Source organism: Pseudomonas sp. B5(2017), assembly GCF_002112825.1.
In the GTDB taxonomy this organism is placed as follows: Bacteria; Pseudomonadota; Gammaproteobacteria; order Pseudomonadales; family Pseudomonadaceae; genus Aquipseudomonas; species Aquipseudomonas putida_Z.
In genome coordinates this window covers 1-57,351 of the sequence record NZ_NEIR01000012.1, presented here as the reverse complement: position 1 = coordinate 57,351, position 57,351 = coordinate 1, and the positions used below count along the sequence as shown (strand labels likewise).

The 57,351-nt window shown below is 62.0% G+C and carries 52 protein-coding genes, 1 tRNA gene and 2 pseudogenes (1 of these 55 only partly in view); 40 read left to right on the top strand and 15 right to left on the bottom strand.

Going from position 1 to position 57,351, the window contains the following annotated elements; translation table 11 throughout:
- Window positions 1-1,022, bottom strand: the 5' portion of a protein-coding gene (selD, locus tag CAG00_RS18605; RefSeq protein WP_085617441.1) for a selenide, water dikinase SelD. The gene continues 13 nt to the left of window position 1, outside the view; 1,022 of the gene's 1,035 nt are visible here — the first part of the coding sequence; it begins with the start codon at window positions 1,020-1,022; its stop codon lies off the left edge, out of view.
- A gap of 126 nt (window positions 1,023-1,148) precedes the next feature.
- On the opposite strand from selD, the gene CAG00_RS18600 reads away from it, so the two are divergent.
- From CAG00_RS18600 to phnE, 4 genes are read left to right on the top strand one after another with little or no spacing between them, the layout of a single operon-like run.
- Entirely contained in the window at window positions 1,149-2,003 is an 855-nt protein-coding gene (locus CAG00_RS18600; protein ID WP_025337756.1) for a putative selenate ABC transporter substrate-binding protein, read from the top strand.
- A 20-nt stretch (window positions 2,004-2,023) separates the two neighbouring features.
- Window positions 2,024-2,818, top strand: coding sequence for a phosphonate ABC transporter ATP-binding protein (locus CAG00_RS18595; protein WP_075046882.1), 795 nt, complete (start codon window positions 2,024-2,026; stop codon window positions 2,816-2,818).
- Window positions 2,812-3,639, top strand: coding sequence for an ABC transporter permease (locus CAG00_RS18590; protein WP_075043819.1), 828 nt, complete (start codon window positions 2,812-2,814; stop codon window positions 3,637-3,639). Before CAG00_RS18595 ends, CAG00_RS18590 begins: the two co-directional genes overlap by 7 nt.
- Window positions 3,636-4,403 (top strand): phosphonate ABC transporter, permease protein PhnE, encoded by a 768-nt coding sequence (phnE, locus tag CAG00_RS18585; protein ID WP_015269003.1) that lies wholly within the window; start codon window positions 3,636-3,638, stop codon window positions 4,401-4,403. The genes CAG00_RS18590 and phnE overlap by 4 nt, the downstream gene beginning before the upstream one ends.
- 130 nt (window positions 4,404-4,533) lie before the next feature.
- Here phnE and CAG00_RS18580 read toward each other — a convergent pair whose 3' ends face one another.
- On the bottom strand, window positions 4,534-5,421 hold the full coding sequence (locus CAG00_RS18580) for a bestrophin family protein (RefSeq protein ID WP_085665020.1): 888 nt from the start codon (window positions 5,419-5,421) through the stop codon (window positions 4,534-4,536).
- A 190-nt stretch (window positions 5,422-5,611) separates the two neighbouring features.
- On the opposite strand from CAG00_RS18580, the gene CAG00_RS18575 reads away from it, so the two are divergent.
- Entirely contained in the window at window positions 5,612-5,908 is a 297-nt protein-coding gene (locus CAG00_RS18575) for an addiction module antidote protein (RefSeq protein WP_039613839.1), read from the top strand.
- Window positions 5,909-6,061: 153 nt separating this feature from the next.
- On the opposite strand, the gene CAG00_RS18570 is transcribed toward CAG00_RS18575, so the two are convergent.
- Window positions 6,062-6,964 (bottom strand): transporter substrate-binding domain-containing protein, encoded by a 903-nt coding sequence (locus CAG00_RS18570; protein WP_015269007.1) that lies wholly within the window; start codon window positions 6,962-6,964, stop codon window positions 6,062-6,064.
- A gap of 27 nt (window positions 6,965-6,991) precedes the next feature.
- The gene (locus CAG00_RS18565) at window positions 6,992-8,263 is read right to left on the bottom strand and encodes a D-amino acid dehydrogenase (protein WP_085665019.1); all 1,272 of its coding nucleotides are present in this window, start codon (window positions 8,261-8,263) and stop codon (window positions 6,992-6,994) included.
- Between the two features lie 107 nt (window positions 8,264-8,370).
- Here CAG00_RS18565 and CAG00_RS18560 point away from each other — a divergent pair, with 107 nt between their 5' ends.
- Window positions 8,371-9,276, top strand: coding sequence for a LysR family transcriptional regulator (locus CAG00_RS18560; RefSeq protein WP_085665018.1), 906 nt, complete (start codon window positions 8,371-8,373; stop codon window positions 9,274-9,276).
- 868 nt (window positions 9,277-10,144) lie between these two features.
- On the opposite strand, the gene CAG00_RS18550 is transcribed toward CAG00_RS18560, so the two are convergent.
- Complete coding sequence (locus CAG00_RS18550) at window positions 10,145-10,711, bottom strand: helix-turn-helix transcriptional regulator (protein WP_139832803.1); 567 nt, start codon at window positions 10,709-10,711, stop codon at window positions 10,145-10,147.
- Window positions 10,712-11,531: 820 nt separating this feature from the next.
- Here CAG00_RS18550 and CAG00_RS18545 point away from each other — a divergent pair.
- The gene (locus CAG00_RS18545) at window positions 11,532-13,211 is read left to right on the top strand and encodes a trypsin-like peptidase domain-containing protein (protein WP_085665015.1); all 1,680 of its coding nucleotides are present in this window, start codon (window positions 11,532-11,534) and stop codon (window positions 13,209-13,211) included.
- A 69-nt stretch (window positions 13,212-13,280) separates the two neighbouring features.
- On the opposite strand, the pseudogene CAG00_RS18540 reads toward CAG00_RS18545, so the two are convergent.
- The 6 genes and pseudogenes from CAG00_RS18540 to CAG00_RS18515 all read right to left on the bottom strand — a co-directional run.
- Window positions 13,281-13,697, bottom strand: a pseudogene (locus tag CAG00_RS18540) (tail assembly protein); the annotation flags it as partial.
- 69 nt (window positions 13,698-13,766) lie between these two features.
- Entirely contained in the window at window positions 13,767-14,027 is a 261-nt protein-coding gene (locus tag CAG00_RS18535; protein WP_085665094.1) for a DUF6429 family protein, read from the bottom strand.
- A 67-nt stretch (window positions 14,028-14,094) separates the two neighbouring features.
- Window positions 14,095-15,561, bottom strand: a pseudogene (locus CAG00_RS18530) (IS66 family transposase).
- 80 nt (window positions 15,562-15,641) lie between these two features.
- Window positions 15,642-16,001, bottom strand: a complete 360-nt coding sequence (tnpB, locus tag CAG00_RS18525) for an IS66 family insertion sequence element accessory protein TnpB (protein ID WP_256579041.1) — start codon at window positions 15,999-16,001, stop codon at window positions 15,642-15,644.
- Window positions 16,002-16,087: 86 nt separating this feature from the next.
- On the bottom strand, window positions 16,088-16,564 hold the full coding sequence (locus CAG00_RS18520; protein ID WP_085665014.1) for a GNAT family N-acetyltransferase: 477 nt from the start codon (window positions 16,562-16,564) through the stop codon (window positions 16,088-16,090).
- Between the two features lie 188 nt (window positions 16,565-16,752).
- Window positions 16,753-16,837 (bottom strand) — tRNA-Leu (locus CAG00_RS18515).
- Window positions 16,838-16,944: 107 nt separating this feature from the next.
- On the opposite strand from CAG00_RS18515, the gene queA reads away from it, so the two are divergent.
- From queA to CAG00_RS18485, 6 genes are all read left to right on the top strand, one after another.
- Window positions 16,945-17,994 (top strand): tRNA preQ1(34) S-adenosylmethionine ribosyltransferase-isomerase QueA, encoded by a 1,050-nt coding sequence (gene queA, locus CAG00_RS18510; protein ID WP_085665013.1) that lies wholly within the window; start codon window positions 16,945-16,947, stop codon window positions 17,992-17,994.
- 14 nt (window positions 17,995-18,008) lie between these two features.
- Window positions 18,009-19,124: a tRNA guanosine(34) transglycosylase Tgt gene (gene tgt / locus CAG00_RS18505; RefSeq protein WP_013971009.1), complete on the top strand. Its 1,116-nt coding sequence runs from the start codon at window positions 18,009-18,011 to the stop codon at window positions 19,122-19,124.
- 42 nt (window positions 19,125-19,166) lie between these two features.
- Window positions 19,167-19,502, top strand: coding sequence for a preprotein translocase subunit YajC (yajC, locus tag CAG00_RS18500; RefSeq protein ID WP_003259111.1), 336 nt, complete (start codon window positions 19,167-19,169; stop codon window positions 19,500-19,502).
- Between the two features lie 63 nt (window positions 19,503-19,565).
- On the top strand, window positions 19,566-21,428 hold the full coding sequence (gene secD, locus CAG00_RS18495) for a protein translocase subunit SecD (RefSeq protein ID WP_025337767.1): 1,863 nt from the start codon (window positions 19,566-19,568) through the stop codon (window positions 21,426-21,428).
- A gap of 10 nt (window positions 21,429-21,438) precedes the next feature.
- Window positions 21,439-22,347 carry a protein translocase subunit SecF gene (gene secF, locus CAG00_RS18490; protein WP_025337768.1) on the top strand — a complete coding sequence of 303 codons (909 nt, stop codon included), beginning with the start codon at window positions 21,439-21,441 and terminating at the stop codon, window positions 22,345-22,347.
- 119 nt (window positions 22,348-22,466) lie between these two features.
- Complete coding sequence (locus tag CAG00_RS18485) at window positions 22,467-23,009, top strand: glycine zipper 2TM domain-containing protein (protein ID WP_013971012.1); 543 nt, start codon at window positions 22,467-22,469, stop codon at window positions 23,007-23,009.
- A gap of 218 nt (window positions 23,010-23,227) precedes the next feature.
- Here the strand turns inward: CAG00_RS18485 and suhB are convergent, their stop codons facing one another.
- Window positions 23,228-24,046 (bottom strand): inositol-phosphate phosphatase, encoded by an 819-nt coding sequence (suhB, locus tag CAG00_RS18480; protein WP_085665012.1) that lies wholly within the window; start codon window positions 24,044-24,046, stop codon window positions 23,228-23,230.
- A gap of 151 nt (window positions 24,047-24,197) precedes the next feature.
- On the opposite strand from suhB, the gene trmJ reads away from it, so the two are divergent.
- The 22 genes from trmJ (at window position 24,198) to CAG00_RS18370 (ending at window position 44,386) form a co-directional block, all read left to right on the top strand.
- Window positions 24,198-24,953 carry a tRNA (cytosine(32)/uridine(32)-2'-O)-methyltransferase TrmJ gene (trmJ, locus tag CAG00_RS18475; RefSeq protein WP_031325634.1) on the top strand — a complete coding sequence of 252 codons (756 nt, stop codon included), beginning with the start codon at window positions 24,198-24,200 and terminating at the stop codon, window positions 24,951-24,953.
- Between the two features lie 3 nt (window positions 24,954-24,956).
- Window positions 24,957-25,742 carry a serine O-acetyltransferase gene (gene cysE / locus CAG00_RS18470; protein WP_046615813.1) on the top strand — a complete coding sequence of 262 codons (786 nt, stop codon included), beginning with the start codon at window positions 24,957-24,959 and terminating at the stop codon, window positions 25,740-25,742.
- 179 nt (window positions 25,743-25,921) lie between these two features.
- Entirely contained in the window at window positions 25,922-26,413 is a 492-nt protein-coding gene (gene iscR, locus CAG00_RS18465) for a Fe-S cluster assembly transcriptional regulator IscR (RefSeq protein ID WP_008092572.1), read from the top strand.
- Window positions 26,414-26,459: 46 nt separating this feature from the next.
- The gene (locus tag CAG00_RS18460; protein ID WP_013971017.1) at window positions 26,460-27,674 is read left to right on the top strand and encodes an IscS subfamily cysteine desulfurase; all 1,215 of its coding nucleotides are present in this window, start codon (window positions 26,460-26,462) and stop codon (window positions 27,672-27,674) included.
- Between the two features lie 46 nt (window positions 27,675-27,720).
- On the top strand, window positions 27,721-28,107 hold the full coding sequence (gene iscU, locus CAG00_RS18455; RefSeq protein WP_003248539.1) for a Fe-S cluster assembly scaffold IscU: 387 nt from the start codon (window positions 27,721-27,723) through the stop codon (window positions 28,105-28,107).
- Between the two features lie 28 nt (window positions 28,108-28,135).
- Window positions 28,136-28,459: an iron-sulfur cluster assembly protein IscA gene (gene iscA, locus CAG00_RS18450; RefSeq protein WP_003257854.1), complete on the top strand. Its 324-nt coding sequence runs from the start codon at window positions 28,136-28,138 to the stop codon at window positions 28,457-28,459.
- 8 nt (window positions 28,460-28,467) lie between these two features.
- Window positions 28,468-28,989, top strand: a complete 522-nt coding sequence (gene hscB / locus CAG00_RS18445; RefSeq protein WP_015269012.1) for a co-chaperone HscB — start codon at window positions 28,468-28,470, stop codon at window positions 28,987-28,989.
- Between the two features lie 42 nt (window positions 28,990-29,031).
- On the top strand, window positions 29,032-30,894 hold the full coding sequence (gene hscA, locus CAG00_RS18440; protein ID WP_015269013.1) for a Fe-S protein assembly chaperone HscA: 1,863 nt from the start codon (window positions 29,032-29,034) through the stop codon (window positions 30,892-30,894).
- Window positions 30,895-30,897: 3 nt separating this feature from the next.
- Entirely contained in the window at window positions 30,898-31,239 is a 342-nt protein-coding gene (fdx, locus tag CAG00_RS18435) for an ISC system 2Fe-2S type ferredoxin (protein ID WP_085665011.1), read from the top strand.
- A 10-nt stretch (window positions 31,240-31,249) separates the two neighbouring features.
- Entirely contained in the window at window positions 31,250-31,450 is a 201-nt protein-coding gene (gene iscX / locus CAG00_RS18430; protein ID WP_025337774.1) for a Fe-S cluster assembly protein IscX, read from the top strand.
- Between the two features lie 88 nt (window positions 31,451-31,538).
- Window positions 31,539-31,964 (top strand): nucleoside-diphosphate kinase, encoded by a 426-nt coding sequence (gene ndk / locus CAG00_RS18425; RefSeq protein ID WP_011532343.1) that lies wholly within the window; start codon window positions 31,539-31,541, stop codon window positions 31,962-31,964.
- Between the two features lie 28 nt (window positions 31,965-31,992).
- Entirely contained in the window at window positions 31,993-33,138 is a 1,146-nt protein-coding gene (rlmN, locus tag CAG00_RS18420) for a 23S rRNA (adenine(2503)-C(2))-methyltransferase RlmN (protein ID WP_075043830.1), read from the top strand.
- 14 nt (window positions 33,139-33,152) lie between these two features.
- Window positions 33,153-33,914 (top strand): type IV pilus biogenesis/stability protein PilW, encoded by a 762-nt coding sequence (gene pilW, locus CAG00_RS18415; RefSeq protein ID WP_025337776.1) that lies wholly within the window; start codon window positions 33,153-33,155, stop codon window positions 33,912-33,914.
- Window positions 33,911-34,972: a RodZ domain-containing protein gene (locus CAG00_RS18410; protein WP_085665010.1), complete on the top strand. Its 1,062-nt coding sequence runs from the start codon at window positions 33,911-33,913 to the stop codon at window positions 34,970-34,972. Before pilW ends, CAG00_RS18410 begins: the two co-directional genes overlap by 4 nt.
- A gap of 2 nt (window positions 34,973-34,974) precedes the next feature.
- Window positions 34,975-36,084 carry a flavodoxin-dependent (E)-4-hydroxy-3-methylbut-2-enyl-diphosphate synthase gene (gene ispG / locus CAG00_RS18405; RefSeq protein ID WP_003257869.1) on the top strand — a complete coding sequence of 370 codons (1,110 nt, stop codon included), beginning with the start codon at window positions 34,975-34,977 and terminating at the stop codon, window positions 36,082-36,084.
- Window positions 36,085-36,109: 25 nt separating this feature from the next.
- Window positions 36,110-37,399, top strand: coding sequence for a histidine--tRNA ligase (gene hisS, locus CAG00_RS18400; protein WP_085665009.1), 1,290 nt, complete (start codon window positions 36,110-36,112; stop codon window positions 37,397-37,399).
- Between the two features lie 39 nt (window positions 37,400-37,438).
- The gene (locus CAG00_RS18395; RefSeq protein WP_015269019.1) at window positions 37,439-38,077 is read left to right on the top strand and encodes a tetratricopeptide repeat protein; all 639 of its coding nucleotides are present in this window, start codon (window positions 37,439-37,441) and stop codon (window positions 38,075-38,077) included.
- Window positions 38,078-39,220: an outer membrane protein assembly factor BamB gene (gene bamB, locus CAG00_RS18390; protein ID WP_025337779.1), complete on the top strand. Its 1,143-nt coding sequence runs from the start codon at window positions 38,078-38,080 to the stop codon at window positions 39,218-39,220.
- 117 nt (window positions 39,221-39,337) lie between these two features.
- Window positions 39,338-40,801: a ribosome biogenesis GTPase Der gene (gene der, locus CAG00_RS18385; protein WP_025337780.1), complete on the top strand. Its 1,464-nt coding sequence runs from the start codon at window positions 39,338-39,340 to the stop codon at window positions 40,799-40,801.
- A gap of 311 nt (window positions 40,802-41,112) precedes the next feature.
- Entirely contained in the window at window positions 41,113-42,069 is a 957-nt protein-coding gene (locus CAG00_RS18380; RefSeq protein WP_085665008.1) for an RHS repeat-associated core domain-containing protein, read from the top strand.
- A 389-nt stretch (window positions 42,070-42,458) separates the two neighbouring features.
- The gene (locus CAG00_RS18375) at window positions 42,459-43,607 is read left to right on the top strand and encodes a pyridoxal phosphate-dependent aminotransferase (protein WP_085665007.1); all 1,149 of its coding nucleotides are present in this window, start codon (window positions 42,459-42,461) and stop codon (window positions 43,605-43,607) included.
- The gene (locus CAG00_RS18370; RefSeq protein WP_023661352.1) at window positions 43,595-44,386 is read left to right on the top strand and encodes an amidohydrolase; all 792 of its coding nucleotides are present in this window, start codon (window positions 43,595-43,597) and stop codon (window positions 44,384-44,386) included. Before CAG00_RS18375 ends, CAG00_RS18370 begins: the two co-directional genes overlap by 13 nt.
- Before the next feature lie 129 nt (window positions 44,387-44,515).
- On the opposite strand, the gene CAG00_RS18365 is transcribed toward CAG00_RS18370, so the two are convergent.
- Window positions 44,516-47,071, bottom strand: a complete 2,556-nt coding sequence (locus CAG00_RS18365; RefSeq protein ID WP_085665006.1) for a sulfite reductase flavoprotein subunit alpha — start codon at window positions 47,069-47,071, stop codon at window positions 44,516-44,518.
- A gap of 254 nt (window positions 47,072-47,325) precedes the next feature.
- Window positions 47,326-49,599 carry a TonB-dependent siderophore receptor gene (locus CAG00_RS18360; RefSeq protein WP_085665005.1) on the bottom strand — a complete coding sequence of 758 codons (2,274 nt, stop codon included), beginning with the start codon at window positions 49,597-49,599 and terminating at the stop codon, window positions 47,326-47,328.
- Window positions 49,600-49,821: 222 nt separating this feature from the next.
- Between CAG00_RS18360 and CAG00_RS18355 the strand changes: the two genes are divergently transcribed.
- Both CAG00_RS18355 and CAG00_RS18350 read left to right on the top strand, forming a co-directional pair.
- The gene (locus CAG00_RS18355) at window positions 49,822-50,502 is read left to right on the top strand and encodes a Fe2+-dependent dioxygenase (RefSeq protein ID WP_075043838.1); all 681 of its coding nucleotides are present in this window, start codon (window positions 49,822-49,824) and stop codon (window positions 50,500-50,502) included.
- A gap of 3 nt (window positions 50,503-50,505) precedes the next feature.
- Window positions 50,506-51,255: a tetratricopeptide repeat protein gene (locus CAG00_RS18350; protein WP_085665004.1), complete on the top strand. Its 750-nt coding sequence runs from the start codon at window positions 50,506-50,508 to the stop codon at window positions 51,253-51,255.
- A gap of 156 nt (window positions 51,256-51,411) precedes the next feature.
- Here the strand turns inward: CAG00_RS18350 and CAG00_RS18345 are convergent, their stop codons facing one another.
- On the bottom strand, window positions 51,412-52,575 hold the full coding sequence (locus tag CAG00_RS18345) for a type III PLP-dependent enzyme (RefSeq protein WP_025337787.1): 1,164 nt from the start codon (window positions 52,573-52,575) through the stop codon (window positions 51,412-51,414).
- A gap of 494 nt (window positions 52,576-53,069) precedes the next feature.
- Here CAG00_RS18345 and CAG00_RS18340 point away from each other — a divergent pair, with 494 nt between their 5' ends.
- The 3 genes from CAG00_RS18340 (at window position 53,070) to CAG00_RS18330 (ending at window position 57,088) form a co-directional block, all read left to right on the top strand.
- Window positions 53,070-53,567 carry a sigma-70 family RNA polymerase sigma factor gene (locus tag CAG00_RS18340; RefSeq protein WP_085665003.1) on the top strand — a complete coding sequence of 166 codons (498 nt, stop codon included), beginning with the start codon at window positions 53,070-53,072 and terminating at the stop codon, window positions 53,565-53,567.
- 20 nt (window positions 53,568-53,587) lie between these two features.
- Window positions 53,588-54,550 (top strand): FecR family protein, encoded by a 963-nt coding sequence (locus tag CAG00_RS18335; protein ID WP_061551932.1) that lies wholly within the window; start codon window positions 53,588-53,590, stop codon window positions 54,548-54,550.
- 108 nt (window positions 54,551-54,658) lie between these two features.
- Entirely contained in the window at window positions 54,659-57,088 is a 2,430-nt protein-coding gene (locus CAG00_RS18330; protein WP_085665002.1) for a TonB-dependent siderophore receptor, read from the top strand.
- Window positions 57,089-57,351: the final 263 nt, after the last annotated feature.

Genomic DNA, 57,351 nt, shown 5'->3' with positions numbered 1-57,351 from the left:
ACCGCGTGGCTCTGTCGCTCGACCAGCTTGCCGATCGGCGCCAGCTGCAGGCCCAGTTCGGCGGCCACCGCCAGGAACTCGGCTTCACCTTCCGGGGTAACCGCCACCAGCAGGCCACCGCTGGTCTGAGGGTCGCACAGCAGGTGCTTCTGGTCGTCGCTCAGGGCGCCGATCTTGTGGCCGTAGCTATCGAAGTTGCGCAGGGTTCCGCCGGGGATGCAGCCCTCGGCCAGGTAGTGGTCGACGCTGGGCAGGCGCGGGACGGCGGCATAGTCCAGATGTGCGGTAAGGCCACTGCCTTCGGCCAGTTCCACCAGGTGGCCGAGCAGGCCGAAACCGGTGACGTCGGTCATGGCCTTGACCCCGTCAAGCTTGCCGAAGCGGCTGCCGGGGGTATTGAGGGTGCACATCCAGTCGCGCGCCAGGCCCTGGTCCTGGGTGCGCAGCTTGGCCTTTTTCTCGGCGGTGGTGAGGATGCCGATACCCAGTGGCTTGGTCAGGTACAGGTGGCAGCCTGCGCTGGCGGTGTCGTTGCGCTTGAGGTGGCGCTTGCTGACCACGCCGGTAACGGCCAGGCCGAAGATCGGCTCGGGCGCGTCGATGGAGTGGCCGCCGGCCAGCGGGATGCCGGCTTCGGCGCATACCGCACGGCCACCTCGGATCACTTCGCGGGCCACCTCCGGCGGCAGCACGTTGACCGGCCAGCCGAGGATGGCAATGGCCATCAGCGGGTCGCCGCCCATGGCGTAGATGTCGCTGATGGCGTTGGTGGCGGCGATGCGGCCGAAGTCGTACGGGTCATCGACGATCGGCATGAAGAAGTCGGTGGTCGAGACCACGCCGCGCTCGTCATCCAGCGCGTACACGGCAGCGTCGTCGCGCGAGGCGTTGCCCACCCACAGTTTCGGGTCCAGGGCCTGGGCGCCGCTTTCAGCGAGGATCACATCCAGCACCTTGGGGGATATCTTGCAGCCACAGCCGGCACCATGGCTGTACTGGGTCAGGCGAATCGGCTCGCTCATGTGCACCTCAGGAGGTCAATTTGATGCGCGATTGTAGCAAAGCTGGCCTTTGCGCCTGTGCCTCTTATAATTCCCGTCGTCGGCGCATAAGCCGGCCTTTCCCCGCTATTGAACCGGAGAACACCCATGCTCAAACGCCCTCTGGCGCTCGCCGCCGGCCTCGTGCTGTCTTGCTGTGCCGTTGTCGCCCAGGCTGCCGACACCCTGCGGGTCAGCGCCATCCCTGACGAAGCACCGACCGAACTGCAGCGCAAGTTCAAGCCTTTGGGCGAGTACCTGGCCAAGCAGCTGGGCATGGAGGTGAAGTTCGTGCCGGTGGCTGATTACCCGGCGGTAGTCGAATCGTTGGCTTCCAACCGCCTGGACCTGGCCTGGCTGGGGGGCTTCACCTTCGTGCAGGTGCACCTGAAGGACCCTGCCGCCACGCCGCTGGTGCAGCGTGAACAGGATGCGCAGTTCACTTCCAAGTTCATTACCGCCAACCCCGACGTGAAGAGCCTGGCCGACCTCAAGGGCAAGTCGTTTGCCTTCGGTTCCATCTCGTCTACCTCGGGCAGCCTGATGCCGCGTTACTTCATGCTCAAGCAGGACAACATCAAGCCTGAAGACTACTTCGGCCGCGTCGCCTACTCCGGCGCCCACGATGCCACCGTGGCCTGGGTGCAGGCCGGCAAGGTCGATGGCGGCGTGCTCAACGCCAGCGTGTGGCAGAAGCTGGTGGATGCCGGCAAGGTCGATACCGCCAAGGTGAAGGTGTTCGCCACCACCCCGACCTACTTCGACTACAACTGGACCGTGCGCGGCAACATGGACCCGGCGCTGAAAGAGAAGATCAAGAAAGCCTTCCTCGGCCTCGACCCGGCCAACCCGGAGCACAAGGCGATCCTCGACCTGCAGGCCGCCAGCCGCTTCATCGAGACCAAACCTGAGAACTACGTGGGCACCGAACAGGCTGCACGCGAGGCCGGCCTGCTCAAGTGACATCGACAGTGGCTTCCAACGTGGCTATTCATCTGCACGGGGCCGGGCTGCGCCATGGCCAGGTGCGTGCGCTTGATGCCGTGAGCCTGAGCATCGGTCAGGGCGAGCGCGTCGCCATCATCGGGCCTTCGGGCGCGGGCAAGTCCAGCTTGCTGCACCTGATGGCGACCGCCGTCCAGCCCAGCAGCGGGCGCCTGGAGCTGCTCGGCGAACAGCCCTGGGCGCTGTCTGCCAGGGCTCGCCAGCGCCTGCGTGCGCGGGTAGGCCTGGTGCACCAGGCACCGCCCTTGCCTCCGCGCCAGCGGGTGGTGACGGCGGTGCTGGCCGGCCGCCTGGGGCAGTGGGGTGTGCTGCGCGGCCTGCTCAACCTGCTGTACCCCAGTGATGTGCCGGGGGCGCGCCAAGCCTTGGCCGAGCTGGGCCTGGCCGACAAGCTGTTCGTGCAGTGCGGGCAATTGTCCGGTGGCCAGTTGCAGCGGGTGGGTATTGCCCGGGCGTTGTACCAGCGGCCGCAGGTGTTGCTGACTGACGAGCCGGTGTCGGCCATGGACCCGGTGCTGGCCGACCACAGCCTGGCCTTGCTCAACCGCCACGCCCAGGCCAATGCCGTGACCCTGGTGGCGAGCCTGCATGCCGTGGATCTGGCGCTGGCGCACTTCCCGCGGGTGATTGGTATCCGCGAAGGGCAGGTGGCGTTCGACTGCCCGGCGCAAGCGGTGACCGAGCAGTTGCTGGATGCGCTGTACGCCAACGAACAACTGGCTTCACCGCCAAGCCAGGGGCCGACCCTGACCGTGCAGATTCCGCGATGCTGAAGCTTGATGCCCGCGACCCGGCGCTGCTGCCGCGGTTGCTGCTGACCCTGCTGGCGGTGGCGGTGCTATGGCCTGGCATCCGGTTGAGCGAACTGAACCCGGGGGTGCTGCTGCAGGCAGAGAACCGCCAGCAGATCGCCAGTTTCACCAGTGCCTTCTGGCCACCGGCACACGATGCCGACTTCCTTTCGCTGCTGTATGAAGCCACCCTGCAGACCCTGGCCGTGGCCACGGCCGGCATGGCGTTGGCGTTGCTGCTGGCGGTCCCTGCCGGGTTGCTGGCCAGCCGTGCCCTGTCGCTGCGCGCAGCCTCCCGTGGCGGTCGCGCCGGGTTATGGTCGCGGTTGCTGCGCCTGCCGGTGCGCTGGTTGCTGATTTTTCTGCGCAGTGTGCCGGAAATCGTCTGGGCGTTGCTGTTCGTGCGGGCCGTGGGGCTGGGGCCGACGGCGGGCGTACTGGCCATTGCCATCACCTACAGTGGCATGCTCGGCAAGGTCTATGCCGAGATCTTCGAGTCGGTCGACCAGCGCCCGGCGCATGCCTTGCTGCAGGCGGGTAGTGGCCGCCTGGCTGCGTTTTTCTACGGCATCCTGCCCAGTGCGGTGTCCGAAGTGGTGTCCTACACCGTGTACCGCTGGGAGTGCGCTGTACGCGCCTCGGTGGTGATGGGCTTTGTCGGTGCTGGCGGGCTGGGGCAGCAGATCGACTTGTCGATGCGCATGTTCGCTGGAGCGGAAGTGGCAAGCATGCTGCTGACGTTCCTGGTCCTGGTGATGCTGGCCGACCTGCTCAGCCGCTTCCTGCGTTGGAGGCTGGCATGAACCGGGTCATCAATTGGTTGGTGCTAGGCGCCATCGTGGCTGCGGTGATGGCCTCGTTCGCATACCTGGAGCTGGACTTGCAGGCGCTGGTCGGCAACGGCGGGCTGGGGCAGATGGGCGAATATGCCGGTCGTTTCCTGCACCCGGACCTGTCTGCCGGGCACCTGCGCGCGGTTGCGCACGGGGCGCTGGAAACCCTGGCCATGTCGGGCTTGGGCACCTTGTTGGCCATGCTGCTGGGCATGCTGTTGGCACTGCCGGCCGCTGGCCGGTTCGGTTGGCCGCTGCAGGCCTGTGCGCGGTTGTTGCTGAATGCCCTGCGGGCCATCCCGGAACTGGTGTGGGCCGCGCTGACGGTGCTGGCGGCCGGGCTTGGGCCGAATGCCGGTACCCTGGCGTTGGCGCTGCATACCGCTGGCGTGCTGGGGCGGCTGTTTGCCGAGGCGCTGGAGAACGCACCGCCGGAGCCGGCGGCGGCCATCCGCTTGCAGGGCGGTAGCCAGGTGGCGGCATTCTGCTTTGGCACCTTGCCCAATCTGTGGCCGCAGTTGCTGGCTTATAGCCTGTATCGGTGGGAGAACAATATCCGCATGGCCAGCGTGCTGGGGTTTGTCGGTGCGGGTGGATTGGGGCAGATGCTGTACACCACCTTGAGCCTGTTCCAGGAGGCCCAGGCCAGCACGGTGATCATGGGGATGCTGGTGCTGGTGTTACTGGTGGACGCGTTGAGTGATGTGTTGCGCCAGCGCTATGTGCGGGCCTGATGGATAGCCGGGGCCGCGTTGCGGCCCTTTCGCCGGCAAGCCAGCTCCCACAGGTACGGTGCAAGATCACAGGATTCCATGGCTCCTGTGGGAGCTGGCTTGCCAGCGATAGGGCCGTTGAGGTCTGGCACTAAGCCAACTCCCCGCACTGCGCCTCCCGCTGCATCGACTCCAGGTTCCGCTCGATCGTCTCGCAAATGCTGTCCATCTGGATCTGATGCTCACTGAACCTGAACGGGCTCTGCAAGTCCGTCCCGATCCGCTCGATGGCCAGCAGCATGAAGCCCACCACCGTCGAAGCCAGCGGCGTGAACCAGCCCAGCGATTCCACCAGCCCCACCGGTACGATCAGGCAGAACAGGGTGATGAACAGCCGTGGAAAGTACACGTAAGGGTAGGGCAGCGGCGTATTGGCGATCCGTTCCATGCCACCTTGGGCATTGGACAGGTCCACCAGCGTCGACTCCAGCCTTGCCAGGCGAATGCTGTCCAGTCGCCCGGCCTGGTATTCCCGCGCCAGCAACGCCGCCGAACCACTCAGGATGTCGTTGGCGAAATTGTTCGAACGGTTGCGCCGCTCGAATTCCGCAGGTGGGATGAACGCCATCAGTTCATCCGGGCAGCGCTCGCCCTTCAAGTGTGCCGCCAGGCAGTTCACATAGGCGATATGCCGGCGCAGCAGGGTAGCCTTGATCGGGTTCAGGCCATCATCCGGGTCATCGATCAGGGTCAGCGCCTGCCGTGCGAAGCTGCGTGAGTTGTTCACCAACGCCCCCCACAATGTGCGCGCTTCCCACCAGCGGTTGTACGCGCTGCTGTTGCGAAAGCTCACCAGCACCACCAGCGCCGAGCCCAGCAACGTCAACGGAATCAGCGGCAGGGTGAACTTGCTGTTGAAGAACAGCATGAAATCGATGGTGACCAGCACATCCCAGATCAGCAGCCAGAACAGCGACCAGCCGATGTAGCCGACGGTCTTCACGACCAGGCGGTACTTGCGGGTGATGATGTCTTTCACGCGGGGTACCTCGAAACGCGGGTGATGCAGGATCGGACGTCGAGGCGCGGCGAAGGTTCGGGTGTTGAATGTTGCAGGTTTTTTATGACCGTGAAGAGAAAAGTCTGACCCCGCTATGGGAAATGCCTGAGTTCCCATATAAGGGGTAAGGCGACAGAGTGGGCCGCTTCAACACTTGAATGGGTGTGAAATGAGCGAAAAGTTGATCCCGTTTGATATGGCGGCCTTGTTGAGTAGTGATGAGGCCATCACTGAGTACCTTAGTCAGGTCCTCGCAGATGGCGATACCGAGGAAATAATTCGGGCACTTGGCCATATCGCTCGCGCACGGGGAATGACGCAGATCGCCACCGAGAGTGGGTTGGGAAGGGAAAGTCTGTACAAGGCACTCAGTCCAGGCGCAAAACCACGCTTTGACACTGTGCTGAAAGTCATTCGTGCCTTGGGTGTCGACCTCCTCGTTCAGCCCCATGTAGTTCCCCGCTAGCAGAACAGGGATTTCGGAGGGCTGAACGGGGAGGTTGGTCAGCTTCATGGCAGGTCATTCCTGCGCTGGCAACGGGGCGCGGTCGGAGCGGCCGAGGCCATTGCCTCCAGTACTTGGCGAGGCCGTGAGCCAGAGGGGCTGGTCGTCTGGATGCTACTCCACCGGGTCACTTACCGGCTTGGCAAAGATGGCCTTGAGTTCGCTGGTCATCGGGAATTCCAGATTCAAGCCTTTGGGCGGAATCGGTTGTTCGAACCAGCGCTGGTAGATCCCGTTGATTTCCCCGGAACTGTACAGCTCGCCCAGCGCCGCGTTCACCAGCGCGAGAAACTGTGGGTCATCCTTGCGCACCATGCAGCTGTAGATTTCCCGTGACTGCTCTTCCCCGACCACCACCCAATTGTGCGGGTCGCGGGCCTTGGCGCGTTCGCCGTAAAGCAGCGCATCGTCCATGTAGAACGCCGCCGCCCGACCGGACTGCAACATCTGGAAGGCCTCACCATGGTCCTTGGCGCTGATCACGTACATGTCCATCTTGTTATCGACGTTGTAGCTTTTCAGATAGCGTTCGTTGGTGGTGCCGGCGGTGGTTACCACGTTCTTGCCGCGCAGGTCGGCGAAACTCTTGATCCCGCTGTCTTTGGCCGTCAGCAACTGGCCTTTGACATAGATGAACCCATAGGAAAACGCCACCTGTTTCTGGCGCTCTGCGGTGACGCCGGTCGAGCCGCACTCCAGGTCAACGGTACCGTTCTGCACCAGCGGAATGCGGGTTTGCGATGTCACCAGGTTGTATTTCACCTTGAGCTGGGGCAATGCCAGCTTCTGCTGTACCCGCTCGACGATCTTGTTCGCCAGGTCTACCGAGTAGCCCATGGGTTGCCCCGAATGGTCGCCCACATAAGAGAACGGTACCGAAGCATCGCGATATCCCAGGGTAATGCTGTTGGCTCTGGCAATCTTGCTCAGGGTAGGCCCAAGCGCTGCTTCGTCAGCATGGGCCTGGGTGCCTAGCAACAGGCCAAGGGTGCAGCCGATCAACGTGATTTTTCGCATTGTTATTCTCCGTTGTAGGTGAGGGGATCAGAGACATGCTGCAGTACGGTTATTTCCATCAGCCGCACGGGCGGTGAAACCCTGCAGGTCGATGGAGGGGCGGCGCTGGCCGATCAGTTCACTCAGCAGACGTGCGCTGGCGCAGGCCAGGGTAAAGCCCAGCGCACCATGGCCGAGGTTCAGCCACAGGTTGCGATACGCCGTTGCGCCCAGCAGCGGCACGCCGCTAGGCGTGGCCGGACGCATACCGGCCCATTCGATGGCGTAGTCATAATTACCGGCGTTGGCGAAAGTCTCGCGGGCCTGGCGCTTGAGCAAGGCCAGGCGCTTGGGGTCCAGCGACGGATCGAAACCGACAATGTCGACCATCGCCGCCACACGCAACTGTTCACCGATCCGGGCGTAGACGATCTTGCGGTCGTAGTCGGTGATGCTCAGGTCCGGCGCCCGGTGCTGGGCGCCAATCGGTACTGTCAGGCTATAACCCTTCAGCGGATACAGCGGCAGGTCGATGCCCGGCAGTGCCAGCAACGCACTGCGATGGCCGGCCGCAACCACCAGGTGCTCCACCGGCAGCACTTCGTCGTCCAGTTCAATCGCATTCACTACGCCATGCGCATGGCGAATTCCGGACACCGCCTGGCCCAGGCGGAACTTGCAGCGTCCCGACGCCTGCAAGCGCGCCGCCAGTTGCTGGCAAAAGCTGTGGCAATCGCCGACTTCTTCATCCGGGGTATAGATGGCACCGACAAAGGGCGCCTCCGCCAGCGCTGGGTCCAGACGGGCACAGTCGGCGTGCGACAGCACCTGTTGTTGCTGGGGTGCGGCAAGGTTCTTGCGCGCATGCTCGAAGCTGCTGACCTTGCGGAAGGTGACCAGCTTGCCGTTGCGTCGCCAGTTGAAACCACCCAGGCCGTCCTCCTCACGCCAGGCTTGCAAGGTCGACTGGCTCAGCAGTGCGAGGCGCAGCAGATGGCCGGCGTTGGCGCGGTTGACCGAGGAGCGGCAAGCACCCAGGAATGCTGCCATCCAGCGCCACTGCGCACGATCGAAGCGCGGGCGCAATCGCAGCGGCGATTCACCGCGCAGCATCCAGCCAAGGGCCTGCAATGGCACACCTGCGTCGGCCAGGGGCGCCACGTAGCGGTAGGACAGCTGGCCGCCGTTGGCGAAGCTGGTTTCACTGCCCAACGAATCGCGAGCCTCGATCAGCGTCACATCAAAGCCGTCGCGTACCAGTGCGTAAGCGGTTGACAGGCCAATGACGCCACCGCCGATGATGCATACATGCTGAGCCATGTCAGTCCTTGGTCGTGGTTGGAACGAGGCTGAGGTTAGGGCCAGGTGACACGTGGCGAAAAATGAATAAAGATCGCTGAGCCATAAACAAAGGTTATGGACTTGCCATGCGCCTTCGCCATATCGAGATTTTCCAGGCCATCCGCCAGACCGGCTCGGTCAGCGGTGCCGCACAGTTGCTGCACGTTTCCCAACCTGCCGTGACCAAGGTGCTACAGCACGCCGAGCAGCAACTGGGCTTCCCGTTGTTCCTGCGGGTGCGCGGCAAGCTGCAGCCCACGCCCGAAGCGCTGGAGCTGGAGCGTGAGGTCGACAAGGTCACGGAGAGCCTGCAAGGGGTGCGACGCCTTGCGCAAAGCCTGCGTCGCGCGCCAGGCCACAGCCTGCGGATCGGTGCGACCCCGGCACTGGCCCTGTCGCTGCTGCCGCCGGCCATTCATGAATGGACCCAGCGTTATCCGGATATCGCCTGCGAGTTGTCCAGCGCCCACAGTCGCGAACTGGTGCAGAACCTGTTGATGCGGGAGATCGATGTCGCCCTGACCTTGCAACAGCCAGATCACCCTGCGCTCAAGGCTCAGGCGCTGGCCAGCGGAGTTTTGGTGGCATTGGCACCGGCAGGTTATTGGCCGCTGGAAGATGAAGGCAAGCCGCTGCCGTTGGCGGCACTGGCCGGTGCGCCCATGATCGGGCTGTCCAGCGCCGACCCGCTGTCGGTGCGCCTCGAAAGCTACCTCAAGGCGGTGGAGCCGCCGCCACGGGTGAGCATCGCGGTGCAAACCTATTCACTGGCCAGGGCGATGGTCGAATCCGGTGCTGGGCTGGCGGTGATCGATCCCTTCACCGCACTTGGCGCGGCGCCTGGGGCGACCGCGATCAGGCCGCTGACCCCGGCGCTGCCGATTACCTTGTATGCGGTGACCCGCACTGCCGAACCGTCACCGCATACATTGAGCGAGCTGCTGACGATTTTCAGCAGCCGTGCCCAAGGGCAGCTGGATCGCTGGCGCTGATTGCAGATATGCCCGGAAAGCGCATCAATGTCAGCCCGGACATAACTAATTGAGTTAGCAGGGACACCGTGGGAGCGGGCGTGCCCGCGAACACCGGCGGAGCCGGTGCCATACACTGCGTTGGGCGTTTCGCGGGCTCGCCCGCTTCCACAAGGGAATGTGACACGCTCTCGAACATTGTTCCCTGTGCGACAGCGCAGCCCAGATCGCAGGCGAAAAAAAACCGACCATAAGGTCGGTTTTTTCCGGATCTTGGTGCCGAGGGAGACTCGAATACGTCTGTTTAAGGCCTTTTTTTACTGGACTTAAGCTAAGTGTCAGAATCTCATACTCACAAATCTACTCACATTACTCGTCGGCATCTGCGTCTGAGTCTTCGAGTACTAGGATCTGATTGGTTACCAGAACTCGATGGCCTGCCTCGAACGTCACCCACATGACGCAGCCGGCGCCATGACGCGATTGGACCTCAGGGATGAAATGTAGACCGTCCCAGCCTGCTTCATGAGCTTGGTCGAAAAACCACTCCCGAACTTTCTTCGAGATCCGCTGGGCCTCTTGGCCCTCATGATCTTGGTTGTATAGGGCCAGAACCCGCTCAGCAGGGCATAGCACGGTCGGTTGCTTTCGAGAGCGACGTTCTGGATCAGGGAACAGAAACCTTGGCATTGCAGACTTTTCCTTTGTCGATGCTGGCTACGCTAGCGTAGCGTAGCCGAGCGGTTCTAATATCAAGATGCCATCCTGAACGCAACGGGGTCGACATGGCTGGTGGCAATAAACATCGATCAGCAGCAAGGGGAGTCCTCAAATCTGAGGACTCCTTCCGATCTCGATACGTCACTCCCTCAGCGGCGGTGGGCACCACTTAATTGTGTTTCCCAGCTACCGCTGTCGTTACCAGATTCAAAGCCGACAGCGGTTGGCCTGCCAGCGGAGGGGGGGTAGGGAGTGCACCATTGTCAATCCATTCCTTCGCCTGCGGAATGCAGCAATAGCTAACGACAGTCGGCTCAGGAGAGCTGAAATAGCTGCTAAAGGACAGAATGCTGATGCGCTGCAGTGGACGGTTTTTCAACGACTCATAGCCTGAGCTAGCGTAGTACTGCTGTAGCAATGGCACGAGTTCATCTTCGTCGCCGAGATGCGCAGACTGGAAATACCAGTTGTAGCGGTTGAAGATGGGGACTAGACGCTCAGCCACCTGCATTACTTGTGAGGGGTGCATAGCCAGGGCGTAGCATGCGCCAAAAAAGCTGTCCATCTGCAATGGAGACTGAGCGGACTCAATTTTTCCCCATGCACTTGGCGTTTTTCCAATTGCCTGAGCAATGTGTGCCTGATGAACATTCCGTTCGAGCCGAATGTCCTTGAGGATGAGGGCGAGTAATGTTGAGAAGCAAGAGGTGCGTTGGGTGGGGGAGGGAGGTAGCATGGATGCGATTCCTAGGGTGAGTGGTGGTGTGTGCATTAGGATATAGTTGGTCCTGTAGGGATCATCTTAAGGATCCTCGCAGGATATGGCAACTCCCTGTGGGATTATTCTGCCGCAGCCCACCTTGGATCAAAAAGGATGTCCCCCTAACCTGTGCGCATCGCGCTTCTTTACACCGGAGGGGGGCATATTCCAACTCCTTGAGCCCCATGAGTCCCTACGTACGGCTTGTCGCCAGGCTCATGCCGTTTTGCCGCTCGGACCATTATCGATCGTACCTGCTTCGAGGTTTGGTCCTGCATGTGTCGGGGGATCGCCTCGATATGTTTGGCCACCGTAGTGGTGCGATCTCTTCCTGGAGGCGTGCCCGCTCGACATAGGTCTTTGCCGGCGCCCCCAGTCCGAGATCACGAGCCCAAAAGGGTGACTTATCACCGGCGATCTCATAATCCTTTGGTCCACGGTTCGAGTCCGTGTGGGCCCACCAAAAAAATCAAAGGCTTGCAGCAATCCTGCGAGCCTTTTTCGTTTCTGCCTTCCTATTTTTCCCGTTCGTTCCCCGTTTTTTCCCCCTCTCGCATCCCTCAGAAACCAAGGGCGTCTCGAATGGTGTCAATTGGCATCATTCGTGGCCAGGCCATCACAAGCAGTCTCTTTCAGAGTCATGACGTATTGCCATCACCCGTCCCGTGGCATATCCTCGTGTTGCCTCCATCCAGGTATTAAATTGGGTTGTTCAAACGCGACCCTCCTCGAAAATGCTGTAAGCAAGATCGCGATGATGAACTCTGAACGATACTCTGAATGAATAGGGTGAAATATGGATGGAGGCACTTTTTTACTGGGTACGCTCGGCCCGACCACTACTCCAGATGAGCTGGCCCGCATGCTGGGCACCAGCTACAGCAAGATTAAACATTTCTACTACTCGCGCGACATGGGTAGCAACTATCGTCAATTCACCATTCCCAAAAAGAATGGCGAAAAGCGAGTCATTCTAGCTCCTGAGAACTGGCTAAAAACCCTTCAGCTGCGCCTGGCTAAAAGACTTCAATTGCTTTACAAACCTCGCAAAGGCGTAACAGGGTTTGTAAAAAACTCAGGCATAGCTGACAATGCCAACCTGCACAAACGCAGTCGGTATTTATTTAATATAGATTTAAAGGATTTCTTTCCCTCTATTAAGTTTCATCGAATTCGTGGCTTACTCATCGCTAAGCCATATTCCTTGATGCCGGAGACTGCCTCTGTAATTGCGCATCTATGCACGTTTAGAGGCTCCTTGCCGCAAGGCGCCCCAACATCACCAATTCTGTCAAATATGTTCTGCGCCAGTCTGGATCGCGAACTATACACACTTGCCGTTAGGCATAATGCTACCTACTCTAGATATGCGGATGACATATCGTTTTCTTTTTACTGCCCCCTTCGCTCTCTCCCGCCAGAGATAGTAGTCACATCCGAGAGGCAGGGTGAATTAAATCACTACAAAGCAACAATCGGCGACAAATTGCGAGAAGCAATATTGCGTTTTGGCTTCGAGGAAAATGAGCGAAAAGTACGCTTATTATCTAGAACAGAGAAACAGTTAGTCACAGGGCTTGTCTCAAACTGCAAGGCGAATATTGACAGAAGATATGTTCGTTCTACAGCCGCTATGATCCACTCTCTTGAAAAGGACGGGGAGACGGTTGCGAACGAAAGGCGCAAGGCGAAGCACCCTGACTCCACCACGCCTGTGGCTGCGCACGTTCAAGGGCGGCTTCTTTTCATGCATCAGATACTCGGAAAGAACTCTCCGGTTTACGCTCGCCTTGCAAACAGATTCAATGTTCTCCCCCTTAAATTTAAAGTTCCCCCTCCTAGTCTTTCGACATCTGAGCGAGAAGCAAGTATCGCCGTCAATAGATTTGTTAGAGCCAAGTGCTGGGTGGTCGAAGTCGCAATAGACGTTCCTGGTGATTGTATTATCTCGCAAGGCTCGGGCTTCATGATTGAGGGGGGACTGCTTGTAACATGCGCGCACGTCCTTGAGGAAAAGGGCGTATTAGTCGATGAATGCGAAATATATCACGTAGATGACGACGCGCAGCGATATAATGCAACTGTCCTGCATCGGGATCGCAATGCAGATATCGCCTTACTAAAGATCGAAGACTGCAGCGAGAATGAATATTTCCATCTTGAATCCGACGAGGAGCCTAATATCGGGGATCGGGTAGTTATACTTGGCTTCCCTAACGTGAAGAATGGGGCCAAGGTTGGAGTTCTGCAAGCTCAAGTCTCAAACAAATACCCTCTTTACGATCCTGAAATCATGCACTCAGAGGTAGATAAATTGCTCTATCCCGGAAATAGTGGTGGACCGGTCATAAATGCTCGACAGAGGGTTGTTGGTATTGCGGCGAAAGGCGCCGCAGGAAGCGCAGAAGGACAGAATAGCTTCATACGTGTATCAGAACTATTTAAGGTTCTAAAAGCCGCTGATGGACTGAATTAGGGTGTCCTCAAAATTGAGGACACCCCAAATACCCCAGATACGGGTATTTACAAGTGACTCAGGCTCACATCAAGCCTTGTCCTGCGCCTCAATCGATGCAGAGATGATGGCCCCGCCCCAGCGCCGCTCACCGATGCAGATCGGTACCGGTAGACCGCTGGCTGTGGTGTTCTTGGCACTCCCAAAGGCGTAGCTCGGCAGATTCTCAGGCGCACCGCTTTGCGACAGCCCTGCGGCCTGGGGGCTTAGCATCTGAAAAACCCCGCCCGCCACGTTGGCAATGCCGGCGCCCATAAGGCCGGCAGCAAGGCCGCCTGAGGCGAATGAAGCCGCAACGATCAGCGCGGCACCTATCACGGTCTGCAGTAGCCCGCCACGCTTGCTGCCATGTACCACTGGGACAAACCAGAGCTCTCTGGCACCGCCGAGGTCCAGTTCACTGTCGCCAATATTCTTGCCGTTCTTGAAGACGGCGAAGCGCAGGCCGCGCCCCTCTGCGTTAGCTAAGTCGTAAGCGATCCATAAACCCCACCCGTTACATGATGGACGGGGAAATCAGGTATTCGAGTCGGGCACCTGCCCCGCTTGAGTCTTTAACCCGAACAACTGGTCAGCTAGTTGTCGGCCTCGCTCCAGCCCCTCCGCCGTCAACCAGATGGATTTGTTTCTATTAACTGGATCACTGATGAAACCCCGTTCATGCAGTCGATTCATGATCTCGAAGTCAAATCCTTTCCACGCGTTACCTTTGTCGGAGCTATAGGCTGCCAACAAGGCAAGCACTGCGTCTTCAATCAGTTTTTCGTCGTATTCCATGGTCGTTACCCCGCTCTTGTCCTTCAAGCGCTTCGTAGGCCCCATCTGACCCACGATGGGGGAGCACTTAACTATGTATTTTAGGCGTGCAATTCCACGGCAGCAGCGCTTCGTAGTCTTCCACAGAGGACGCCTGCGGCAGGCGTTCCAGTGGGTGGCGCAGCCACGCATAGGGCTCTTGGCCGTTGGCTTTGGCCGTCTCGACCAGGCTGTAAAGTTGCGCACTGGCCGTCGCACCTCTGGGCGTGTCACTGAACAACCAGTTCTTTCTGCCGATGACAAACGGGCGGATCGCGCGCTCGGCGGCGTTATTGTCGATCGGTAAGCAGCCTTGTTCGACGTAGCGTTCCAACTTGCTCCAGTTGCTGGCCAAGTAGCCGATGGCCTTGCCCAAGGCATTGCGTCGTGACCTGAGGTTGCGTTTTCTCTACCCAGCTTTTCAGCTGAGCCAGCAATGGCAGGCTGCGCTCCATGCGGGCAGCCTTACGATCTTCATCGCTGCCGTCCTTAAGGTCGCGCTCAATGCCATACAGCTTGTTGATCAAACTCAGGGCGATGTCTGCGCGCCCGGTTTTACCCTTGGGCTGCACTTTCTGTGCTTCGACGAACTTGCGGCGCGCATGCGCCCAGCAGCCCAACCGCTCCACGCCGTTCTGTGCAGCCAGCGCGTTGTAACCGGCGTAGTCGTCGGTCATGACATAGCCGCGATAGCGATCCAGCAGGCGCGTCGGCACCTCCTGCGCTCGGCTAGTGGCGTAGTCGAAAAGGATTACCGGGCGATCAGGTGGGCCGCCGGTTTGTACCCACATCCAGGATTGGCTGCTGGGCTCACGGCCAAGCTCTTTCAACACCTGCACACGGGTTTCATCACAGTGGATGATTCGACTGTCTAACAGGCTTTCGCGCATCAGATTCAGCAGCGGCTGAAAGTGCTCGCTGCATTGAATCGCCCAGCGTGCCAGGGTTTGGCGCGGGATATCGATACCGTGGCGCCCCAACACTTTTTCGAAGTGATGAAGCGGTAGGCCGTCTACGTATTTAGTGGTGAGCAGCATGGCCAGCACACTCGGGCTAGCCATGCTCTTCTCGATCACCTAGGCAGGCTTGTCCGCCGTTACGGGCGCTGACTCGCAGTCGCGGCAGCCATACACCTTGCGAACTGTTTGATGACGCGAATCTGCATCGGGACGATTTCAAGCTGTTCGCTGACCTCTTCACCAATGGCATGTTTGCGGCAGTTGCAAGCACACGTCAGCTCATGCTCGGGCAGTTCGTGAACAACCTCGATACGCGGCAAATCAGCCGGCAGTGGTTTGCGTTTACCACGGCGCTTGGTCGGTGCAACGACTTCTTCGTCGCCGGCCTCATCCAAGGGTTCTGCCAGGCTTTCCGCTTCGTCGAAGAGCGGCAACTGTGGCGTCGCCGCATCGCCGGTCTGCTCGGTCTTGCGCCCGAACAGGCGCTGCCGCAACAGCGCAACTTCCTCTTCGAGATGAACGATCTTGCCCTTGTCGGACGCGCGCTCGTTGATCATCTGCTCAAGCAGTTGCTTGAGCAGAACAGGATCGTCAGGGAGGTCTTCGGGCTGGAAATCATGCCGCGGATTATACCGAATCAGGCGACGTATCGAGGCGTCAAAACCTGATGCGGGCGGTTGCGCCAGAGGTCGAAGCCGTCGAGTAGCCAGTTCAGTTCCTGAACGGTCAGTACGATGGCCACGTTAGTCGGATCGGGTGAGGTTTTGAACCGTTCGGTGTCCAGACGTTTGAGCCAGAGGCAGAAGCCGTTGCGTTCCCAGTACAAGATCTTCACGCGGTTGCGCGGCTTGTTGAGGAAGACGAAAAGCACCGGGTCGAACACCGCTACTTTGATATCGAGTTCGACCAGCGCAGCCAGGCCATCGATGGACTTTCGGAAGTCGACGGGCTTGGGGTAGAGGTACACTTTTTCGACTTTGGCGTCGGGTCGCATCATGGTCGGCGAACTCCAGAAAGAAATCGGGAGCACAGCATCGGGGATCAGGTAAGCGCTTTGAATGTGGGGTTCATGGAGCGCTTACGTTACATCAGCTGTTTCATCTGCACCAATGCCACCCTCGTGCCATCCCACGCCTGCCGTTCCTCGATGCCGAACGGCACGAAGCCCAGCTGTGGATAAAGCAGCAAGCCCGCCGTGTTGTGATTAAAGCACGACACCCAGACCTCCCGGGCGGCGTATTGCTGGCGAGCGAGTCCGATCATGGCAGTTACCAGGTAGCGCGCCACGCCATGGCCACGGGCGCTGGGGGCCACGACCACGTTGCCCAGGGCGCACACGCCGCCGTGTTCGGCCTTGTAGAAGTTGGCGAAGGCCATGATGGCGCCGTTGCCTTCCACCACCGTGGAGCCGCTGCGCTGGGCGATGGCGTCGGTCAACTGGGCGGGTGTGAGGGGATGGGTGGCTTTGGGAAACATGTAGAACAGCTCGTCCGGGCTCTGCGGGAAGGTGCAGATGACGGGGATGTCGCTGGGCTGGACGGGGCGGTGGGTCAGGTGCATGGCAGGTCCTTTTGCGCTGGTTGAACTGGCCTCTTCGCGGGTAAACCCGCTCCTACAAGGATGGTGCAAGCTTTTGGAGCTTGTGCAAGGTAGTTGCTCCTCACAAGAGACTGTTTCAAACACAGCGCAGGGGCGACAAAAACACCAGGCACAAAAAACCGACCATAAGGTCGGTTTTTTCCGGATCTTGGTGCCCCGAGGGAGACTCGAACTCCCACTCCTTTCGAAAACGGATTTTGAATCCGCCGCGTCTACCAATTCCGCCATCAGGGCTTGTGGCGCGCAGTATAGAGAGCCACCGCTGGTCGGTCAATCGGCTTTCATGGTCAATTTTCACACATTGGGCTAAACTTCCCGGCCCTGCCGAACCGAACATCATCATGCGCGTCGCCGATTTTTCCTTCGAACTCCCCGATTCCCTGATCGCCCGCCACCCATTGGCCGAGCGCCATGGCAGCCGTCTGCTGGTCCTCGATGGGCCGAGCGGCGCGCTGGCGCACCGGCAATTCCCCGATCTGCTCGAGTATCTGCGCCCCGGAGACCTGATGGTGTTCAACAACACCCGGGTGATCCCGGCGCGGTTGTTCGGCCAGAAAGCTTCCGGCGGCAAGCTGGAAGTGCTGGTCGAGCGCGTGCTCGACAGCCATCGGGTGCTCGCCCATGTGCGCGCCAGCAAGGCGCCCAAGGTAGGCGCGGTCATTCTCATCGATGGCGGCGGCGAGGCCGAAATGGTCGCGCGCCATGACACGCTGTTCGAGCTGCGCTTCACCGAAGAAGTGCTGCCGCTGCTCGACCGCGTCGGCCACATGCCGCTGCCGCCCTACATCGACCGCCCGGACGAGGGCGCCGACCGTGAGCGCTACCAGACCGTGTACGCCGAACGTGCCGGTGCGGTCGCCGCGCCCACCGCAGGCCTGCACTTCGACGAGGCGCTGCTGGAAAAGATCGCCGCCAAGGGCGTCGAGCGGGCTTTCGTCACCTTGCACGTGGGCGCGGGCACCTTCCAGCCGGTGCGGGTCGACAAGATCGAAGACCACCACATGCATAAAGAGTGGCTCGAAGTGGGCCAGGATGTGGTCGATGCCATCGAGGCCTGCCGCGCCCGTGGCGGCCGGGTGGTCGCGGTCGGCACCACCAGCGTGCGTTCGCTGGAGAGCGCGGCGCGCGATGGCGTGCTCAAGGCCTTCAGCGGCGACACCGACATCTTCATCTACCCGGGCCGGCCGTTCCATGTGGTCGACGCGCTGGTCACCAATTTCCACCTGCCGGAGTCCACGCTGCTGATGCTGGTCTCGGCCTTCGCCGGCTACCCCGAGACCATGGCCGCCTACGCGGCGGCGGTCGAGCAGGGGTACCGCTTCTTCAGTTACGGTGATGCCATGTTCATCACCCGCAATCCGGCGCCACGCGGGCCCGAGGATCAAGCATGAGTCGCACCTGTCGAATGTCCTTCGAACTGCTGGCCACCGACGGCAAGGCCCGTCGTGGCCGCATCACCTTCCCACGCGGCACCGTGGAAACCCCGGCGTTCATGCCGGTGGGCACCTATGGCACGGTCAAGGGCATGCTGCCGCGCGATATCGAGGCCATCGGCGCCGAGATGATCCTGGGCAACACCTTCCACCTGTGGCTGCGCCCGGGCACCGAGGTGATCAAGAAGCACAACGGCCTGCACGACTTCATGCAGTGGAAAGGCCCGATCCTCACCGACTCCGGTGGCTTCCAGGTGTTCAGCCTGGGCGCCATGCGCAAGATCAAGGAAGAGGGCGTGACCTTCGCCTCGCCGGTCGATGGCGCCAAGGTGTTCATGGGCCCGGAAGAGTCGATGCAGGTGCAGCGTGACCTGGGCTCGGACGTGGTGATGATCTTCGATGAGTGCACCCCGTACCCGGCCGAACACGATGTGGCGCGCGCGTCCATGGAACTGTCGCTGCGCTGGGCCCAGCGCTCGAAGAACGCCCACGCCGACAACACCGCGGCGCTGTTCGGTATCGTCCAGGGCGGCATGTACCAGGACCTGCGCATGCGCTCGCTGGAAGGCCTGGAAAACATCGGTTTCGACGGCCTGGCCATCGGTGGCCTGTCGGTGGGCGAGCCCAAGCACGAAATGATCAAGGTGCTGGATTACCTGCCGGGCCAGATGCCTGCTGACAAACCTCGTTACCTTATGGGGGTAGGCAAACCGGAAGATCTCGTTGAGGGTGTGCGCCGCGGCGTCGACATGTTCGACTGCGTGATGCCGACGCGTAACGCGCGCAACGGTCATCTGTTCGTCGATACAGGGGTGATCAAGATCCGCAATGCGTTCCATCGCCACGATGATTCGCCGCTGGATCCGACCTGTGACTGCTACACCTGCACCAACTTCTCCCGCGCCTATCTCCATCACCTGGACAAGTGCGGCGAAATGCTGAGCAGCATGCTGAATACCATCCACAACTTGCGCCATTACCAGCGCTTGATGGCCGGTTTACGCGAGGCTATTCAACAGGGTAAATTGGCCGCCTTTGTCGACGCCTTCTACGCCAAGCGCGGGCTTCCTGTGCCGCCTTTGGACTGACTGTCCGCATCCATTATTAGAAAATTACATTAGGAGTGCCCAATGAGCTTCTTGATCCCCGCCGCATACGCGGACGCCGCAGCACCCGCCGCCGGCCCAGCCGGTACCGGCTTCGAGTGGATTTTCCTGGTCGGTTTCCTGGTCATCTTCTACCTGATGATCTGGCGCCCGCAGGCCAAGCGTGCAAAAGAGCAGAAGAACCTGCTGAGCAACTTGCAGAAGGGTGACGAAGTTGTCACCAACGGCGGCATCGCCGGCAAGATCGTCAAGGTTTCCGATGATTTCGTGGTACTGGAAGTTTCCGACAACGTCGAGCTGAAGTTCCAGAAGGGTGCCATCGCGGCCACCCTGCCAAAAGGTACGCTCAAGGCTATCTGAGTTACCGGTTTTTCTTTCCAGTCGGGGCGCGCAACGCGCCCCGCGTCTTGAACGGGCGGCGTGATGCTGAACAAATATCCTCTGTGGAAATATGCACTGATCGTGCTGGTACTGGTGGTCGGTTTCATTTATTCCGCTCCCAACCTCTACCCGGATGATCCGGCGGTACAGATCAGTGGTGCCAGCTCGGCGCTGCAGGTGAACCAGGCCGACCTCGACCGCGTCAGCAAGGCGCTGGGCGATGCCAAGATCGCCGTCAAGGGCGCTAGCCTGGGTGAGAAAGGCAGCGGGCTGATCCGCCTGACCAATCAGGAAGACCAGCTGCCAGCCAAGGATGTAGTGCGCAAGGCACTGGGCGATGATTACGTCGTGGCCCTGAACCTGGCCCAGACTACCCCGCAATGGCTGCGCAACCTGGGCGCAAGCCCGATGAAGCTGGGCCTGGACCTGTCCGGTGGTGTGCACTTCCTGCTGGAAGTGGACATGGACAAGGCCATGAACGCCCGCATGAAAGTCTACGAAGGCGAGGTCAAGACCTTGCTGCGCAAAGAGCGCGTCCGCTACCGCAGCCTGCCTCAGCAGGATGGCGGCATCATGCTGGGCTTCGCTGACGATGCTACCCGCGAACAGGCTCGTGCCCTGATCCGGAAGAATTTCAATGACTTCGACCTGACCACCACCGAGCGCAACGAGCTCGCCGTGCTGCGTCTGGCGCTGACCCAGGCGAAAGTCGCCGAGATCCGCGAATACTCGATCAAGCAGAACCTCACCACCGTCCGCAACCGGGTCAACGAGCTGGGTGTGGCCGAGCCGCTGGTACAGCGCCAGGGCGCCAACCGCATCGTGGTCGAGCTGCCAGGCGTGCAGGACACTGCCGAAGCCAAGCGTATCCTGGGTAAAACCGCCAACCTGGAGTTCCGCTTCGGTGCCGAGCCGGGCGCTTCCAAGGCCACTACCGAGGTGTTCGAGTTCCGTGAGGGCGGCCGTTCCGCCGCGGTCGAGCGCGGCCTGATCATCACCGGTGACCAGGTAACCGACGCTCAGGCCAGCTTCGACGAACAAGGTCGCCCGCAGGTGAACATCCGCCTGGATGGCCACGGTGGCGAGCTGATGACCCGCGCTACCCGCAGCAACGTCGGCCGCAGCATGGCGGTGATCTTCATCGAGCAGAAGCCGGTCACCCGCTACGTCAAGCAGACCGTCGACGGCGTCGAGAAGGACGTTGCCGTACAGAGCTTCCAGGAAGAGAAGAAGATCATCAGCCTGGCGACCATCCAGTCGCCGCTGGGCAGCCAGTTCCGCATCACCGGCCTGAACGGCCAGGGCGAATCGTCCGAACTGGCCCTGCTGCTGCGTGCCGGTGGCCTGGCTGCGCCGATGTACTTCGCTGAAGAACGTACCATCGGCCCAAGCCTGGGTGCCGACAACATCACCAAGGGTATCGATGCATCGCTGTGGGGCATGCTGTTCGTCTCGCTGTTCATCATCGCCATCTATCGCGCCTTCGGTGTGATCGCCACCATTGCCTTGGCGGGCAACATGGTCCTGCTGCTGGCGCTGATGTCGCTGCTGGGCGCCACCCTGACCCTGCCGGGCATTGCCGGTATCGTGTTGACCATGGGTATGGCGGTGGACGCCAACGTGCTGATCTTCTCGCGTATCCGCGAAGAGCTGAACGCCGGCATGTCGGTGCAGCGCGCCATTCATGAAGGCTTCAACCGCGCCTACACCGCGATCATCGACGCCAACCTGACCAGCCTGCTGGTCGGCGGCATCCTGTTCGCCATGGGTACCGGCCCGGTCAAGGGCTTTGCGGTCACCATGTCCCTCGGGATTTTCACCTCGATGTTCACCGCCGTCATGGTGACCCGTGCAATGGTCAACCTGACCTGCGGCGGGCGTGACATCAAGAAGCTGTGGGTTTGAGGGAGCTGCGATGAAAACCATCAACTTCATGGGCGTGCGCAATGTCGCGTTCGCCATTACCGTGCTCCTCACCGTGCTGGCGCTGTTCAGCTGGTGGCAGAAGGGCCTGAACTTCGGCCTGGACTTCACCGGCGGTACGCTGATCGAGCTGACCTACGAGCGCCCGGCCGACCTCAAGGCGGTGCGTGCCGAGCTGGTCAATTCCGGCTTCCACGAGGCGGTGGTGCAGAGCTTCGGCGCCACCACCGACCTGCTGGTGCGCATGCCGGGTGATGACCCACAGCTGGGCAACAAGGTTGCTGAAGCCCTGCAGAAGGCCGGTGGCGACAACCCGGCCAAGGTCAAGCGTGTCGAGTTCGTAGGCCCGCAGGTGGGTGAGGAGCTGCGCGACCAGGGTGGCATGGGCATGCTCCTGGCACTGGGCGGCATCCTTATCTACCTGGCCTTCCGCTTCCAGTGGAAGTTCGCCGTGGGCGCGATCGTCTCGCTGATCCACGACGTGGTGGTGACCCTGGGTATCCTGTCGTTCTTCCAGATCACCTTCGACCTGACGGTGCTGGCGGCGGTACTGGCGATCATCGGCTACTCGCTGAACGACACCATCGTCGTGTTCGACCGGGTGCGCGAGAACTTCCGCGTCATGCGCAAGGCCTCGCTGATCGAGAACATCAACGTTTCCACCACCCAGACCCTGCTGCGGACCATCGCCACCTCGGTTTCGACCTTGCTGGCCATTGCCGCGCTGCTGTTCTTCGGTGGCGACAACCTGTTCGGCTTCTCGCTGGCCCTGTTCATCGGCGTCATGGCCGGTACCTATTCGTCGATCTATATCGCCAACGTGGTACTGATCTGGCTGAACCTGAGCAGTGAAGACCTGATCCCGCCGGCCAAGACCGACGGTGTGGACGACCGTCCGTAAGGCGTGCTCCACGCCGTTTGGCGGCCGAAAAGGCGCGAGTGTTGAACTCGCGCCTTTTTTTTTACTCCAAGGCTGGGAGAAGGCGGGTCGGACCCGCGGGTTATGATCAGGAGGTTCATGTGAACAAATCAATGCTTGTGGGTGCGGTACTGGGTGCTGTCGGTGTGACTGCCGGAGGTGCTGTCGCGACCTACAGCTTGGTCAACAAGGGGCCTGAGTATGCGCAGGTCACCGACGTGCAACCGATCAAACAACAGGTAAAAACCCCCCGTGAGGTCTGCAAGGACGTCGCCGTGACGCGGCAGGCGCCGGTCAAGGACCAACACCAGATCGCAGGTACCGTGGTGGGCGCCATTGCCGGTGGCCTGCTGGGTAACCAGATTGGTGGTGGTAGCGGCAAGAAGATCGCCACCGTGGCCGGTGCGGTCGGTGGTGGTTATGCCGGTAACAAGGTGCAGGAAGGCATGCAGGAGCGTGACACCTACACCACCACGCAAACCCGTTGCAATACGGTCAACGACATCAGTGAGAAAGTGGTGGGCTACAACGTGAAGTACACCATTGGCGACAAGGTGGGGCAGGTGAAGATGGATCACGAGCCTGGTTCGACCATTCCGCTGGACAAGAATGGCAAGCTGATCCTGAGCGAAGCCGGGCAGTAAGGCCGCATGGGGTCTGCTCTTTTTGTGGGAGCGGCCTTGTGTCGCGAAAGGGGCGCGCAGCGGCCCCTGGGTCTGTGAACCATTAGAGATCGCCGGGGCTGCTATGCAGCCCTTTCGCGACACAAGGCCGCTCCCACAAAAAGCAGATTGCGCATGGCTTCTACAGGCACAAAAAAAGCACCCCGAGGGGTGCTTTTTTGTTTGCCGGCAATCCGCGCTTAGCGCTTCATGTTCTCTGGCAGGTGCGGCTGGATAGCAGTCAGCACGGCCTTGAAGCACTTGATGTTGCCCGCAACGATATGGCCCTTGTCGAGGAAGTCGTGGCCACCGTTGAAGTCGCTCACCAGGCCGCCCGCTTCCTGGATCAGCAGCACGCCGGCCGCCATGTCCCATTCGGACAGGCCCGACTCCCAGAAGGCGTCGAAACGGCCGGCGGCCACGTAGGCCAGGTCCAGGCTGGCGGAGCCGGCGCGGCGGATGCCGGCGGTCTGGCCAGTCAGGGCGCGGAACATGCCCAGGTAGTTGTCCAGGTCAGCCATCTGGTTGTCACGGAACGGGAAGCCGGTACCCAGCAGGGCGCCTTCCAGGCTGGTGCGCGAGCTGACACGCAGGCGGCGACCGTTGAGCTGGGCGCCACGGCCACGGCTGGCGGTGAATTCTTCCTGGCGAACCGGGTCGACGATCACGGCGTGCTCAAGGCGGCCACGGTATTTGCAGGCGATGCTGACCGCGAAGTGCGGGATGCCACGCAGGAAGTTGGTGGTGCCATCCAGCGGGTCGATGATCCACAGGTAATCCTTGCCTTCTTCGCCGCTACCCGCGTGCAGGCCGGTTTCCTCGCCCTGGATGGAGTGGTTCGGGTAGGCCTTGCGCAGGGCGTTGACGATGCTCTGCTCGGCGGCGCGATCGACTTCGGAGACGTAGTCCTTGGCCTCTTTCTCATCGACCTTGATGCTATCCAGGCGTTCGATGGAGCGGAAAATCAGTTCACTGGCGCTGCGAGCGGCGCGCAGGGCGATATTCAGCATAGGCTGCATGGGCGGGTCACCTGGAGATGTTAAAGAAGAAAGCCGATCATTCTAGCAGAAAACTTTGGCGGCAGAAGTGTCACATTTGCTTTCATGGCGTTACGTCTGTCGGTTCTGTAAGATCGAAGGCCCTGATTCCTGCATCTGTGAGCACAACACCTTGCTGCAAAATATTCGTGTTGTTCTGGTCAATACCAGCCACCCCGGCAACATCGGCGGCGCTGCACGTGCCATGAAAAACATGGGCTTGTCGCGTCTGGTGCTGGTGCAGCCGAAAGAGTTCCCCGCCGTGGATGCCAGCGCCCGAGCCTCGGGTGCCGACGATGTGCTGGACAACGCCCAGGTGGTCGACAGCCTCGAGCAGGCGCTGGTCGGCTGCAACCTGGTGATGGGCACCAGCGCCCGCGAACGGAGCATCCCCTGGCCGCTGATCGGCCCGCGCGAGTGCGGGGCCAAGGCGGTGGAGCATGCCAATGGTGGCGAGGAAATCGCCCTGGTGTTCGGGCGTGAACACGCCGGCCTGACCAACGAAGAACTGCAGCGATGTCACTTCCACGTGCACATTCCCTCCAACCCCGACTTCAGCTCGCTGAACCTGGCCGCCGCTGTCCAGGTGCTCTCCTACGAGGTGCGCATGGCTTGGCTGGCCGCCGGTGCAGCGCCGGGCAAGGTCGAGAAGGTTGACGCCAGCGAGCTGGCGACCATGGACGAAATGGAGCTGTTCTACGACCACCTGGAAAAGACCCTGGTCGGTATCGGCTTTCTCGACCCCGAAAAGCCCAAGCACCTGATGCCGCGCCTGCGCCGGCTGTATGGGCGGGTGGCGGTCGAACGTTCGGAAATGAGCATTTTGCGCGGCATCCTCACCGAGACCCAGAAAGTGGTCCGGGGCGAGCCGCATAAACGGAAGGACTGACAGATGTTCGAACGCCTGCGTGAAGATATTCAAAGCGTATTCCACCGTGACCCGGCTGCACGCAACGCCTTCGAGGTGCTGACCTGCTACCCGGGCATGCACGCCATCTGGCTGCACCGCCTGGGCAATGCCCTGTGGAAGCGTGATTTCAAGTGGCTGGCCCGCCTGGTATCGAACTTCGGCCGCTGGCTGACCGGCATCGAGATCCATCCCGGCGCCACCATCGGACGGCGCTTCTTCATTGACCACGGTATGGGTATCGTCATCGGTGAAACCGCCGAGATCGGCGATGATGTCACTCTTTATCAGGGCGTGACCCTGGGCGGCACCAGCTGGAACAAAGGCAAGCGACACCCCACCCTGGAAAACGGCGTGGTGGTAGGGGCGGGGGCCAAGGTGCTGGGCCCGTTCACCGTCGGTGCCGGGGCCAAGATCGGTTCCAATGCGGTGGTGACCAAGGCGGTGCCGGCCGGCGCCACGGCGGTCGGCATCCCCGGGCGCATCATCGTCAAGAGCGAAGACAATGAGGTCGAGGCCAAGCGCAAGGCCATGGCCGAGAAGATCGGCTTCGATGCCTATGGTGTAAGTGGCGACATGCCCGACCCGGTGGCCCGTGCCATCGGCCAGATGCTCGACCACCTGCAGGCAGTCGACGAGCGGCTGGAGGGCATGTGCGGCGCCCTGACCAAGATGGGCAGCGATTACTGCGCCAAGGAACTGCCAGCCCTGCCGGAAGATGACTTCACGGAAGTTGCCCAGGTGGCTCAGCGCGACACTCAGTCGCATTGATTGCGCCGCGCTGAAATCATGGTGACATACGGGGCGTGTGCTCACGCCCCCTGTCTGCTACAATCGCGCCCGCCTCCCCGATGCAAACCCGACTAAAGCACTAGGTCTAATAGTTGACTTAAATGCTCGGGAATCGCATACTCGCTCACATCCTGTAACTCCCGTGGTACCCAATAGCCATGCGACTGACTACCAAAGGCCGATACGCCGTGACCGCCATGCTCGACCTGGCGTTGCACGCGCAGCATGGGCCGGTGTCTTTGGCCGACATTTCCGAGCGCCAGGGCATTTCCCTCTCTTATCTGGAACAGCTGTTCGCCAAGCTGCGCCGCAGCAGCCTGGTCTCCAGCGTGCGTGGTCCAGGCGGTGGCTACCAGCTGTCGCGGGGCATGGAAACCATCCAGGTGGCCCAGGTCATCGATGCGGTCAACGAATCGGTCGATGCCACCCGTTGCCAGGGCCTCGGGGACTGCCATGCCGGTGACACCTGCCTGACCCACCACCTGTGGTGCGACCTCAGCCAGCAGATCCATGAATTCCTCAGCGGTATAAGCCTGGCCGACCTTGTCATGCGCCGTGAGGTGCAGGAAGTTGCCCAGCGCCAGGACCTGCGTCGTGTCGCAGGCCGAACCGCCCAGCTGGACAAGATTGAGACGTCCGCCGTCGATTGATCCCACCGGGACGACGAGCGACGCCACCGCCTGATAGGAGAGACAAATGAAGTTGCCGATCTACCTCGATTACTCCGCGACCACTCCGGTCGACCCACGCGTGGCCCAGAAGATGGCCGACTGCCTGCTGGTCGACGGGAACTTCGGTAACCCGGCTTCGCGCTCCCACGTCTTTGGCTGGAAAGCCGAGGAAGCGGTCGAGAACGGTCGTCGCCAGGTTGCCGAACTGATCAACGCCGATCCGCGCGAAATCGTCTGGACCAGCGGTGCCACCGAGTCCGACAACCTCGCACTCAAGGGCGTCGCGCACTTCTATCAGACCAAGGGCAAGCACATCATCACCTCCAAGATCGAGCACAAGGCGGTCCTGGACACCGCTCGCCAGCTGGAGCGTGAAGGTTTCGAAGTCACCTACCTCGAGCCAGGCGAAGACGGCATCGTCACCCCGGCCATGGTCGAGGCGGCGCTGCGCGACGACACCATCCTGGTTTCGCTGATGCACGTGAACAACGAAGTCGGCTCGATCAACGATATCGCCGCCATCGGTGAACTGACCCGCTCGCGCGGCGTGCTGTTCCACGTTGACGCCGCGCAGTCGGCCGGCAAGGTCGAAATCGATCTGCAGAAGCTGAAGGTCGACCTGATGTCGTTCTCGGCGCACAAGGTCTACGGCCCGAAAGGCATCGGCGCGCTGTACGTCAGCCGCAAGCCGCGCGTACGCCTGGAAGCCATCATTCACGGCGGTGGCCATGAGCGCGGCATGCGTTCGGGCACCCTGCCTACCCACCAGATCGTCGGCATGGGCGAAGCCTTCGCCATCGCCAAGCAGGAAATGGCCGCGGAAAACGTACGCATCAAGGCCCTGAGCGACCGCTTCTTCAAGCAGGTCTCGGACCTCGAAGAGCTGTACGTCAACGGCAGCAAGACTGCCCGCGTACCACACAACCTGAACCTGAGCTTCAACTACGTCGAAGGCGAATCGCTGCTGATGTCGCTGAAGGACATCGCCGTATCGTCCGGTTCGGCCTGCACCTCCGCGTCGCTCGAGCCGTCCTACGTATTGCGCGCCCTGGGCCGCAACGACGAGCTGGCGCACAGCTCGATCCGCTTCTCCTTCGGCCGCTTCACCACCGAAGAAGAAGTCGACTACGCCGCGCAGAAAGTCTGCGAGGCCGTGAACAAACTGCGTGAGCTGTCGCCGCTGTGGGACATGTACAAAGACGGCGTTGACATCTCCAAGATCGAGTGGGCCGCCCACTAAGCAGTCGCCGGCAAGAGCGGCTCCCTGATGAGGAAGGAATTGCACCATGGCATACAGTGAAAAGGTCATCGACCACTACGAAAACCCGCGCAACGTCGGCAAGATGAACGCCGAAGACCCGGACGTCGGTACCGGCATGGTCGGCGCGCCGGCCTGCGGTGACGTGATGCGCCTGCAGATCAAGGTCAACGAGCAGGGCGTGATCGAAGACGCCAAGTTCAAGACCTACGGCTGCGGTTCGGCCATCGCTTCCAGCTCCCTCGCCACCGAGTGGATGAAGGGCAAGACCCTGGACGAAGCCGAGACCATCAAGAACACCCAGCTGGCCGAAGAACTGGCGTTGCCGCCGGTCAAGATCCACTGCTCGGTACTCGCCGAAGATGCCATCAAGGCAGCCGTACGCGATTACAAGCAGAAGAAAGGCTTGATCTAAGTCGCCTGTTGCGAGGTAAGGAGTCCTGATGGCTATCAGCATGACAGAAGCCGCCGCCAACCACGTGCGGCGTTCCCTGGAAGGGCGCGGCAAGGGCGAAGGCATTCGCCTGGGCGTGCGCACCACCGGTTGCTCGGGCCTGGCCTACGTGCTGGAGTTCGTCGACGAGCTGGCGGACGAAGACCAGGTGTTCGAGAACCATGGCGTCAAGGTGATCATCGATCCCAAGAGCCTGGTCTACCTCGATGGCACCGAACTGGACTTCGTCAAGGAAGGGTTGAACGAAGGGTTCAAGTTCAACAACCCCAACGTGCGCGGTGAGTGTGGCTGCGGCGAAAGCTTCAACGTTTGAGGCTGGCTGTGGGTACTCCTTGTCATTTCGCATTGTTTGACCTCCAGCCAAGCTTCCGCCTGGATCTCGACAAGCTGGCCACTCGCTATCGTGAGCTGGCCCGCGAAGTCCATCCCGACCGCTTTGCCGACGCCTCCGAGCGCGAGCAGCGCGTGGCGCTGGAAAAGTCCGCGGCCCTCAACGACGCCTACCAGACACTGCGCAGTGCGCCGCGTCGCGCCCGCTACCTGCTGGCCATCGGCGGCCACGAAGTGCCTCAGGAAGTCACGGTCCACGACCCTGACTTCCTGTTGCAGCAGATGCAGTGGCGTGAAGAGCTCGAAGAACTGCAGGACGAAGCCGACCTCGATGGCGTGGCCGTGTTCAAGAAGCGCCTGAAGGTCGCCCAGGACACGCTGAACGAGGACTTTGCCGCCTGCTGGGACGCCCCAGGCGAGCGCGACAAGGCCGAACGCCTGATGCGCCGCATGCAGTTCCTCGACAAGCTCGCCCAAGAAGTGCGCCAACTGGAAGAGCGCCTCGACGATTAACCCGGTGCTGCCCGTGATGGCACCTAAGGTATTCAGATAAGCATGGCCCTACTGCAGATTGCCGAACCCGGTCAAAGCCCTCAGCCGCATCAGCGCCGCCTGGCGGTGGGGATCGACCTGGGTACCACCAACTCCCTGGTCGCCGCACTGCGCAGCGGCCGTAGCGAGCCCCTGCCTGACGCGCAGGGCAATGTCATTCTGCCGTCCGCGGTGCGTTACCTCGAAGGGCGCAACGAAGTGGGGCAGGCTGCACGCGATGCCGCTTCCAGCGACCCGCTGAACACCGTGCTGTCGGTCAAGCGCCTGATGGGGCGCGGCCTGGCCGACGTCAAGCAACTGGGCGAGCAGCTGCCGTACCGCTTCGTTGGCGGTGAGTCGCACATGCCGTTCATCGACACCGTGCAAGGGCCGAAAAGCCCGGTGGAAGTGTCCGCCGATATCCTCAAGGTGCTGCGCGAGCGTGCCGAAGCCACCCTTGGTGGTGAGCTGGTGGGGGCGGTGATCACCGTGCCGGCCTATTTCGACGATGCCCAGCGCCAGGCCACCAAGGACGCTGCGCGCCTGGCCGGCCTGAACGTGCTGCGTCTGCTCAACGAGCCGACCGCTGCTGCCGTGGCCTATGGTCTGGACCAGAACGCCGAAGGCGTGGTGGCCATCTATGACCTGGGCGGCGGTACCTTCGACATTTCCATTTTGCGCCTGACTGCCGGCGTATTCGAAGTGCTGGCCACCGGTGGCGATACCGCCCTGGGTGGTGACGACTTCGACCACGCCATCGCTGGCTGGATCATCGAGCAGGCCGGGCTGTCGTCCGACCTGGACCCGGCCACCCAGCGCGCGCTGTTGCAGACCGCCTGTGCCGCCAAGGAAGCCCTGACCGACGCCGACGTGGTCAGCGTCAGCCATGGCACCTGGCAGGGCGAGCTGAGCCGCGCCGGCTTCGAAGCCATGATCGAGCCCATGGTCGCCCGCAGCCTCAAGGCCTGCCGCCGCGCCGTGCGTGACAGCGGTATAGAGCTGGAAGAAGTCAGCGCCGTGGTCATGGTCGGTGGTTCGACCCGCGTACCGCGTGTGCGTGAGGCCGTCGGAGCACTGTTCGGCCGCACCCCGCTGACCTCGATCGACCCCGACCAGGTGGTGGCCATCGGTGCCGCCATCCAGGCCGATACCTTGGCCGGCAACCGCCGCGAAGGTGGCGAACTGCTGCTGTTGGATGTCATCCCGCTGTCGCTTGGCCTTGAGACCATGGGCGGGCTGATGGAGAAGGTGATCCCGCGCAACACCACCATCCCGGTGGCGCGTGCCCAGGAATTCACCACCTATAAAGATGGCCAGTCGGCCATGATGATCCATGTGCTGCAGGGCGAGCGCGAGCTGATCAGCGATTGCCGCTCGCTGGCGCGCTTCGAGCTGCGTGGCATCCCGGCCATGGTGGCCGGTGCGGCAAAAATCCGCGTCACCTTCCAGGTCGACGCCGACGGCCTGCTCAGCGTCGCCGCCCGCGAGCTGGGCTCGGGCGTGGAAGCCAGCATCCAGGTCAAGCCGTCCTATGGCCTGACCGACGGCGAAATCGCCCGCATGCTCAAGGATTCCTTCGAACACGCAGGTTCCGACAAGCAGGCCCGCCAGCTGCGCGAGCACCAGGTGGACGGCGAGCGCCTGCTCGAAGCGGTACAGGGCGCCCTGGACGCCGACGGTGAGCGTCTGCTCAGCAGTGACGAGCGCGACGCCATCGAATTCCAGATGCAAGAACTACGTGATTTGCTGGCCGGCACCGATGGCGCAGCCATCGAGCAACAGACCAAGCGTCTGTCGCAGGTGACCGACGCATTTGCCGCCCGTCGCCTTGATTCGACGGTCAAAGCCGCACTGGCCGGGCGCAACCTGAATGAGATCGAGGAGTAACCGATGCCGCTGGTGACATTCCTGCCGCATGAGAAGTTCTGCCCAGAGGGGCTGACCGTGGAGGCGCCGACCGGGACCAACATCCTGGAACTGGCCCACGACCATCACATCGAGATGGAAAGCGCCTGCGGCGGCGTCAAGGCCTGCACCACTTGCCACTGCATCGTACGCAAGGGCTTCGACTCGCTCGAAGAAGCCGACGAACTGGAAGAGGACATGCTGGACAAGGCCTGGGGCCTGGAGGCTCAATCGCGCCTCGGCTGCCAGGTGGTCGTCGCTGACCAGGACCTGGTTATCGAGATCCCCAAGTATTCGCTCAACCACGCCGCCGAAGCGCCGCACTGAGGTTTGCCCCATGAGCCTGAAATGGATTGATGTACTTGAGATCGCCATCCAGCTTGCAGAAAGCAAGCCGGAAGTCGATCCTCGTTATGTGAATTTCGTCGACCTGCACAGCTGGGTGCTGGCATTGCCAGAATTCAGCGACGATCCGTCACGCGGCGGTGAGAAAGTGCTCGAGGCAATCCAGGCCGCCTGGATCGACGAAGCCGACTAAGCGTCATCTGCAGGTTAGGCAATCCCCCGGAACCCGCGTATAATTCGCGGGTTTAATTTTTCGTAACACTCATATTCTGGAGTTTTCCATGGCTGTTCAACGTACTTTCTCGATCATCAAGCCTGACGCCGTTGCCAAAAACGTCATCGGCAAGATCACCACTCGCTTCGAAGAAGCCGGCCTGAAAATCGTTGCCTCGAAAATCAAGCAACTGTCCAAAGCCGAAGCCGAAGGCTTCTACGCCGAGCACAGCGCTCGTGGCTTCTTCGGTGACCTGGTTGCCTTCATGACTTCCGGCCCGGTCGTTGTTCAGGTTCTGGAAGGCGAAAACGCCATCGCTCTGAACCGTGAGCTGATGGGCGCTACCAACCCTAAAGAAGCTGCTCCAGGCACCATCCGTGCTGACTTCGCCGAGTCGATCGACGCCAACGCCGTTCACGGTTCGGACTCCGAAGCTGCTGCTGCTCGCGAAATCGCTTACTTCTTCGCTGCTACCGAGGTAACCACTCGCTAAGCGAAAGCTTACGGGTGAGGGTGAATCCATGACGACATCTACTGGCAAAATCAACCTGCTGGGTCTGACCCTGCCGGAAATGGAACAATTCTTCGACTCTATCGGGGAGAAGCGCTTCCGCGCCGGTCAGGTGATGAAATGGATTCACCATTTTGGCGTCGATGATTTCGCCGCCATGACGAACGTCGGCAAGGTCTTGCGCGAAAAGCTCGAGGCCGTTGCCGAAATTCGGGGCCCGGAAGTGGTCAGTGAAGACATTTCCGCCGACGGTACCCGCAAGTGGGTGGTCCGCGTTGCCTCCGGCAGCTGCGTCGAGACCGTCTACATCCCCACCGACGATCGCGGCACCCTGTGCGTGTCGTCGCAAGCCGGCTGTGCCCTGGACTGCAGCTTCTGCTCCACCGGCAAGCAAGGCTTCAACAGCAACCTCACCGCCGCCGAAGTGATCGGCCAGGTGTGGCTTGCCAACAAATCCTTCGGGACCGTTCCGGCCAAGATCGACCGCGCCATTACCAACGTGGTCATGATGGGCATGGGCGAACCCCTGCTGAATTTCGACAATGTCATCGCCGCCATGAAGATCATGATGGAAGATCTGGGCTATGGCATTTCCAAGCGTCGCGTCACCCTGTCCACCTCGGGCGTGGTGCCGATGATCGACGAGCTGGCCAAGCACATCGACGTGTCGCTGGCCCTGTCGCTGCACGCACCGAACGACGAGCTGCGCAACAAGCTGGTACCGATCAACAAGAAGTACCCGCTGAAGATGCTGCTGGAATCGTGCATGGGCTACATGTCCACCCTGGGTGGCAAGCGCGTGCTGACCATCGAGTACACCTTGCTCAAGGATGTAAACGACCAGCCGGAGCATGCTGCGCAAATGATCGAGCTGCTGCGCGACGTGCCATGCAAGATCAACCTGATCCCGTTCAACCCGTTCCCGCACTCCGGCTACGAGCGGCCGAGCAACAACGCCATCCGCCGCTTCCAGGACCTGTTGCACCACGGTGGCTTCAACGTCACCACCCGCACCACCCGTGGTGATGACATCGACGCTGCCTGTGGTCAGCTGGTCGGCCAGGTCAACGACCGCACCCGCCGCAGCGAGCGCTACATCGCTGTGCGCCAGCTGTCCGCGGACGCCGAGCTGCAAGACAGCCCCGCCAGCCACTGACCGGGACCTTGCCCATGAGCCTGCGCGCCGCGCTGTCGATCCTTGCGCTTTCGCTGCTGGCCGGCTGCGTGTCGGGCGGCGCGAGCGACCCCCTGGCCAGCCGCCAGGGCAGGGCAGAGGCGGGGCGGGCCTATGTGCAGCTTGGGCTAGGTTATTTGCAACAGGGTTTGACTGAGCAGGCCAAGGCGCCGCTGGGCAAGGCCCTGGCCCTGGATGGCGGTGATGCCGACGCGCACGCCGCCCTGGCGCTGGTCTTCCAGGCCGAAGGCGAGCCGGCGCTGGCCGAAACGCACTTTCGCAAGGCGCTGCAGGCACGCACGGGCGACACGCGAATTCGCAACAATTACGGCAGTTTCCTTTATGCTCAGGGCCGATTTGCCGAGGCCGAGCAGATGTTTCGCCTGGCCAGCGCCGATACCCTGTATCCTGAGCGCTCACGCGTTTACGAAAACCTGGGCCTGACCGCTCTGAAGCTCGAGCGCCGCGACCAGGCGCATGCGTATCTGCTGAAAGCTTTGCAACTCAACCAGCGGCAACCGAAAGCGTTGCTGGAAATGGCTGAGTTGTCCTACGAAAACAGGCATTATGTGCCGGCCCGGGACTACTACGATCGTTTCAGCCAGTTGAGCGACCACGATGCCCGTAGCCTGCTGCTGGGCAGCCGCCTTGCCAGGGTATTCGACGAGCAGGGCACACTGGCCGAGCTGGGCCAGCAATTACAACGACTTTATCCCGGTACGCCGGAATATCAGCAATACCTGTCGGAGCAACGATGAAAGCCGCGCATCCCGAAGTAGCAGTAGCGCCTGGCCAGAACCCCGGTGAGCTTTTGCGTCAGGCCCGTGAGAACCGGGACTGGTCACAAGCCGAGGTGGCCCGCAAGCTCAACCTCACTGTCAGTTCGTTGAACCACGTGGAAACCGGCGCCTTCGACAAGCTGCCGGGGCATACCTTCGCCCGTGGTTATATCCGCGCCTATGCCAAGCTTATGGACCTGGACCAGGCTGCCCTGGTGGAGGCCTTCGACCGTTACACCGGCACCCACGCCAAAGGCAGCGACGTGCACTCGCTGGGCCGTATCGAAGAGCCGGTGCGCCTGTCTCACAATATCCTGCGCGGCGTCAGCCTGCTGCTGCTGGTGGCCGTGGTCGGTGGCGGCTTCGTCTGGTGGCAGGACCAGGGCAGCCTGCGTGGCAAGGACCTGGCCAAGATCGCCCTGGAGCACGTCGAAGTCGAAAGCGCCGACGGTACCACCCAGATTCACCCGCTCGATGAGCCTGAAGACCAGGCTGTTTCCGCTGGGCAGCAGCCCGAGAGCGCGCCGCTGCCGCTGGAGCAGGGCGTTGCCGAGCAGCCTGCCGCCGCCGAACAGGCACCGGCAAGCCCGGCACCTGCCGCTACTGCTACCGCTGCCGCAGTGCCGGCACCGGCCCAGCAGGCGCCTGTGCCACCGGTCGCCAGCGCCTCTGCTGCCGCGCCTGCGCCGGTAGCACCGGTTGCCCCGGCTCCGGCCCCGGCGGCTGTTGCACCTGCTACGCCGGTAGCGTCCGTGGCCGTTGCCGAGCCTGCCGCCCCCGCCGCAGTGCCGGCTGGCAGCGCCAAGGTCGCCATCCAGTTCGTCGCCGATTGCTGGACCCAGGTCACCGACGGCAACGGCAAGGTGCTGTTCAGCGCCATCAAGCGCAAGGGGGACAACCTCGAGCTGACCGGCAAGCCGCCGTTCTCGGTACGCCTGGGCTTTGCCCGTGGCGCCCAGGTCAGCTACAACGGCCAGGCCGTCGATGTTGCCCCGTTCACCAGTGGCGAGACCGCTCGCCTGAAGTTGGGACAGTAATCATGCACGGCGAATCTCCGATCAAACGTCGCGAATCCCGCAAAATCTGGGTCGGCAATGTGCCGGTGGGTGGTGATGCCCCCATCGCGGTGCAGAGCATGACCAACACCGACACCAACGATGTGGCTGCCACCGTGGCGCAAATCCAGCGCCTGGTCGATGCCGGCGTGGACATCGTGCGCGTCTCGGTGCCGGACATGGACGCCGCCGAGGCGTTCGGCCGCATCAAGCAGCAGGTCAGCGTGCCGCTGGTCGCCGACATTCACTTCGACTACAAGATCGCCCTGCGCGTGGCCGAACTGGGCGTTGACTGCCTGCGTATCAACCCGGGCAACATCGGCCGTGAAGACCGTGTGCGCGCGGTGGTCGATGCCGCCCGCGACCGGGGCATCCCGATCCGTATCGGCGTCAACGCCGGCTCGCTGGAAAAGGACCTGCAGAAGAAGTACGGCGAACCGACCCCGGCAGCGCTGGTCGAGTCGGCCCTGCGCCACGTCGAGCACCTCGACCGCCTGGACTTCCAGGACTTCAAGGTCAGCGTCAAAGCCTCCGATGTGTTCATGGCCGTCGAAGCCTACCGCCTGCTGGCCAAGCAGATCGTGCAGCCGCTGCACCTGGGCATCACCGAAGCCGGTGGCCTGCGTTCGGGGACGGTGAAATCCGCTGTCGGCCTCGGTATGCTGCTGGCCGAAGGCATTGGCGATACCATCCGTATCTCGCTGGCGGCCGACCCGGTCGAAGAAGTGAAAGTCGGCTACGACATCCTCAAGTCGCTGCACCTGCGCTCGCGAGGCATCAACTTCATCGCCTGCCCGAGCTGCTCGCGGCAGAACTTCGATGTGGTCAAGACCATGAACGAGCTGGAAGGGCGCCTGGAAGACCTGCTGGTGCCGCTGGACGTGGCGGTAATCGGTTGCGTGGTCAACGGCCCGGGCGAAGCCAAGGAGGCCCATGTGGGGCTGACCGGCGGCACGCCGAACCTGATCTACATCGACGGCAAGCCGGCGCAGAAGCTGACCAACGACAACCTGGTCGATGAGCTGGAAAAACTCATCCGCCAGAAAGCGGCCGAAAAGGCCGAAGCCGACGCGGCGCTGATCGTCCGTGGCTGACACACAGAATTCGTAAGGACTTTTCGTGAGCAAATCGCTGCAAGCCATCCGTGGCATGAACGACATCCTGCCAGAACAGTCGCCGCTGTGGCGCTACTTCGAAGGCACCGTGGCCGGCCTGCTGGACACCTACGGGTACAGCCAGATCCGCACGCCGATCGTCGAGTTCACCGAGCTGTTCAAGCGCTCCATCGGTGAAGTGACCGACATCGTCGAAAAAGAGATGTACACCTTCGAGGACCGCAACGGCGATTCGCTGACCCTGCGCCCCGAAGGCACTGCCGCCTGCGTGCGTGCCGTGCTCGAGCATGGCATCACCGGCAACGGCCAGGTGCAGAAACTGTGGTACATCGGCCAGATGTTCCGCCACGAGCGCCCGCAGAAGGGCCGCTACCGCCAGTTCCACCAGATTGGCGTGGAAGTGTTCAACCTGGACGGCCCGGACATCGACGCCGAGCTGATCATGCTGACCTGGCGCCTGTGGGGCCTGCTGGGCATCCAGGACGCAGTCAAGCTGGAGCTCAACAGCCTGGGCACCAGCGAAGCCCGTGCACGCTACCGTGATGCGCTGGTCGAGTTCCTCTCGGCGCGCCTGGAGCAACTGGACGAAGACAGCCAGCGCCGCCTGAAGAGCAACCCGCTGCGCATCCTCGACAGCAAGGACCAGAACACCCAGGCGGTGCTGGTCGGCGCGCCGAAGCTGGAAGACTACCTGGACGAAGAGTCGCGCGTGCACTTCGAGGGCCTCAAGGCCCGCCTGGACGCTGCCGGCATTCCGTTCGTGATCAACACCAAGCTGGTGCGTGGCCTGGACTACTACAGCAAGACCGTGTTCGAGTGGGTTACCGACAAGCTCGGCGCCCAGGGCACCGTCTGCGCCGGCGGCCGTTACGACGGCCTGGTCGAACAGATGGGCGGCAAGCCGACCCCGGGCGTCGGTTTCGCCATGGGCATCGAGCGCCTGATCCTGCTGCTGGAAACCCTGGGCAAGGTGCCCGAGTCCATCAGCCGCCAGATCGACGTCTACCTGTGCGCCTTTGGCGAACAGGCGGAACTGGCCGGCCTGCGCCTGTCCGAAGGCCTGCGCGACCGCCTGCCGGGCCTGCGCCTGGCAGTCAACGCCGGCGGTGGCAGCTTCAAGAGCCAGTTCAAGAAAGCCGACAAGAGCGGCGCGCTGTTCGCCCTGATCCTCGGTGACGACGAACTGGTCAAGCAAGAGATCGGCTTCAAGCCCCTGCGTGGTCAGGGCGAACAACAGAACATTGCCTGGGATGCTCTGGCTGAGCACCTGGAAACCGCGATCGCGCAGGCGTAACGCGGTTCAACAAGCGAATAGGCGAAAAGGAGTATTGGGGTGTCGAGTACCGATGATGAACTGGCAGGGGTCAAGGACTGGTGGAACCGCAACGGCAAGCCGCTGCTGACCGGTGCCCTGCTGGCTGGCGTGGTGGTGTTGGGCTGGAATACCTGGCACAAGTACCAGAACAATCAGTCGCAAGGTGCCTCGCAGCTGTACCAGGCCTTGCTGGAGACCAGCCTGACGCCGACTGGCCAGCCTGACGCGACCAAGGTCGCGGAACTGGCCGGCAAGCTCAAGAGCGAGTTCGGCGGTACCGCCTACGCCCAGTACGGCAGCCTGTTCGTGGCCAAGGTCGCGGTCGAGACCGGCAAGCTCGATGACGCTGCTGCCGAGTTGAAGAGCGTGCTGGACAAGCCGGCCGATGCCACCCTGGGCGAAATTTCGCGTCAGCGCCTGGCTCGTGTGCTGGCCGCCCAGAACAAGGCCGAGGACGCCCTCAAGCTGCTCGACGGCGACGCCGACAAAGCCTTCCTGGCCAGCCGCGAAGAGTTGAAAGGTGACCTGCTGGTGCAACTGGGTCGCGCCGACGACGCGCACAGCGCTTACGAGAAAGCCAAGGCTGCGTTGTCCGATGAGGCGGCGGTCGGTGGCCTGCAATTGAAGCTGGATGACTTGGCCAAAGGGGACGCGTAAGTGATCGGTTGGAAACATGCAGCAGTGCTGACCCTGGCCGTACTGGCCGCAGGTTGCAGCAGCAACAGCAAGAAGGAACTGCCTCCGGCCGAGCTGACCAAGTTCACCGAGGAAGTGGTGCTGAAGAAGCAGTGGAGCCGTTCGATCGGTGACGGCCAGGGCGAGACCTACAACACCCTGGTACCTGCCATCGAGAACGACCGTATCTACGCCTCCGACGTCAACGGCGAAGTCTTCGCCCTCGACCGCATCACCGGCGACGTGGTGTGGAAGAAGGACCTCGAGCTGCCGGTATCCGGCGCTGTAGGCGTGGGCTACGGCCTGGTCATGATCGGTACCCTCAAGGGTGAAGTCATCGCCCTGGACTCCAGCACCGGTGAGGAGCGCTGGCGCTCCCGCGTGACCAGCGAAGTGCTGGCCCCGCCTGCCAATAACGGTGAGGTGGTGGTGGTGCAGACCCAGGACGATCGCCTGATCGGCCTGGATGCCGCCACTGGTGACCGTCGCTGGATCTACGAAAACACCCCGGCCGTGCTGACCCTGCGTGGCACCGGCGCGCCGATCGCCACCAACCGCCTGGCCGTCGCCGGCCTGTCCACCGGCAAGGTGGTGGCGGTGGACATCAACAACGGCGTGCCGGTGTGGGAAAGCCGTGTGGCAATCCCGCAGGGCCGTTCCGAGTTGGACCGCGTGGTCGATATCGACGGCGGCCTGCTGCTGTCGGGTGGTACCCTGTACGTCAGCACCTACCAGGGCCGCGTCGCGGGCCTGGACCTGGAAAGCGGCCGTGTGCTGTGGCAGCGTGATGCCTCCAGCTACGTGGGTGTCGCCCAGGGCTACGGTAACGTCTATGTCAGCGAAGCTTCCGGTACTGTCGAAAGCGTCGACGAGCGCTCGTCCAGCGCTCTGTGGACCAACGACACCATGGCTCGCCGCCAGCTGACCGCGCCTGAAGTGTTCTCCAGCTACGTGGCGGTGGGCGACTTCGAGGGTTACCTGCACCTGCTGAGCCAGGTCGATGGCCGCTTCGTCGGCCGTGAGCGTATCGACAGTGATGGCCTGCGTGCCCGCCCACTTGTGGTCGGCGACACCATCTACGTCTTCGGCAACAGCGGCAAGCTCGAGGCACTGACCATCCGCTGAAGCTATGCTTGAAGCCTTGGCGGGCTTCAAGCCGCGGCGTAGGACACGCCGCCCGAACTCCGGCCGCTGCCTTGCAGCGGCCTTTGCATTTTCAAGAATTCAAGAGTGGAGAGCCGAATGGTTCCCGTAATCGCCCTGGTGGGCCGCCCGAACGTCGGCAAATCCACCATGTTCAACCGCCTGACCAAGACCCGCGATGCCATCGTCGGTGACCTGTCGGGCCTGACCCGTGACCGCCAGTATGGTGATGCCAGCTGGCAGGGTCGCTCCTTCATCCTGATCGACACCGGCGGTATCACCGGTGACGAAGTGGGCATGGACGAGAAGATGGCCGAGCAGTCGCTCATGGCCATCGAAGAAGCCGACTATGTGCTGTTCCTGGTCGATGCCCGTGCCGGCATGACCGCTGCCGACCAGATGATCGCCGAGCACCTGCGCAAGCGGAACAAGGAAGCGATCCTGGTTGCCAACAAGATCGACAACATCGATGCCGATGTGGCACGCGCCGAGTTCTCGCCGCTGGGCATGGGCAACGCCATCCCGGTGGCCGGCTCCCAGGGCCGCGGCATCAACGCGCTGATGGAGGCCGTGCTCGGCCACCTGCCACGCGACCAGGTCGAGGAAGCGCTGGACGCCGAAGTCGCCGAAGGCGAGGAAGCGGTGCGCATCCCGGGCCCGAGCGAGAAGGATGGCATCAAGATCGCCATCATCGGCCGCCCCAACGTCGGCAAGTCGACCCTGGTCAACCGCATGCTCGGCGAAGAGCGCGTGGTGGTGTACGACCAGCCGGGCACCACCCGCGACAGTATCTACATCCCGTTCGAGCGCGATGACGAGAAGTACACCTTCATCGACACCGCCGGCGTGCGCAAGCGCGGCAAGATCCACGAGGAAGTCGAGAAGTTCTCGGTGGTGAAGACGCTGCAGGCGATCAAGGACGCCAACGTGGTGATCTTCGTCATGGACGCCCGCGAAGGCGTGGTGGACCACGACCTGAACCTGCTGGGCTTCGCCCTGGAAGCCGGCCGTGCCATCGTCATCGCCCTGAACAAGTGGGACGGCATGGAGCCGGGCGAGCGTGACTACGTGAAGACCGAGCTGGAGCGCCGGCTGTTCTTCGTCGATTTCGCCGACATCCACTTCATCTCCGCCCTGCACGGCACCGGCGTGGGCCACCTGTACAAGTCGGTGCAGGCCGCGTTCAAGTCGGCGGTAACCCGCTGGCCGACCAGCCGCCTGACGCAGATCCTCGAAGATGCCGTGAGCGAGCACCAGCCGCCGCTGGTCAACGGCCGCCGCATCAAGCTGCGCTATGCCCACCTTGGTGGTGCCAACCCGCCGCTGATCGTGATCCACGGCAACCAGACCGACAAGATTCCGAAGTCGTACTCGCGTTACCTGGAGAACACCTACCGCCGCGTGCTGAAGCTGGTCGGTACGCCGATCCGCATCGAGTACAAGGGCGGTGAGAACCCGTACGAGGGCAAGAAGAACACCCTCACCGACCGCCAGGTCAACAAGAAGCGCCGCCTGATGTCGCACCACAAGAAGGCCGAGAAGAAGCGCCGCGACAAGCGCTGATTCCGCGTCGTCTTCTTCGCGGGTGAACCCGATCCTACAGGACCCACAGTTTTCGAAATCTGTGCAGGACCTGTGGGAGCGGGTTTACCCGCGAAGGGGCCCTCGATCCAGCATAACTTCCACTATTGGTTCAACCTTCCCCTGACTGCTCGATTCGCTACGTTCGAGTTCTAGTTCGATTGTCTCACCCTGCCCATAAGTAGGTGCTGCTACTCGGTCCTACCTAGTAATAATGCTAGTTGTACGTTGCTGTAAGCTTTGAAAGACTTGTGCCTAATCGAGTTGTCTGTCAGCGGCGGGGATCTATATCTATGGGGCTTCAGCGTAAAACTGTGAGTCTGTTTTATTGTGACGGTGATATACATGCGCGCCTTCGTGATCAAGACAGTCGAACCGTGTTTCGAGGGGGGGAGCAAGCATTAGCTGAATGGACTGGCAGTGCTGTACAAAATGTCAGCTTATTGTCGGTCAATAAATCCGGCTCCGTGAATGGCGTGGGGCATCAGGGGAGGTGGGAGAGGTTTGATTATACTGCTTATGGCCATTGTTCTTCCCTTTCGGCGGGCCGTTCCCTGCTAGGGTTCAATGGTGAGTATTACGATAATTTAATTCAGGGATACATGCTGGGGAATGGCTACAGATTTTTTAATCGCATGAGATTTAATTCTCCAGACAGTTTTGCACCTTTTAAGGTATTGAACGCATATGGGTATTGCGACGGGGACCCTATAAATTACACCGACTCGAGTGGTCATCTAGGGGAGTCTTTAAAACCCTTGCTCAAACCGGCAGGGTATAAGGAATCCAAGAAATTTATGAGGGAGATGGATGACCTGGCGTCATCGTTGAAGGCGAAGATCGATAATCTGGATTATTCTCCGGGTATGGGCAAACGCAAAGCTTCTAAGCTAAAAAAGCACTTTACTCATTTTTTGCAATCCACGGAAGATTCAACGAATTCCCACATGTCGAGATTGGCGCAGCTCAAACTAAATAGCCCCCAAGGCTATTGGCGTGCAAGTGAGAAAGTCGATTTTCCTTCGGTGCTGGGGCGTCTTGGTCAAGCGTTTAAGTTCTTCGGTACTGCAGCTAATTTCGTGTTCTATCAAATGCAGTTGCCGGGCCCGCCAAGGCCAAAGTTATCCCGTAGTCAGTCCTATAAAGGGGCGCTCACTGGTGGCGAAACATTCAACGGGGCCTTGCGCAGCACGCGCTCGCTGGATAGGTTAAATTTAACTGCTGAGGCTTTTACGATTCGTGCAGAGTAAAATGTTTGTCAAAGTAATCGGAGTAAAATGTAGCGTTGCGGCAGACCCGCCTCTTAGTATCTTTAATTCGATACGCCACAAAAAAGTAGTGAGCGACCATGGGACAGAAATTAAGCGAGCGCTGGTCGAGGCAGCGCTCGAATTTTGCGGGTTATCAATGAGCATCCGAGCTTGCTTCTACGCTGTATGATCGTCGCGCACGCACTTTTCGCGCTAGGCTACGAAGCGGGGTTTCTTGATAAGCCCATATAGCGGGATCCAAGCCCGCACCGACAACAGCCTTTGATCCAGCGCAAATCCCCCTATTGTTTCAACCTTTTTCCTGACCGCTCGATCCGCTATGCTCGGACTCCACCCCGTGCCGGATACACCCCAGGAAAGAGGGCTCCATGATCCGCAGCAAACTGCCGAATGTCGGCACGACCATCTTCACCACCATGTCCCAGCTCGCCGTGCAGACCGGCGCGCTCAACCTGTCGCAAGGCTTCCCCGACTTCAATGGCCCGCAGGCGCTGCTCGATGCAGTCGGCCGGCATGTGGCCGCCGGGCATAACCAGTATTCGCCGATGACCGGCCTGCCGGCCCTGCGCCAGCAGGTGGCGGCCAAGGTGGCGCGGCTGTATGGCGTGCAGGTGGATGCCGACCAGGAAGTGACCATCACCCCTGGAGCCACCGAGGCGATCTTCTGCGCCATCCAGGCAGTAGTGCATGCCGGTGACGAGGTAATCGTCTTCGACCCCTGCTACGACAGCTACGAGCCGTCCGTGGAACTGGCCGGTGGGCGCTGCGTGCATGTACAGCTGAGCGACGGCGATTTCCGCATCGACTGGCAGAAGTTCAGCGATGCCCTCAGCCCGCGCACGCGCATGGTGATCCTCAATTCACCGCACAACCCCAGCGGTGCGCTGATTACCCGGGAAGACCTCGACCAATTGGCCCGGCTTATCGCTGACCGCGATATCTACCTGGTCAGCGATGAAGTGTATGAACACCTGGTCTACGACGGCGTGCGCCATGCCAGTGTGTTGGCCCACGAGCAACTGTACCAACGCGCCTTCGTGGTCAGCTCGTTCGGCAAGACCTACCACGTCACTGGCTGGAAGACCGGTTACGTGATCGCCCCGCCGGCGCTGAGCGCCGAGCTGCGCAAGGTACACCAGTACGTCAACTTCTGCGGGGTGACCCCGCTGCAGTGCGCCCTGGCCGATTTCATGGCCGAGCACCCCGAGCATATCGAGGAACTGCCGGCCTTCTACCAGGCCAAGCGTGACCTGTTCTGCGGCTTGCTGGAAGGCTCGCGTTTCCGCTTTACCCGCACGGCGGGCACCTATTTCCAGCTTGTGGACTATTCGCAGATCCGCCCGGACCTGAACGATGTCGACATGTCGCTGTGGCTGACCCGTGAGCACGGCGTGGCGACCATCCCGGTGTCGGTGTTCTACCAGCAACCCATCCCCGAGCAACGCCTGGTTCGCCTGTGCTTTGCCAAACGAGAGGAGACGCTGCGTCAGGCAGCGGAAAAACTATGCGCGATCTGAGTACACTGCCGAACCTGAAAGTCGCCCTGGTGCAGACCACCCTGGCCTGGCACGACCGTGAGGCCAACTATGCGCACTTCGAGGTGCTGCTGGAGCAGGTGGGCGAGGTGGACCTGGTGATCCTGCCGGAAATGTTCACTACCGGTTTTTCCATGCAATCGGAAAGCCTGTGCGAGCCGGAAAACGGCCCGACCTACAAATGGCTGAAGGCCCAGGCGAAGAAGTACAACACGGTAATTACCGGCAGCGTGATCATCCAGGCCGCCGATGGCAGCCACCGCAACCGCCTGCTGTGGGCCCGGCCGGATGGCGAGATCCTGCACTACGACAAGCGCCACCTGTTCCGCATGGCCGGTGAGCACAAGCATTACACCCCGGGCGAGCGCCAGGTGCAGTTCGAGCTCAAGGGCTGGCGGATCCGCCCGCTGATCTGCTACGACCTGCGCTTCCCGGTGTGGAGCCGTGATGCCCAGGACACCGACCTGTTGCTATACACCGCCAACTGGCCGGCTGCGCGCCGCCAGCACTGGAACCGCCTGTTGCCAGCGCGGGGTATCGAGAACCTGTGCTATGTGGCGGCGGTGAACCGGGTGGGCACCGACGGCAAGGGCTTTGCCTACTCTGGTGACAGCCAAGTGCTGGACTTCCAGGGCGAGAGCCTGCTCAGTGCCGGGGAGGCCGACGGGGTGTTCACCGCGGTGTTGAGCGCGGCGGAGCTGGCGGCCTACCGGACCAAGTTCCCGGCCAACCTGGATGCTGACACCTTCGAGCTGCACTGACAGTCTGTACCGACCTCTTCGCGGGTAAACCCGCTCCCACAGGTACCGCACAGTATTCAAAATCTGTGAGGACTCTGTGGGAGCGGGTTTACCCGCGAAGAGGCCGGTGCTGGTTACATCAGTTTCCGATCAGTACACATCCCGCCGATACCGCCCATCCTCGATCAGCTGCTGCACAACCGCTTCCCCGAGGATGCCGTTGAGCGCCGCATCCACCCCGGCAGCCATGCCTTGCAGGCTGCCACATACATACACACAGGCACCATCCGCGATCCAGCGCTTGAACTCTTCAGCCTGCTGCAGCAACACATCCTGCACATACACCTTGTCGGCCTGATCCCGCGAAAATGCGAGGTCCAGGCGTGCCAGGTCGCCTTTGTCCAGCCAGCCTTGCAGCTCGTTGCCGCACAGCAGGTCATGCGCCCGGTTACGCTCGCCGAACAGCAGCCAGTTGCGCTGCTCGCCAGCATTCACCCGCGCGCGGAGCAGGCTGCGCAGGCCGGCCAGGCCGGTGCCGTTGCCAATCAACACCTGCGGTGCAGCCGTTTCCGGCAGGTGGAAGCTGCTGTTGCGCCGCAAACGCAGGCTCAGCGTACCGTCAAGCGGCAGGTATTCGGTCAGCCAGCCGGAACCCAGGCCCAGGTTGCCATCGGCATGGCGCTCCTGGCGCACGATCAGCTCCAGCACGCCATCGCTGGCGATCGAGGCAATCGAGTACTCGCGGCTGCCGATCGGCACCAGTGCGTCGACCAGTGCTTGCGGCTGTAGGCCGACCAGGTGATCGCGACGGGTCGGCAACTGGCGGCCGGCCAGGGCCTGGGCGAGGGTTTCGTCCAGGCCATTCACTTGCACCTTGGCCCCGGCGTCCAGCGCCATGCCATCGAGGAAGGCGTCGATCCTCGGCTGGCCGTTGAGCGGCAGGATCTCCACCAGGTCGCCGGCTTCCCAGCTGGCGGGCTGTTCCGGTCGCAGGCCCAGCAGGTACACCGGCTGGCCCTGGCTGCCCGGGTTGAGCAGTTCGCGGCGCACCAGCGACCAGTTGCCGAAGCTCGGCGGCTGCCAGGCGGCCACTGGCTGGGCGCCGGTCAGTTGCGCCAGTTCCTGCTGCCACTGCTGCAGCGCGGCCTGGTCGGCGTTGTCCACTTCCACCGGGCTGAACGCACTGCTGGCACCGCGTTCACCCAGCCATGCCTGCAGGCGGCGGGCGAAGCCGCAGAAGTGCGGATACTGGCGGTCACCGAGGGCGAGCAGGGCATAGCTGAGGTTGTTCAGCGCCCAAGGCTGGCCGAGCACCTTGCGCTCGAAGGCGCGGGCGCTGTCGGGGGCTTCGCCGTCGCCGAAGGTGCTGACCACGAACAGTGCACGGCGGGCCTGGCGCAGGTCGCTTTCACCCAGTTCTGCCAGGGCGCGTACCTGCACGGGCAGGCCGGCGGCCTGAAGCTGCCCGGCGCTCTGCCAGGCCAGTTGTTCGGCAAGCCCGCTCTGGCTGGCAAAGCCGATCAGCCAGCTGTCGCCGCTGGTGGTGTTGCTGGTGACGTTGCCACGGGCGGCACGTACCTGGCGCTTCTTGCGACGGCGGTCGAGGTACAGCAGCCAGCCGGTGACGAAGAACAGCGGCATGGTCAGGCTGGCGATGGTGACGATGATGCGCCCCGGCAGGCCGAAGTATTCGCCCACGTGCAGGGCGTACACGCTCTGCAGCAACTGGGCCTTGAAGGACTTGTCGGTGTAGCGGTCATGCCTTTTCACCTGTCCGCTGGCCGGGTCCAGTACCAGGGTGTTGAAGGCACGTGGGTGGTCGGCGTTGTCCAGCAGGTAGAACAGGTTGGCCGGCTGGCCGCCTACCGGTGGCAGGCGCAGGTTGTACATGGCCAGGCCCGGGCCGGCAGCGTCCTTGAGGTTGGCCCAGATTGCGTCGTAGTCGACCACCAGCGGCGGGGCGTTCTTGTCGATCTTCTGCGGCCCGTGGCGGCCCCGGCCTTCGCCGCGCTTTTGCTGCTGGCCGGCGGCCGGCGCGTCGGCCAGCAGCTTGTTCAGGCCCTCGCGGTACCACTCGTAGGACCAGAACAGCCCGGTCAGGGCGAACAGCAGGTAGAACAGCAGGCACCAGGTGCCGGCCACCGCGTGCAGGTCCCAGTTGAAGGCGCGGCCTTTCTTGGCCCAGTCGAAGGTCAGCCAGGTGCGCCAGTCCAGCGCCTTGCGCGGCCAGCGCAGGTACAGGCCGGAGAGGCAGAAGAACACCAGCATCAGGGTGCAGGCACCGGTGATCTGCCGGCCGCTGTCGCCCATGGCCAGGAAGCGGTGCAGGTTGAGCATGAGGTTGAAGAAGCCTTGCCCGGCCACTTCTCCCTTGAGTTCGCCGGTGTACGGGTCGGCATAGCGCAACTGGCCACGGCGCTCGCCTGGTGGGGGGGTGAAGAAGACGCGTGCGGCGTTGCCTTCGCGTACATCGACCCACAGCATCGCCACCTTGTCGTGCTGCTGGGCCTCGACCCGCTGGACCAGTTCGGCCGGGGGCAGCACGCCCTCCGGGCGCACCTGGACCTTCAGGACATCGGCATTCAGCGCGCGCAGCAGTTCTTCCTGAAACGAGTACAAGGCCCCGGTGATACCCATCAAGGCCAGCACCAGGCCAGCGGTGATGCCAAAGAACCAGTGCAATTGGAACAGCGTCTTCTTCACCACATGATCACCTTGTGTTTCTGCCGCACACTGCGCGGCGTGCATTATGCCTTGATACGCAAAAGCCCCGCTCACGGGAATGAACGGGGCGGGGGCTTCTTTTGGTGGTCTCCTGTACTGGCCTCTTCGCGGGCTTGCCCGCTCCCACAGGAACTGCACAGCACTTGAACCCTGTGGAGTACCTGTGGGAGCGGGCAAGCCCGCGAAGAGGCCGTTACAGGAGCAGCCTATCCGAGCAGATCAACCCCATCCCGGCATCAGAAGTGGAAGCTGGTGGTCAACAGCGCAGTCCGCCCGGCGGCCTGGTTGGCATAGTGCCCACTGTAGGCCTTGTCGTAGTAGACCTCGTTGGTGAGGTTCTGCACGTTCAACTGCAGGTCGACGTGCTTGGTCAGCTTGTAGCTGGCCATGGCGTCGTAGCGCCAGTACGAGTCGACCATCACGCTGTTGGTGGTGTTGCCGAACACTTCATCGACGTAGAAGGCACCACCACCAATGGTCAGCTTCGGCGTGACGTTGTAGGTGGTCCACAGGGTCAGGCTGTTGTTCGGTGTGTTAGGCAGCTGGTTGCCATCGTTGTAACCATCGATGAACACCGTGCCGACCCGCTGCGCGCCGCCGTCGACTAGCTTGGCATCCAGGTAGGTGTAGCCAGCGAATACTTGCCACGCGTCGGTCAGCTTGCCGCTGGCGCTGAGCTCCAGGCCATCGACACGGGTCTTGCCGATGTTCTGGTATGTGTTGTTATCCACCAGTACACGAGCGTCTTCCTTCTCGGTGCGGAAAATGGCCGCGGTCAACGCCAGGCGTTCGTCGAGCAGATCCCACTTGGTACCGATTTCGTAGTTGGTGGTTTTTTCCGGTTTCAGCTCGCTGGTGGTGGTGGCCGTGACCAGCGCGTTGCCGTCGGAACCTTCGCCGAGCGAGGCGCCAGGCGGGGTGGCGGAGGTGGCATAGGACACATAGATGCTGCCGTTCTCGGCAGGCTTCCAGGTCAGGCCCAGTTGGCCAGTGACGAACTCACTGGTGTCTTCGGTCTTGAAGCTGGTAGAACCGTTGGCCGCTTTGGTCTTGACCTTGGTGTCGAAGTGGTCGTAACGCAGGCCCATGGTCAGCAACCAGGCCGGGTCGAGCTCCAGCGTGTCGGTGAAGTAGATGGCGCGCGTGTTGCCAGAAGTATCGGCACCGGCTTCGGTGCGGCTGATGGTGCCGTCCCACTCTTCATGCGGATTGGGGTTCGGGAACGAGGTACAGACACCGGAGATCTGGCCTGTTGCGCTCGAGCAGCTGCCAGCGCCGAAACCGGTGACGTCATAGCCCGATTTCACCGATGTTTCCCGGCTGAGTTCGATACCGGTGGAGAAGCTGTTCTTCATGCCACCAACGTAGAAATCGCCATACAGGTCGGTCTGGTTGGTGGTCGTGCGGGTGTTGGCGACACGGTTGTTCGGGCGACGCCAGACTTCACCGTTGAGGATGTTGCCTTTGCTGTCGTCTGGCTGGCTGTAGATGTAGTCCTGCAGCGTGTTGCCATGGCGCAAGGTGTTCTTGATGGTCAGCGAGTCGCTCAGGTCGTGCTCGATGCTGATGGTCGAGATATCTGCACGGCTCTTGGAGAAATCGCGACCGACCAGGCCGTAGTAGTTGCTGCTGCTGCCACCGCCGTGGGTCGGTTTGTCCGGGTTGGCCGAGGTGCGAGCGGCCGAGCTGCCGGAGCGCAGGCTGTAGGGAATTCCCGAATCCGGCAGGTCGTCGCTTTCCACGTGGTAGTAGTCAAGGCTCACGCGGGTATCGGTGCCCAGACCGAACACCAGCGAAGGTGCCACGCCCCAGCGGTCGTAGTTGACCTCATCGCGGCCGGCGACGTTGCTTTTGTGGGTCATCAGGTTCAGGCGGCCAGCGACGCTGTCGCTGAACTGATAGTTGCCATCCAGGGTGTAGCGCTGGGTCTGATCGCTGCCCCAGGTCCAGGCGCCGTCGAGCGAATTGCCCAGGTGCGCACGCTTGCTGACCATGTTGATGGTGCCACCGGCAGCGCCGCGGCCAGCGATCGAGGAGTTCGGGCCCTTGGCCACTTCCACCGACTCGATGGCGAAAATTTCGCGGGTTTGCGAACCGGTATCGCGCACGCCGTCCAGGTACATCGAGCTTTGGCTGTCGAAGCCGCGAATGAATGGGCGATCGCCGGAGGGGTTGCCACCTTCGCCGGCACCCATGGTGATGCCTGGCACAGTGCGCAGTGCATCCTGCAGGGTCAGGGCGCTGGTGTCCTTGATCACTTGCTGCGGGATCACGGTGATCGAGCGCGGGGTATCTACCAGCGGCGCGGTGTACTTCTGCGAAGAGGCCTTGTCGACCTTGTAATCGGTGTTGGCCTGTTCAGCCTTGCCGTTGACGCTGGTGGCGTCGAGGGTGATAGCGCTGCTGGCGGCCGGGTCGGCGGCATAGGCCGACGAAGCGCTGAGGGCGACGCCGATGGCAGACACGATCAGGCGTGGTGAACTCACTGCAGATGGTACGTACTGGCGCATTGCTAAGGACCTTCCCCAAGGTGTTAAGGCCGCGGATCTTAATGTAAGCAATTGTGACTCACAATTGAGAGTCGTTACCATTCGTGAAGAATTTACAATCTTTACAATTTGCCTTTACGGTTTCATCAAGCTGAAACGTCTTAAGCGGCGAATGGGGCTTGTGAAGCGCAAAAGGGAATCAATATCATTGGCGCCTTTACATTTTCCAACGGTGCTGCCGCCATGCTGCTTCACATCCCCGGCCTGTTTCACGCCGATGAACTGGCCCGTATCCGCGAGGCGCTGGAGCAGGCCGACTGGGCCGACGGCAAGATCACGGCTGGCTACCAGTCGGCCAAGGCCAAGCACAACCTGCAGTTGCCGGAAGGCCACCCGCTGGCCAAGGAGATCGGCAGTGCGCTGATCGACCGCCTGTGGCAGACCCCGCGCTTCATGTCTGCAGCCTTGCCGCACAAGGTGTTCCCGCCGCTGATCAACTGCTACCGCGAAGGCGGCAATTTCGGCTTCCACATCGACAACGCCCTGCGCCAGCCCAAGGGCAGCCCGGAGCGGGTGCGCACCGACCTGTCTTCCACGCTGTTCCTCAGCGATCCGGACAGCTACGACGGCGGCGAGCTGGTGATCCAGGACACCTATGGCGTGCAGCAGGTCAAGCTGGCCGCCGGTGACCTGGTGCTGTACCCCGGCACCAGCCTGCACAAGGTCAACCCGGTTACCCGTGGCCAGCGTTACGCCGCGTTTTTCTGGACCCAGAGCCTGGTGCGCGAGGACAGCCAGCGGGCGTTGCTGTTCGAGATGGACAATGCCATCCAGCAACTGACTGCCGATGTGCCGGACCATCCATCACTGCTACAGCTGACCGGCACCTACCACAACCTGCTGCGCCGCTGGGCCGAGGTCTGAGCCGTGTCCTATCAGTTGCGGCGTGAGGAAGTGGTGGATGTGGCCGGTTTGCAGGCCATGCTGGAAGAAAGCCCTGGCAAGGCCGCCCAGGCGATCCTGGCGGCGGCCGGGCAGGGCGCGGTGGAGGCACAGTTGCTGCTGGGGCAGATCCTGCTCGACGGGCGCGGCATTCAGGCGGATGCCGCCGTGGCCAGGCGCTGGTTCGGCATCGCCGCGCAGGGCGGCAGTGCCATGGCGCACAACATGCTGGGGCGTTGCCTGGAGCATGGCTGGGGCGGTGAGCCAAGCCAGGCACAGGCGGCCATCCACTATGCGCGAGCGGCCGATGCCGGGCTGGACTGGGGGCTGTACAACCTGGGCAACCTGCTGGCCACCGGGCGCGGCATACCGGCCAACCAGGCGCAGGCGCTGATGTGCTACGAGAAGGCCGCGCACATGGGGCATGCCAAGTCGATGAACCTGTACGGGCGTTACCTGGAGCAAGGCATCGCCACGGCACCCAACCCGGCACGGGCGGTGCGCTGGTATAGGCGTTCGGCCGAGGCAGGGGACTTTCGAGGCATGTTCAGCCTGGGGCTGGTGCTGGTCGAGCGTGGGCAGGTGGCGGAAGCCGGGCCCTGGCTGGAGCGGGCGCGGGTCGAGGGGAACATGAATTTCCTGCGCAGTGCGCTGGCGACCTTGCAGGGGGCGGGGCCGGTGTTGATGGCCTTTGCGGCGCGGTATGCCGAGGAGATCGAACGGCGCGAAGCTTGAGGCCGTCTGTGCTGGCCCTTTCGCGGGTGAACCCGCTCCCACAGGTACTGCGCTGGGCCTGAAGTGAGCGCCGCACCTGTGGGAGCGGGCTTGCCCGCGAAGAGGCCGGTACAGGAAAGCACAAATGAAAACGGGGCCTTGCGGCCCCGTCTTGCGTTACAGGTAGTAAGCCTTCAGCGGCGGGAAGCCGTTGAATTCCACTGCGCTGTAGCTGGTGGTGTAGGCACCGGTCGACAGCCAGTACAGGCGGTCGCCGATGGCCAGGTTCAGCGGCAGGCCGTACTTGTAGTTTTCGTACATGATGTCGGCGCTGTCGCAGGTCGGGCCGGCGATGACCACTTCTTCGGCCTCGCCTTTCTTCTCGGTCCAGATCGGGAACTTGATGGCTTCGTCCATGGTTTCGATCAGGCCGGAGAACTTGCCCACGTCGGTGTAGATCCAGCGCTCGACGGCGGTGCGCGACTTGCGTGCAACCAGGACCACTTCGCTGACCAGGATACCGGCGTTGGCAATCAGCGAACGGCCCGGCTCGAGGATGATTTCCGGCAGGTCGTCACCGAAGTCTTCCTTCAGGAAGCGGATGATCTCTTCGGCGTAGGTTTCCAGGCTGTTGGTCCGGGTGATGTAGTTGGCCGGGAAGCCGCCACCCATGTTGATCAGCTTCAGCTCGATGCCGTCTTCTTCCTTCAGGCGCTCGAAGATCACCTTGACCTTGGCGATGGCAGCATCCCACACGCTGATGTCGCGCTGCTGCGAGCCGACATGGAAGGAAATGCCGTAAGGCACCAGGCCCAGGTCGCGGGCGAGGATCAGCAGGTCCATGGCCATGTCGGTCTGGCAACCGAATTTACGCGACAGCGGCCAGTCGGCAGTGGTCGAGCCTTCGGTGAGAATACGTACGTACACTTTAGAACCCGGTGCGGCCTTGGCGATGTTGCGCAGGTCGGCTTCCGAGTCGGTGGCATACAGGCGCACGCCCTTCTCGTAGAAGTAGCGGATGTCCTTGGACTTCTTGATGGTGTTGCCGTAGCTGATACGGTCGGCGCTGACGCCGCGGCCCAGCACCTTGTCCAGCTCGTAGATCGAGGCGATGTCGAAGCTCGAACCTTTCTCTTTGAGCAGGTCGATGATTTCCACGGCCGGGTTGGCCTTGACCGCGTAGTACACCTTGGCGAATTCGAAACCAGCACGCAGGTCGTCGTAAGCCTGGCTGATCATCTGGGTGTCGATAAGTACGAACGGGGTTTCCTGCTTGTCGGCGAACGCCTTCATTTTCTGGAAGGTGTCACGCGCGAAATAGTCTTCGACCTGGATCGACATGCTCAGGGACTCCATGGGCAAACTGAAAATTTAAGTGGCTGCAAACTGAACGTCCTCCGTATCCCCACTTTGGTTCGCCTACTCAGTACTTGAGCCGGATGGATCGTTTCCAGCATGGACGTTCGGCGCGCACTTTAGGGCGTGAAGAATGCAGAATCAACAGGCAATCCGGGCGTGATCGACGCGGATCGACGACCTGCCATTTGAATAACCGACCCATGTGACCGGCTGATGTTCCCCGGAGTGTTTCAAGCGTAAAAAATAGTGGAATGGAGCGCGTTGGTTCCTTCGCGGGCACGCCCGCTCCCACAGGCATCTCGCGGTTCCTGTGGGAGCGGGCGAGCCCGCGAAAGGGCCTCAGGTGTTCATATTTATGGCCACATTTCCCTGGCACCGCCGTGCATGAAAAAGACGATAAATTTTTTGTTACCGACTGGCGGAATTGCCGTGTTTGATGAGAAACATTACTATTCGCACCCTTGTCTGCCTCCCTGATGACCCCGACCGTGTCCGGACCCAAAGGCTTCCTCGACCACTACCATGAGCTGATCGGCACCTGGACGCGCAAGTTGCGCAGTCGACAGCAGGCCGAGGACCTCACCCACGATGCCTTTGTCCGGGTACTGGAAAACCCGCGCGAGCAGGTCGAGCAGCCACGCGCCTACCTGCACCAGACTGCACGCAATATTGCCGTGGATGGTTTCCGGCGCGAGGACCGCCGCCAGGCCCTGGAGCTGGAAGCCTTCGACGAAAGCGTGGCCGCCAGTGGCGACCCCGAGGCCTACGTGCATGCGCTGGAGCTGGCCGACAGTGTCGAGCGGGCGCTGGCCGAACTGCCGCTCAATTGCCGGCAGGTGTTCATCTGGCAGAAGCTCGAAGGCCTGACCCAGGCCGAGATTGCCGAGCGCATGGGGTTGAGCAAGAACATGGTCGAAAAGTATATGATCCGCACGCTCCGGCATCTGCGTGAGCACCTGGATGTGTCGGCATGATGAGTCAGGAGACCTTTTCGATGAAACAGCACGGTACCGATACCGTCCGCGAGCAGGCGGCCGCGTGGTTCGCCCGGGTGCAGGATGCGCCTCGCGATGCCGGGCTGCAGGCGCAGCTGCACGCCTGGCTGGAAGGCGATGCACGGCACCGTGATGAGTACCAGCAGCTCGCCCGCCTGTGGCAGGCCACCGACTTCATCCCGCGCCAGCGCCTGGAAGCGCTGTGCCAGCCGGCACCGGTACGCCAGTTGCCACGTCGGCGCTTCGTGCGCCAGGCCTTGGCCGCCAGCGTGGCCGCACTGGCGTTGGGCCTGGGCTGGGGCGGCTGGCACTACCAGCAACTGAATCACCAGGGCAGCTTGCAGACTGCCTTCAACGAACGCCGCCAGGTCGAACTGCCGGATGGTTCGCACCTTGAACTCAACGGCAGCACGCAAGTGCAGGTCGCTTTCAGCGCCGGCCAGCGGCATGTCCGGCTGATGGCGGGTGAGGTGATGTTCACCGTCGCCCACGACAGTGGCAGGCCGTTCGTGGTCGACACCGCCCAGGGCAGCGTGACTGTCACCGGTACCCGTTTCGACGTACGCCTGGACCCGGCCAGCACCCGCGTGGCGGTGGAGCAGGGCTCGGTGCGTGTGCAGGGCAAGGGCGCCTCGCTGGCGCAGCTCACGGCGGGCCAGGGCTCGCATATAGATGCACAAGGCCAGGTGGCGGCGCCCTATGCGGTGAATACCGGCGCCCTGACTGCCTGGCGCCAAGGCAGGCTGGTGTTCGACAACGCCACCCTGGCCGAGGTGGTGGCCGAGGCCTCGCGTTACCGCAGCCAGCCGCTGCGGGTCGCCCCCGGTAAAGTCGCCCAGCTGCGGCTGTCCAGCACCTTCAGCACCGACGACACCGACGCGCTGCTGCGTGCCTTGCCGAGCATCCTGCCGGTGGCCATCAAGGCCCATGAAGATGGCTCGCGCGAAATAATCGCGAAATAGATTCAGGTTTTTTTCCGCTCGTTCGTCTTCCCCGCCAGCTGCAACTGCCAAGCATTTCCATTTGCATGCGGTTGGCGTTTATTCCGTATTCCAGGAAGTTTCGACGACGTGAACAACAACAAGCCCTTCCCACGCTTCCGCGCCCTGGCGCTGGCCCTGGCGGTCAGTGCCGTGGCCGTCAACAGCCAGGCCGCAGAGGCCGGCAGCACCATCCAGATCCAGGCCCAACCCTTGGCTTCGGCGCTGAACCAGCTGGGCCAGCAGACCAACCTGCAGCTGTTCTTCAGCCCCGAGCTGGTGGCCGGCAAGCAGGCCCCGGCGGTGTCCGGCCAGCTCGCGCCCGAGCAGGCGCTGCAGCAGTTGCTGCAAGGCAGCGGCCTGACCTACGAGATGTCCCAGGGCACCGTGGTGGTCAAGCCGGCCCAGGCCGATGGCACCCTCACCACCGGCAGCCTGGAGCTGGCGCCCACCGACATCAAGGTGGTGGGTGACTGGCTGGGCGATGCCCAGCAGAGCGTGGTGCAGAACCACCCTGGCGCGCGCACCGTGGTACGCCGCGAGGCGATGGTGGAGAAGGGCGCAATGAACGTGCGCGACGTGCTGCGCGGCATCCCGGGCGTGCAGGTGCAGGACTCCAACGGCACCGGCGGCAGCGACCTGTCGCTGAACGTGGGTGTTCGCGGCCTGACTTCGCGCCTGTCGCCACGCTCCACGGTGCTGATCGACGGCATCCCGGCCGCCTTCGCGCCCTATGGCCAGCCGCAGCTGTCGATGGCACCGATTTCCTCGGGCAACCTCGACAGCATCGACGTGGTGCGTGGCGCCGGTTCCGTGCGTTATGGCCCGCAGAACGTCGGCGGGGTGATCAACTTCGTTACCCGGGCTATCCCGGAGAAGGCCTCGGCCGAGCTGTCCACCACCCTGGAAACCTCCCAGCATGGCGGCTGGAAACACACCGAGTCGGCCTTCGTCGGCGGCACGGCGGACAACGGCATGGGCGTGGCGCTGCTGTACACCGGGGTGAATGGCAACGGCTACCGTGAAAGCAACAACGGCAACGACATCGACGACGTCATCCTCAAGACCCACTGGGCGCCGACCGACGTTGACGAGTTCTGGCTCAACTTCCACTACTACGACGGCCGCGCCGACATGCCCGGCGGCCTGACCCAGGCGCAATACGACAGCAACCCGTACCAGTCGCTGCGCGACTACGACTACTTCGCCGGCCGGCGCAAGGACGTGTCGTTCAAGTGGCAGCGCCAGCTCGACGACGCCACCCAGTTCGAAGTGCTGACCTACTACACCGACAGCTTCCGCGGCAGCGCCATTGCCTCGCGCGACATGAAGACCCTGTCGTCGTACCCGCGCAACTACCATACCTTTGCCATCGAACCGCGGCTGTCGCGGATCTTCTTCGCCGGCCCGACCACCCAGGAAGTCAGCGTGGGCTACCGCTACCTGAAGGAAGCGATGCGTGAGCAGTCGACCCGCCTGGCGCTGATCGACAACGTGCCGACGCCGACCCCGACCTCCGACGGCCATGTGTTCCAGGACCGCAGCGGTGGTACCGAGGCCAGCGCCTACTACATCGACGACAAGATCGACGTGGGTAACTGGACCATCACCCCAGGTATCCGCTTCGAGCATATCAACACCGACTGGCGCGACCGCCCGGTGCTCGGTGCCAACGGCCAGCCGGTGCCGGAGAAGAAACGCAGCATCACCAGCAACGAGCCACTGCCGGCGCTGAGCGTGATGTACCACATCTCCGATGCGTGGAAGGTGTTCGCCAACTACGAGACCTCTTTCGGCAGCCTGCAGTACTTCCAGTTGGGCCAGGGTGGTACTGGCAACAGCACGGCCAATGGCCTGGAGCCGGAAAAGGCCAAGACCTACGAGATTGGTACCCGCTATGACAATGGTGGCTTTGCCGGTGAGCTGACGGCGTTCTACATCGACTTCGATGACGAACTGCAGTACATCAGCAACGACGTGGGCTGGACCAACCTCGGCGCGACCAAGCACCAGGGTATCGAGGCCTCGGTGCGCTATGACCTGGACGGGCTGGACCCGCGCCTGGAAGGGTTGTCGGTGAGCGGTGGCTACACCTATACCCGCGCTACTTATGAAGGGGACATTCCTGGCTTCGAGGGCCGTGACCTGCCGTTCTATTCACGCCAGGTGGCCACTGCCGGGGTGCGTTACGCGGTCAACCACTGGACCTGGAACCTGGATGCCTACGCCCAATCCAAGCAGCGCGCTCCGGGTACCGGGATCAATGCCGATGGCAGCTTCAACGGCGACTACATCACCGAGCCGAGTGCGGATGGGCAGTACGGTGATATTCCGGGTTACGTGACCTGGCATGCCCGTGGCGGGTATGAGTTCGGGCCCCAGATGTCCAACCTGAAGCTGGCGGCGGGGGTGAAGAACCTGTTCGACAAGCAGTACTTCACCCGCTCCAGCGACAACAATGCCGGCATCTATGTGGGTGAGCCGCGGACCTTCTATGTGCAGGCCAGTGTAGGGTTCTGACATCGCGTCGCCTGCTTCGCGGGTGAACCCGCTCCCACAGGTACCGCGCAGGTCTTTAGCCTTGCATCGACCCTGTGGGAGCGGGTTTACCCGCGAAGAGGCCGGCACAGGCAATCCATTACTTGGTTTTTGAGCCGAGATTGCCGGGGCCGCTTTGCGGCCCATCGCGACACAAGGCCGCTCCTATGTATGGACTCGCCCACACTGTCTAGCTGCTTTTGAACATAGGAACCCGGTTGCATCTATGTATCAGGCCTGTTCGA

Bases quoted from the DNA above. Each gene is read 5' to 3' on its own strand.
- CAG00_RS18600 (WP_025337756.1), top strand. From the start codon at position 1,149: ATGCTCAAACGCCCTCTGGCGCTCGCCGCCGGCCTCGTGCTGTCTTGC.
- CAG00_RS18590 (WP_075043819.1), top strand. From the start codon at position 2,812: ATGCTGAAGCTTGATGCCCGCGACCCGGCGCTGCTGCCGCGGTTGCTG.
- phnE (WP_015269003.1), top strand. From the start codon at position 3,636: ATGAACCGGGTCATCAATTGGTTGGTGCTAGGCGCCATCGTGGCTGCG.
- CAG00_RS18575 (WP_039613839.1), top strand. From the start codon at position 5,612: ATGAGCGAAAAGTTGATCCCGTTTGATATGGCGGCCTTGTTGAGTAGT.
- CAG00_RS18570 (WP_015269007.1), bottom strand. From the start codon at position 6,964: ATGCGAAAAATCACGTTGATCGGCTGCACCCTTGGCCTGTTGCTAGGC.
- CAG00_RS18565 (WP_085665019.1), bottom strand. From the start codon at position 8,263: ATGGCTCAGCATGTATGCATCATCGGCGGTGGCGTCATTGGCCTGTCA.
- CAG00_RS18560 (WP_085665018.1), top strand. From the start codon at position 8,371: ATGCGCCTTCGCCATATCGAGATTTTCCAGGCCATCCGCCAGACCGGC.
- CAG00_RS18550 (WP_139832803.1), bottom strand. From the start codon at position 10,711: ATGCTACCTCCCTCCCCCACCCAACGCACCTCTTGCTTCTCAACATTA.
- CAG00_RS18545 (WP_085665015.1), top strand. From the start codon at position 11,532: ATGGATGGAGGCACTTTTTTACTGGGTACGCTCGGCCCGACCACTACT.
- CAG00_RS18535 (WP_085665094.1), bottom strand. From the start codon at position 14,027: ATGGAATACGACGAAAAACTGATTGAAGACGCAGTGCTTGCCTTGTTG.
- tnpB (WP_256579041.1), bottom strand. From the start codon at position 16,001: ATGATGCGACCCGACGCCAAAGTCGAAAAAGTGTACCTCTACCCCAAG.
- CAG00_RS18520 (WP_085665014.1), bottom strand. From the start codon at position 16,564: ATGCACCTGACCCACCGCCCCGTCCAGCCCAGCGACATCCCCGTCATC.
- queA (WP_085665013.1), top strand. From the start codon at position 16,945: ATGCGCGTCGCCGATTTTTCCTTCGAACTCCCCGATTCCCTGATCGCC.
- tgt (WP_013971009.1), top strand. From the start codon at position 18,009: ATGTCCTTCGAACTGCTGGCCACCGACGGCAAGGCCCGTCGTGGCCGC.
- yajC (WP_003259111.1), top strand. From the start codon at position 19,167: ATGAGCTTCTTGATCCCCGCCGCATACGCGGACGCCGCAGCACCCGCC.
- secD (WP_025337767.1), top strand. From the start codon at position 19,566: ATGCTGAACAAATATCCTCTGTGGAAATATGCACTGATCGTGCTGGTA.
- secF (WP_025337768.1), top strand. From the start codon at position 21,439: ATGAAAACCATCAACTTCATGGGCGTGCGCAATGTCGCGTTCGCCATT.
- suhB (WP_085665012.1), bottom strand. From the start codon at position 24,046: ATGCAGCCTATGCTGAATATCGCCCTGCGCGCCGCTCGCAGCGCCAGT.
- cysE (WP_046615813.1), top strand. From the start codon at position 24,957: ATGTTCGAACGCCTGCGTGAAGATATTCAAAGCGTATTCCACCGTGAC.
- iscR (WP_008092572.1), top strand. From the start codon at position 25,922: ATGCGACTGACTACCAAAGGCCGATACGCCGTGACCGCCATGCTCGAC.
- CAG00_RS18460 (WP_013971017.1), top strand. From the start codon at position 26,460: ATGAAGTTGCCGATCTACCTCGATTACTCCGCGACCACTCCGGTCGAC.
- iscU (WP_003248539.1), top strand. From the start codon at position 27,721: ATGGCATACAGTGAAAAGGTCATCGACCACTACGAAAACCCGCGCAAC.
- iscA (WP_003257854.1), top strand. From the start codon at position 28,136: ATGGCTATCAGCATGACAGAAGCCGCCGCCAACCACGTGCGGCGTTCC.
- hscA (WP_015269013.1), top strand. From the start codon at position 29,032: ATGGCCCTACTGCAGATTGCCGAACCCGGTCAAAGCCCTCAGCCGCAT.
- fdx (WP_085665011.1), top strand. From the start codon at position 30,898: ATGCCGCTGGTGACATTCCTGCCGCATGAGAAGTTCTGCCCAGAGGGG.
- iscX (WP_025337774.1), top strand. From the start codon at position 31,250: ATGAGCCTGAAATGGATTGATGTACTTGAGATCGCCATCCAGCTTGCA.
- ndk (WP_011532343.1), top strand. From the start codon at position 31,539: ATGGCTGTTCAACGTACTTTCTCGATCATCAAGCCTGACGCCGTTGCC.
- rlmN (WP_075043830.1), top strand. From the start codon at position 31,993: ATGACGACATCTACTGGCAAAATCAACCTGCTGGGTCTGACCCTGCCG.
- pilW (WP_025337776.1), top strand. From the start codon at position 33,153: ATGAGCCTGCGCGCCGCGCTGTCGATCCTTGCGCTTTCGCTGCTGGCC.
- CAG00_RS18410 (WP_085665010.1), top strand. From the start codon at position 33,911: ATGAAAGCCGCGCATCCCGAAGTAGCAGTAGCGCCTGGCCAGAACCCC.
- ispG (WP_003257869.1), top strand. From the start codon at position 34,975: ATGCACGGCGAATCTCCGATCAAACGTCGCGAATCCCGCAAAATCTGG.
- der (WP_025337780.1), top strand. From the start codon at position 39,338: ATGGTTCCCGTAATCGCCCTGGTGGGCCGCCCGAACGTCGGCAAATCC.
- CAG00_RS18380 (WP_085665008.1), top strand. From the start codon at position 41,113: ATGGGGCTTCAGCGTAAAACTGTGAGTCTGTTTTATTGTGACGGTGAT.
- CAG00_RS18375 (WP_085665007.1), top strand. From the start codon at position 42,459: ATGATCCGCAGCAAACTGCCGAATGTCGGCACGACCATCTTCACCACC.
- CAG00_RS18370 (WP_023661352.1), top strand. From the start codon at position 43,595: ATGCGCGATCTGAGTACACTGCCGAACCTGAAAGTCGCCCTGGTGCAG.
- CAG00_RS18360 (WP_085665005.1), bottom strand. From the start codon at position 49,599: ATGCGCCAGTACGTACCATCTGCAGTGAGTTCACCACGCCTGATCGTG.
- CAG00_RS18355 (WP_075043838.1), top strand. From the start codon at position 49,822: ATGCTGCTTCACATCCCCGGCCTGTTTCACGCCGATGAACTGGCCCGT.
- CAG00_RS18345 (WP_025337787.1), bottom strand. From the start codon at position 52,575: ATGTCGATCCAGGTCGAAGACTATTTCGCGCGTGACACCTTCCAGAAA.
- CAG00_RS18340 (WP_085665003.1), top strand. From the start codon at position 53,070: ATGACCCCGACCGTGTCCGGACCCAAAGGCTTCCTCGACCACTACCAT.
- CAG00_RS18335 (WP_061551932.1), top strand. From the start codon at position 53,588: ATGAAACAGCACGGTACCGATACCGTCCGCGAGCAGGCGGCCGCGTGG.